The 53881-nt window shown below is 47.9% G+C and carries 49 protein-coding genes and 3 pseudogenes; 21 read left to right on the plus strand and 31 right to left on the minus strand.

Annotated elements, in window-relative coordinates; translation table 11 throughout:
* Nucleotides 1-191 precede the first annotated feature (191 nt).
* The 3 genes from NDA03_RS14320 to NDA03_RS14330 form a co-directional block, all read right to left on the minus strand.
* Nucleotides 192-1145, minus strand: coding sequence for an isoaspartyl peptidase/L-asparaginase family protein (locus NDA03_RS14320; protein ID WP_348238362.1), 954 nt, complete (start codon nt 1143-1145; stop codon nt 192-194).
* Nucleotides 1146-1547: 402 nt separating this feature from the next.
* Complete coding sequence (locus NDA03_RS14325) at nt 1548-4682, minus strand: plasmid replication protein, CyRepA1 family (protein ID WP_348238364.1); 3135 nt, start codon at nt 4680-4682, stop codon at nt 1548-1550.
* A 306-nt stretch (nt 4683-4988) separates the two neighbouring features.
* Nucleotides 4989-6554 carry an adenylate/guanylate cyclase domain-containing protein gene (locus NDA03_RS14330; protein WP_348238366.1) on the minus strand — a complete coding sequence of 522 codons (1566 nt, stop codon included), beginning with the start codon at nt 6552-6554 and terminating at the stop codon, nt 4989-4991.
* Between NDA03_RS14330 and NDA03_RS14335 the strand changes: the two genes are divergently transcribed.
* Nucleotides 6553-6753, plus strand: a complete 201-nt coding sequence (locus NDA03_RS14335; RefSeq protein WP_348238368.1) for a hypothetical protein — start codon at nt 6553-6555, stop codon at nt 6751-6753. The genes NDA03_RS14330 and NDA03_RS14335 overlap by 2 nt on opposite strands.
* Before the next feature lie 497 nt (nt 6754-7250).
* Here NDA03_RS14335 and NDA03_RS14340 read toward each other — a convergent pair whose 3' ends face one another.
* Nucleotides 7251-7727: a universal stress protein gene (locus NDA03_RS14340; protein WP_190430150.1), complete on the minus strand. Its 477-nt coding sequence runs from the start codon at nt 7725-7727 to the stop codon at nt 7251-7253.
* Between the two features lie 642 nt (nt 7728-8369).
* Here NDA03_RS14340 and NDA03_RS14345 point away from each other — a divergent pair.
* Nucleotides 8370-8594, plus strand: a complete 225-nt coding sequence (locus tag NDA03_RS14345; RefSeq protein ID WP_190414545.1) for a hypothetical protein — start codon at nt 8370-8372, stop codon at nt 8592-8594.
* Between the two features lie 97 nt (nt 8595-8691).
* Here the strand turns inward: NDA03_RS14345 and NDA03_RS14350 are convergent, their stop codons facing one another.
* Nucleotides 8692-9138 carry a hypothetical protein gene (locus NDA03_RS14350; RefSeq protein WP_190434744.1) on the minus strand — a complete coding sequence of 149 codons (447 nt, stop codon included), beginning with the start codon at nt 9136-9138 and terminating at the stop codon, nt 8692-8694.
* The gene (locus NDA03_RS14355) at nt 9135-9308 is read right to left on the minus strand and encodes a hypothetical protein (protein ID WP_190414547.1); all 174 of its coding nucleotides are present in this window, start codon (nt 9306-9308) and stop codon (nt 9135-9137) included. Before NDA03_RS14355 ends, NDA03_RS14350 begins: the two co-directional genes overlap by 4 nt.
* Before the next feature lie 227 nt (nt 9309-9535).
* On the opposite strand from NDA03_RS14355, the gene NDA03_RS14360 reads away from it, so the two are divergent.
* The gene (locus NDA03_RS14360) at nt 9536-10030 is read left to right on the plus strand and encodes a peptidoglycan-binding protein (RefSeq protein WP_348238370.1); all 495 of its coding nucleotides are present in this window, start codon (nt 9536-9538) and stop codon (nt 10028-10030) included.
* 272 nt (nt 10031-10302) lie between these two features.
* On the plus strand, nt 10303-10674 hold the full coding sequence (locus NDA03_RS14365) for a hypothetical protein (RefSeq protein ID WP_190672066.1): 372 nt from the start codon (nt 10303-10305) through the stop codon (nt 10672-10674).
* On the opposite strand, the gene NDA03_RS14370 is transcribed toward NDA03_RS14365, so the two are convergent.
* The 5 genes from NDA03_RS14370 to NDA03_RS14390 form a co-directional block, all read right to left on the minus strand.
* Nucleotides 10635-10982, minus strand: coding sequence for an antibiotic biosynthesis monooxygenase (locus NDA03_RS14370; RefSeq protein WP_190430564.1), 348 nt, complete (start codon nt 10980-10982; stop codon nt 10635-10637). The two genes, NDA03_RS14365 and NDA03_RS14370, sit on opposite strands and share 40 nt — an antisense overlap.
* Before the next feature lie 141 nt (nt 10983-11123).
* Nucleotides 11124-11864 carry a DUF2993 domain-containing protein gene (locus NDA03_RS14375; protein ID WP_190430565.1) on the minus strand — a complete coding sequence of 247 codons (741 nt, stop codon included), beginning with the start codon at nt 11862-11864 and terminating at the stop codon, nt 11124-11126.
* Nucleotides 11865-11917: 53 nt separating this feature from the next.
* Nucleotides 11918-12040, minus strand: a complete 123-nt coding sequence (locus NDA03_RS14380) for a hypothetical protein (protein ID WP_277878744.1) — start codon at nt 12038-12040, stop codon at nt 11918-11920.
* 382 nt (nt 12041-12422) lie between these two features.
* Nucleotides 12423-12587 (minus strand): hypothetical protein, encoded by a 165-nt coding sequence (locus tag NDA03_RS14385; RefSeq protein WP_348238372.1) that lies wholly within the window; start codon nt 12585-12587, stop codon nt 12423-12425.
* Nucleotides 12574-12840 (minus strand): hypothetical protein, encoded by a 267-nt coding sequence (locus tag NDA03_RS14390; RefSeq protein ID WP_190414553.1) that lies wholly within the window; start codon nt 12838-12840, stop codon nt 12574-12576. The genes NDA03_RS14385 and NDA03_RS14390 overlap by 14 nt, the downstream gene beginning before the upstream one ends.
* Before the next feature lie 276 nt (nt 12841-13116).
* On the opposite strand from NDA03_RS14390, the gene NDA03_RS14395 reads away from it, so the two are divergent.
* From NDA03_RS14395 to NDA03_RS14405, 3 genes and pseudogenes are all read left to right on the plus strand, one after another.
* The gene (locus NDA03_RS14395) at nt 13117-13758 is read left to right on the plus strand and encodes a hypothetical protein (RefSeq protein WP_190414554.1); all 642 of its coding nucleotides are present in this window, start codon (nt 13117-13119) and stop codon (nt 13756-13758) included.
* 138 nt (nt 13759-13896) lie between these two features.
* Nucleotides 13897-14748 carry a pentapeptide repeat-containing protein gene (locus tag NDA03_RS14400; protein ID WP_190414555.1) on the plus strand — a complete coding sequence of 284 codons (852 nt, stop codon included), beginning with the start codon at nt 13897-13899 and terminating at the stop codon, nt 14746-14748.
* Nucleotides 14749-14847: 99 nt separating this feature from the next.
* A pseudogene (locus NDA03_RS14405) lies at nt 14848-15530 on the plus strand (SDR family oxidoreductase).
* A gap of 295 nt (nt 15531-15825) precedes the next feature.
* Here the strand turns inward: NDA03_RS14405 and NDA03_RS14410 are convergent.
* The gene (locus tag NDA03_RS14410) at nt 15826-16932 is read right to left on the minus strand and encodes an alkene reductase (protein ID WP_190414556.1); all 1107 of its coding nucleotides are present in this window, start codon (nt 16930-16932) and stop codon (nt 15826-15828) included.
* Between the two features lie 125 nt (nt 16933-17057).
* Nucleotides 17058-17429, minus strand: coding sequence for a thioredoxin (gene trxA / locus NDA03_RS14415; protein ID WP_190414557.1), 372 nt, complete (start codon nt 17427-17429; stop codon nt 17058-17060).
* Between the two features lie 397 nt (nt 17430-17826).
* Here trxA and NDA03_RS14420 point away from each other — a divergent pair, with 397 nt between their 5' ends.
* Nucleotides 17827-18189: a metalloregulator ArsR/SmtB family transcription factor gene (locus NDA03_RS14420; RefSeq protein WP_190434771.1), complete on the plus strand. Its 363-nt coding sequence runs from the start codon at nt 17827-17829 to the stop codon at nt 18187-18189.
* Between the two features lie 49 nt (nt 18190-18238).
* Here the strand turns inward: NDA03_RS14420 and NDA03_RS14425 are convergent, their stop codons facing one another.
* Nucleotides 18239-18784 (minus strand): pentapeptide repeat-containing protein, encoded by a 546-nt coding sequence (locus tag NDA03_RS14425; protein ID WP_190414559.1) that lies wholly within the window; start codon nt 18782-18784, stop codon nt 18239-18241.
* A gap of 50 nt (nt 18785-18834) precedes the next feature.
* Here NDA03_RS14425 and NDA03_RS14430 point away from each other — a divergent pair, with 50 nt between their 5' ends.
* Entirely contained in the window at nt 18835-19131 is a 297-nt protein-coding gene (locus NDA03_RS14430) for a hypothetical protein (RefSeq protein ID WP_190689107.1), read from the plus strand.
* A gap of 253 nt (nt 19132-19384) precedes the next feature.
* On the opposite strand, the gene NDA03_RS14435 is transcribed toward NDA03_RS14430, so the two are convergent.
* The 5 genes and pseudogenes from NDA03_RS14435 to rppA all read right to left on the minus strand — a co-directional run bounded on the left by NDA03_RS14435 (nt 19385) and on the right by rppA (nt 24898).
* Entirely contained in the window at nt 19385-20062 is a 678-nt protein-coding gene (locus tag NDA03_RS14435) for a class I SAM-dependent methyltransferase (protein WP_348238374.1), read from the minus strand.
* Nucleotides 20063-20096: 34 nt separating this feature from the next.
* Nucleotides 20097-21461 carry an amino acid permease gene (locus NDA03_RS14440; protein ID WP_348238376.1) on the minus strand — a complete coding sequence of 455 codons (1365 nt, stop codon included), beginning with the start codon at nt 21459-21461 and terminating at the stop codon, nt 20097-20099.
* 70 nt (nt 21462-21531) lie between these two features.
* Nucleotides 21532-21990 (minus strand): annotated as a pseudogene (locus NDA03_RS14445) (hypothetical protein); the annotation flags it as partial.
* Nucleotides 21991-22815: 825 nt separating this feature from the next.
* Nucleotides 22816-24075: an ATP-binding protein gene (locus tag NDA03_RS14450; RefSeq protein WP_348238378.1), complete on the minus strand. Its 1260-nt coding sequence runs from the start codon at nt 24073-24075 to the stop codon at nt 22816-22818.
* Between the two features lie 139 nt (nt 24076-24214).
* A complete protein-coding gene (rppA, locus tag NDA03_RS14455) occupies nt 24215-24898 on the minus strand; it encodes a two-component system response regulator RppA (RefSeq protein ID WP_190414564.1) in 684 nt (227 codons plus the stop codon).
* A gap of 243 nt (nt 24899-25141) precedes the next feature.
* Between rppA and NDA03_RS14460 the strand changes: the two genes are divergently transcribed.
* Nucleotides 25142-25540, plus strand: coding sequence for a hypothetical protein (locus NDA03_RS14460; RefSeq protein ID WP_348238380.1), 399 nt, complete (start codon nt 25142-25144; stop codon nt 25538-25540).
* 78 nt (nt 25541-25618) lie between these two features.
* Here the strand turns inward: NDA03_RS14460 and NDA03_RS14465 are convergent.
* The 3 genes and pseudogenes from NDA03_RS14465 to NDA03_RS14475 all read right to left on the minus strand — a co-directional run bounded on the left by NDA03_RS14465 (nt 25619) and on the right by NDA03_RS14475 (nt 28800).
* Nucleotides 25619-25970, minus strand: a pseudogene (locus NDA03_RS14465) (phage holin family protein).
* A gap of 626 nt (nt 25971-26596) precedes the next feature.
* Nucleotides 26597-28243: an ATP-binding protein gene (locus tag NDA03_RS14470; RefSeq protein ID WP_190434791.1), complete on the minus strand. Its 1647-nt coding sequence runs from the start codon at nt 28241-28243 to the stop codon at nt 26597-26599.
* Complete coding sequence (locus NDA03_RS14475) at nt 28240-28800, minus strand: methanogen output domain 1-containing protein (RefSeq protein WP_190430577.1); 561 nt, start codon at nt 28798-28800, stop codon at nt 28240-28242. The genes NDA03_RS14470 and NDA03_RS14475 overlap by 4 nt, the downstream gene beginning before the upstream one ends.
* Nucleotides 28801-29153: 353 nt before the next feature.
* On the opposite strand from NDA03_RS14475, the gene NDA03_RS14480 reads away from it, so the two are divergent.
* Nucleotides 29154-29699, plus strand: a complete 546-nt coding sequence (locus NDA03_RS14480; protein ID WP_190434794.1) for an adenylate kinase — start codon at nt 29154-29156, stop codon at nt 29697-29699.
* Between the two features lie 111 nt (nt 29700-29810).
* Nucleotides 29811-30011, plus strand: a complete 201-nt coding sequence (locus NDA03_RS14485; RefSeq protein WP_190434797.1) for a hypothetical protein — start codon at nt 29811-29813, stop codon at nt 30009-30011.
* Nucleotides 30012-30176: 165 nt separating this feature from the next.
* On the opposite strand, the gene NDA03_RS14490 is transcribed toward NDA03_RS14485, so the two are convergent.
* From NDA03_RS14490 to NDA03_RS14505, 4 genes are all read right to left on the minus strand, one after another.
* A complete protein-coding gene (locus tag NDA03_RS14490; protein WP_190434800.1) occupies nt 30177-30716 on the minus strand; it encodes a hypothetical protein in 540 nt (179 codons plus the stop codon).
* 247 nt (nt 30717-30963) lie between these two features.
* The gene (locus tag NDA03_RS14495; protein ID WP_190434909.1) at nt 30964-31674 is read right to left on the minus strand and encodes a pentapeptide repeat-containing protein; all 711 of its coding nucleotides are present in this window, start codon (nt 31672-31674) and stop codon (nt 30964-30966) included.
* A 184-nt stretch (nt 31675-31858) separates the two neighbouring features.
* Nucleotides 31859-32047, minus strand: coding sequence for a hypothetical protein (locus NDA03_RS14500; RefSeq protein ID WP_190416070.1), 189 nt, complete (start codon nt 32045-32047; stop codon nt 31859-31861).
* A 254-nt stretch (nt 32048-32301) separates the two neighbouring features.
* Nucleotides 32302-32952: a CAP domain-containing protein gene (locus tag NDA03_RS14505; protein ID WP_242031267.1), complete on the minus strand. Its 651-nt coding sequence runs from the start codon at nt 32950-32952 to the stop codon at nt 32302-32304.
* 252 nt (nt 32953-33204) lie between these two features.
* Here NDA03_RS14505 and NDA03_RS14510 point away from each other — a divergent pair, with 252 nt between their 5' ends.
* From NDA03_RS14510 to NDA03_RS14520, 3 genes are all read left to right on the plus strand, one after another.
* Nucleotides 33205-35958 carry a cation-transporting P-type ATPase gene (locus NDA03_RS14510; RefSeq protein ID WP_190434803.1) on the plus strand — a complete coding sequence of 918 codons (2754 nt, stop codon included), beginning with the start codon at nt 33205-33207 and terminating at the stop codon, nt 35956-35958.
* 176 nt (nt 35959-36134) lie between these two features.
* Entirely contained in the window at nt 36135-36365 is a 231-nt protein-coding gene (locus NDA03_RS14515) for a hypothetical protein (protein ID WP_190416072.1), read from the plus strand.
* A gap of 168 nt (nt 36366-36533) precedes the next feature.
* Complete coding sequence (locus NDA03_RS14520; RefSeq protein ID WP_190416073.1) at nt 36534-36836, plus strand: RNA-binding protein; 303 nt, start codon at nt 36534-36536, stop codon at nt 36834-36836.
* A gap of 103 nt (nt 36837-36939) precedes the next feature.
* Here the strand turns inward: NDA03_RS14520 and NDA03_RS14525 are convergent, their stop codons facing one another.
* The 3 genes from NDA03_RS14525 to NDA03_RS14535 all read right to left on the minus strand — a co-directional run bounded on the left by NDA03_RS14525 (nt 36940) and on the right by NDA03_RS14535 (nt 40713).
* The gene (locus NDA03_RS14525; RefSeq protein ID WP_190416074.1) at nt 36940-37377 is read right to left on the minus strand and encodes a hypothetical protein; all 438 of its coding nucleotides are present in this window, start codon (nt 37375-37377) and stop codon (nt 36940-36942) included.
* A gap of 541 nt (nt 37378-37918) precedes the next feature.
* Nucleotides 37919-39133, minus strand: a complete 1215-nt coding sequence (locus NDA03_RS14530; RefSeq protein ID WP_190416075.1) for a DUF790 family protein — start codon at nt 39131-39133, stop codon at nt 37919-37921.
* A 38-nt stretch (nt 39134-39171) separates the two neighbouring features.
* Entirely contained in the window at nt 39172-40713 is a 1542-nt protein-coding gene (locus NDA03_RS14535) for a DEAD/DEAH box helicase family protein (RefSeq protein WP_190536708.1), read from the minus strand.
* Nucleotides 40714-40971: 258 nt separating this feature from the next.
* Here NDA03_RS14535 and NDA03_RS14540 point away from each other — a divergent pair, with 258 nt between their 5' ends.
* The 3 genes from NDA03_RS14540 to ggt all read left to right on the plus strand — a co-directional run bounded on the left by NDA03_RS14540 (nt 40972) and on the right by ggt (nt 48246).
* A complete protein-coding gene (locus NDA03_RS14540) occupies nt 40972-41163 on the plus strand; it encodes a hypothetical protein (RefSeq protein WP_190525418.1) in 192 nt (63 codons plus the stop codon).
* Nucleotides 41157-46397, plus strand: a complete 5241-nt coding sequence (locus tag NDA03_RS14545) for a PAS domain S-box protein (protein WP_348238382.1) — start codon at nt 41157-41159, stop codon at nt 46395-46397. Before NDA03_RS14540 ends, NDA03_RS14545 begins: the two co-directional genes overlap by 7 nt.
* Nucleotides 46398-46566: 169 nt before the next feature.
* Nucleotides 46567-48246, plus strand: coding sequence for a gamma-glutamyltransferase (gene ggt, locus NDA03_RS14550; RefSeq protein WP_348238384.1), 1680 nt, complete (start codon nt 46567-46569; stop codon nt 48244-48246).
* Nucleotides 48247-48413: 167 nt separating this feature from the next.
* On the opposite strand, the gene NDA03_RS14555 is transcribed toward ggt, so the two are convergent.
* Nucleotides 48414-49220 (minus strand): inositol monophosphatase family protein, encoded by an 807-nt coding sequence (locus NDA03_RS14555; RefSeq protein ID WP_190525421.1) that lies wholly within the window; start codon nt 49218-49220, stop codon nt 48414-48416.
* 73 nt (nt 49221-49293) lie between these two features.
* Complete coding sequence (locus NDA03_RS14560; protein WP_190525422.1) at nt 49294-50742, minus strand: BCD family MFS transporter; 1449 nt, start codon at nt 50740-50742, stop codon at nt 49294-49296.
* A gap of 114 nt (nt 50743-50856) precedes the next feature.
* Here NDA03_RS14560 and NDA03_RS14565 point away from each other — a divergent pair, with 114 nt between their 5' ends.
* The 3 genes from NDA03_RS14565 (at nt 50857) to NDA03_RS14575 (ending at nt 53585) form a co-directional block, all read left to right on the plus strand.
* Complete coding sequence (locus NDA03_RS14565; RefSeq protein ID WP_348238386.1) at nt 50857-51813, plus strand: aldo/keto reductase; 957 nt, start codon at nt 50857-50859, stop codon at nt 51811-51813.
* Between the two features lie 258 nt (nt 51814-52071).
* Entirely contained in the window at nt 52072-52335 is a 264-nt protein-coding gene (locus NDA03_RS14570; protein WP_190434831.1) for a hypothetical protein, read from the plus strand.
* A 203-nt stretch (nt 52336-52538) separates the two neighbouring features.
* Nucleotides 52539-53585, plus strand: a complete 1047-nt coding sequence (locus tag NDA03_RS14575; protein WP_348238388.1) for a fatty acid desaturase — start codon at nt 52539-52541, stop codon at nt 53583-53585.
* Nucleotides 53586-53881: the final 296 nt, after the last annotated feature.

A 53881-nucleotide genomic window follows, 5' to 3' on the forward strand; every position in this document is an offset into this window, starting at 1 on the left:
TTTTAGTTAGAGAATGAATTGTTATCATTCAGCAATTTGAGCTTTTCTAGCTACTTGCATCACCGCCTCAATCTGAGCTGAACTGAATACGAGATACCCGACTTCTCCAAGAAGCCGGGTATCTGAACTGCTACCATCTCACAAAGGTTGGGGTGGGGTTCCATCCCGTCTTAAATGGGTAGCCAACTCGATTATGCGGCTGGTGAGTGAGGCGTCTGCATCTGTTCTGTATGTGGCTCAAAGGATGCTACTTTTGAGTTGTTTTCTTCTTCTTTCTTGATAAACGCCACTGGTTTGTCCATTTCTGCGGTCATATAAGCTACCGCCATGTCAGACGAGTTGTACGACCACCCAATACGTCCCTGACGGTCTATCAGGATGCAGCCAGCCTCTCCTTCAACCTTAGAGACAAGAGTGTCAATCGCCTTCTGTGCTGCTTCCTCTGGATGGGTGTCTCCAGCCAAAAAATCAATCGCTGTCTTGGCAAGAACCACTGGGATAATTGACTCGCCATCACCCGTCGTTGAGCAACCGCCCAAGTGGTTATCAGCGTATAAGCCGCAACCAACCAGGGCTGTGTCGCCAACGCGACCCTGTGGCTGACCTGTAGTGCCCCCAGTGGAGGTTCCGGCAACTATGGTGCCGCTAGCATCTAGAGCTACACAACCGACAGTGTTAGGACGGTCGATAACTTCCTGCTCCTCTTCCCACTCCTGCTGCTGCTCCTTACTGATCAGGTCTTCTTTTGCACACATCTCCATCCCGTGTTCAACAGCGAAGCGTTCGCCGCTCCGCGCCACTAGGAGCCGGGCTTTTTCATCCATAATCTTGTGTGCCACCGAGATTGGATGACGCACTCCTTGAACTGCTGCTACCGCTCCCCAACCTAATTTAGCGCCCTCCATCATCGCCGCGTCTAGCTCTACCTCTCCTTCACTGTTGAGAGTTGCACCAAATCCGGCATTAAACGTCTGGTCAGCTTCGAGAACACGGATTGCCACCTCAACGGCTTCTCCGGCACTGCCTCCACTGCGAAGTACTGCCCAACCTGCTTCTACCGCTGCCAAGCAGCCAGCATGGTTAGCTTCAATCTTCTCTTCTTTGATGGTTTTTGCTCCACCATGAACAATTATGCTTATTGTCATACGTGCCTATTTCTAAATTCTGCTTAGATGTATGTAAATGCGATCGCGCAAACGGCTTTGTGAAACAATCGCACTCATCCCTGCCTGTAGCCTAAGTAAGCCTAAGCACCTAGCAGCGTAAAGAAAGACTGCTTAGGGAGCTTGCTCAGCTAAAGCCGGGTTTGGCTATTGACCCGATTGCGATCGCTGTGTCTAGTGGTTGGAATTCCCTACAGGTAATATTCCCCGTCGTTTGTTCCCTGTTTTACATTTAAGGGCAGCCTTTAACTTACAGCTTCATCCCTATAGAATGTCTTACTTGCACTTAAGGCTGAATTCTGTATGAACTAAATTTGTAACTTTAAATACAAAAACTCTTAAAATTGCTGGTTGTTGCATCGGTGTTGCTCCCCGTTCATCCGTTTATCGCTGGGAATGAAATAGCGTTGGTTTGCATGGGGTAGTACATCTTTCAGATTTCAGGGTGAAAACTCTCTGGTTGGAAACACTCTCCTCTATCAAGCCTTCCCTGTAACGCCACGCTTCAAAGATTTCGTTCCTGCCATCATCAAGAGTTTTTGAGTCAATTCTATAAACTTTTATTTGATTTTTATATCCATTTTCTTTTCTTTTAAATGACCTTAGCTTTAAGCCGAGTAAATTCAAAACCTTGCTAAGCACTTTTATGCAACTTAGGCGCTCTTTTTCGGTTTCCATCGGAATGCTGATTCCGATAGCACGTTTAATGTGTTTGCTACACCGGAGTGCAGTCGCTTTGAGTTCAACTAAGTCTAAATCAGTTTCTTTGAATTCACGCTCCGGATGGATAAATTGCAGCACTCCTAATGCTCTAAGTGCCTCTATTTTCAAAGTATAAGTATTCAAATCTGGCAGGAAAACTTTACCATCGCCTCTTTCCAACTGCTGATGCCATTCTTGTTGATCTTGTAGTTGAAAATACTCGCTTTCGTGAGTCAAATAGTAGTGAACCAACAACTGTGAATAATATCCCCGATCGTCCCGTAACTTTAATTGAGGAGTCACTTCTACCCCATAGCGCTGTTTCAAGATGTATTTCTGCACTTGATTTCGCTCCTCATCTGTCAAAGAACGCTTGGTTAACAGACGCTCATATTCTCTGGGTTCAATGTCTGGAGAATTCGCAACTGCACTCGCTGCTTGTAATTCAATTTGATTCCGAATTTTGACAATTTGATGCTTGATAGATTTAGTCTTTTTGCGGCGCACTTCAAATTCTTGTTGAATTTTAACAATTTCTCGAACCAGCTTCTTAGAAGTTTCCCAATCGCGAGGAGCTGCTGCTAAAAGCGCCATCCGTAGCTCTCTGAGACGCTCGTGAGGGGGAGCATCGCTCATGACATTTACCTGATGTCCTTCAGCGATTAATCCTTCTAACATCGATTGACGGTACAGAGTAATCGAAGCATTTACTCTGGCTGCAAATTTTGCCCAACTTCTGAGGTGAATTAAGTCATAAACTAAAGGCAAATCAACATCAACTGGATGAAGCGGACTCATCAAAGCTAGGTTTTCTTTCTGATTTTCCTGGTACCAGTGAGACAGTACCCGATAATTCTTACTACCACTGCCAATCATGCCAATGCCTCGTTTGGCACACCAAACAATTCGCGGCACGCTCTGACGAACTCTGGCTAATGCTTGTCGTGCTTCCGAGTCTGGGATTACGCCTTGAAAAATTCCATAAACCCGGTCGAAATGTTCCACGTCAATGCTGACTCCCGTACCAAGGCTAGGAGTTACAAAAACTGCGTCATAGTCTAAGGCTTTTTGGTTGATGCTTTCAACAAAATTGACCGCCTCATGACCAGGAGTGCTGGTTGTTTGAGAACTGACGACTAAGGTCTTGGGGTATTGTCGAAGGAACTGTTCTAGACGTTGTTTGATGTAGCGATCGATGGTTTCTGAACTGTAACGACCAGAACGACTATCGGTTGTAACATAACACTTTCGTCCGGCTATCAGATCGAGTTCCAACTGTTGAATTAGCAGAGTAGGGTTTGGGGTGTTGTGGAAGGTGACATCCCAGCCATCAGGCTTCCACTCATTCAATACAACCCACGGCTCAATTTTAATGCCTGCGAGTCCTTTCAGGTAGTCTAGGGAAAGGTCTGATAAGTCAGCATCTTGGGCGATAACCAAACCGCCAGTTTGTAGAACGGTGGAGATTAGCTGCTGGAAGACTCTTAATATCTTGATTCGCTTGTCTTTACAAGTGTCGCTGTTGAGGAGATGCCATAAGGATTGCTCAACTTCATCCAGAATCACGATCGCGCCTTGCCAATGTTCTGGGTTCAGCTTCCAAATGGAATCAATACAGAGTCCTAAAGATGGGGCAATGGGTAATAAGTTATCCGGGTTTTTATCCCGTTTTTCGAGTGTGCGGTGATTAATCCAGTTCACTCCAATTTTTTCGCACAAGAACTGCCCTAGTTGGATTCTATGGGTGAGTAGCAGGACGCGATCGCCTCTATTTTTCGCTTCTTGGATCAGCGATACCAGCGCGGTAGTTTTGCCGGTTCCTTTAGCAGACTTGATTCCAACTAATCCAGAGGTGGGAAAAGGCAATTTTTCCAGGTAGCGACGGTTGAGGGTGAGTGCTGGGGAGTAGGTTAACTCGGTGTGGGGTTTGCTTTTGGCAAGGTCAGTTTCTAAGGTGAGGCTGGCTTCATAGACGGCCTGGAAGGCGGCAGCACCTTGGGCGACCATAAAATCATCAACGCCTTTTTCTAAGCCGGGAAGCCGGATAATTTTGACCGGGCAATTTTGTGCTTCTAACAGTTCGCCTAGTTGAGTTTGCGCTTGATTGACTGCCTTAATGGTTTTGGGTTGAGTTTCGTAGTCAAAGCAAATGAAAAAGGGGCGCTTGAGCCGAGTGAAGGCGAGAAGGTCTGGAATTAATTGTCGGCTAAGAACATTGCCTTGAAAGTCTTTGGTGACGCGGTAGCCGCTAGTAATGCCCGGTAAAGCGATCGCAGCATATCCTTGGGTTAACAAAGCCGCTGCTTTTTTGGCTCCCTCGCAAAGGATCGTCGGGATTTTCATCTCTAGCACCCACTGCCAAAATCCCAGCGCTTCTCCGTTTTGAGCGATCGCAATCTTCTCTGGCATGGGGATACCGTAGCGGGATGCCGTCTGCTGCCAGATATGAAGCGGCACTCTCAGACAAAAAATCCGTGTCGGCGTGCAGGGCGGATGCTCGTACTTGATGAGTTTACCCTTTTTATCTGGTCTGGGATGGTTCGGCTTATAACACCCCCACTCCATCAACCTCCAATCGTTAAGGGGATCGAGTCCCGAACACCACCAGCCTCCTTTCGCCCCATGAGCATAGCGATGCAGCCACCAACTGCTCACCATCCCAGTATTCGTCCGGGGAATGCGATTGGAGATCAACAAATACTCATAAAAGGCATCTCCTTCCAATGAGATGAAGTTGAGTAAAGCCAGATCGCGGTCAATACCGCTGTCTAAGGCTAATTCCTGAAAGTGTTTGGGGTTTAGGCTGGGTGGATGCATTTGGAGGAGTATAAAACTCTTGAGACATCAACGGATCTAAAACCGTACCACGAACCAGCCGATTAAACAGCTAAAGCGTGGAGGCATAATTCACAGACACAGCTCCTGAAACCCTTGTAAAATCGTAGTTTTTTCCGGTACCGTTCCCCAACAGAGCGCACCAGGGCGAGAAATTTCGGAACCTCACCCCCAGCCCCTTGACCTTGACGGAGAGGGGATCTTGAATTCCTCCTCGTTTACGGGGAGGGGCAGGGGTGGGGTTCAACCGTACTGCACCCAAATGAGAATTGCCGCCATGAATACCGACTATTCCTTTAGGCAATACACAATAATCGGGTGGGGTTGCCCCTTTACCTGCTGGGGAGGCAATTCTTGAGTCGAAATCGTCGAGGGTAATTGCTTATGAGTCGCCGCACTCAGCAGCAACGGTGTTCCAAGTTCTTTGGTCAAAGATTCGATTCGCGAGGCGACGTTCACCGGATCTCCGATCGCAGTGTACTCCAATCGCTGGGGTGAGCCGATACTGCCTAACACCACAGATCCCGTATGAATGCCAATTCCCATTGCTAAAGGAGCTTGTCCCTGTTTTGCTAAGTCGCTATTAATAAATTGCAGGCTGAGGAGCATTTTTTGAGCCGCTGCAACAGCCTTGGCAGCATGATTGTGTGGGTCATCTCCGACGCCAAACAGCGCCATAAATCCATCCCCTAAGAATTTGTTTACCATCCCCCCATGTTCCTGCTCAACAATTTTTACCATTTCAGTCAGGAACAAGTTCAGCATGGTCACGACTTGCTGAGGAGAAGAAACCGCGCATCGGGCTGTAAAGTTGCGGATGTCAGCAAACACAATTGTTAATTCCTGCTCGACCCCGCCTAAGCTGGGATCGCGCTGGAGAATCTGTTGAGCGGCTGTTTGACCGACATGACGACCAAAGGTTTCTTGCAAGCGTTGTTTGTCTCGCAACTCCTCAATCATGTCGTTAAAATCATCAATTAAGGGGCCAAATTCGTCAGCTCGCAGCAATTTGATGTGAATGTTAAGGTTCCCGGCTGCCACAGCGCGAGCCGCTTGCTGTAGAATTTCTACGGGTTCAACGACTAATTGACCGACCATCCAAGCACTGCTAAACCCGAAGACCATACCCAACACCCCGACGGATATGGTAAACCAGGGGTCGGGCGTTGCGGATGAACGATAAGTCAAGCTTAAAAGTAATAGCGAAGCGATCGGGCATACCCCAGCCGAGACTGCCCACACGAGTCCTCGTTGCCGCAGCGAGAGGGGGAAAGCCCCCGGTGTTTCCGCCGGGTGAGCTTCTTGAAACAGCAACGGGTATAACAGTCGCTGGGTAAACAGCTCAACGATAAAAAAACCTTGAGGGATAGCAATCAGCGCTGCAACGATCACCGAAATCGACAGGTGCAAGAATACGCGCCGGTCGAGCGTTCCCGGAGCATAATGCAGGGCAAGTATAAATACGGGAATGCACAACAGCCAACCGATTCCCGCCAGAAGCATTCCCCACCACGGCAGATTAATCGCGAGTTGTCTGGCTTTAATCAGATGCTCGGCTCTTAAGGTTTGCTGGTGCAGGATCTGCTGTAAAGGTCGTTGTAGCGACAGCACGAGCTGCACCCAGAGGGACAGAGCGACTGGGTAGACGACAACGTTGTAAACCAACAGAGTATTGACAAAGACTCTATTCTGCGCGGGAGTCAGCAGCGATTGAATCTGGGTCAGGTTGTACCAGATATTAAATGCACTGCCAATCAACTCGGCAGCCAGTGGCGCACAGGCAATCATCCCTAGACGATAAAGAATGAGCCAGTTTAATTGACTCCTATCAACCAATCCATAACGGGATGCCATGTCCGCCTCCTTGATTTGGCATGGTTTTACAGCGATCGCTTCCCGGCTTCTGGTTTTACCGATTCCGACAGCAGTGTGCCTTACTCATCATTGTGCAAAAAAGATAAGTAGTTCAGTGATTTCTTACCACTATGCTTTAGAAATTGAGCTGTTTCCGGGGCATTTTCAGATGAACTCACAAACTCAGCCAATTTTTTAGTCTGGGAGGAATTATTTACCCAATGCCTCGCCTCTACGAGATGCCAAGATGAATCCAAATGCTTTGCCATTGGGACACGGCAATGCCGTGTCCCTACGCTCATTGGGATGAACCGTAATTTCACAAAAAAGCCTTCTTTATAGAAGGCAGAATCTCACTGATGAGTAAGCAGTTCTTGAGTGGTAGATAGATTTATATATAGCGATTGTTTAAGGCGGGATTCCAGTCGCTTTTTTGAGCGAACCTTATTTGAGGTAGCTTAAATGCGTGACATTCACTTGCGCGATCGCTTAGTAAAAAAAATGCCCTCTCATCTCTTCCGCTGAAAGGGCATCGTCTAACTGATGGGTGTGAGAAGGGTTTTCACCATGCTTCTTAAAAACAAGCATAAGTCGGCAATGTGACAGGGGTATGACAAGTAAATAGCAATGCTGCGATCGCTGTTGCTCGTCTTGCCCTCGTTCCTCTAAAACAACCAAACCGTGTTATTTACAAACTCAACGATGGACAACCAGAACCGAGCAGGGGGCATGATGGAGGACGTAATTGCTGACGCTACCGAGAACTAACTCACCAATTGCAGAACGACCCCGACGCCCCATTACGATGAGATCGGCACCCCAAGTTTGGGCTAAGTCACAGATGTTTTCACCCCGACTGCCAAGGCTTTGGGTGAATTCGGTACTAATTCCTGCCTTCGTTGCTTCATCTGCACGCGATCGCAGTAGCGCCAAGTATTGACTTTCAAATGCATCCCACTGCTGTCGATAGTCGCTTGGGACATCATCGCGTCGCCAAGGATAGTAATCCAGTCCGGGCATCCCAGGAATCCCCGGACTGCCCTCTTCATTCGCAGATAGGACGTGCAATAGCATCAGACTGGCATGGAACGCTTTCGCTAAGGATACGGCTTCATCAAAGACTTGCTTGCCGATTTCAGAGCTATCCATTGCCACGAGAATTTTGTAAAACATACACACCAGTCCCAACCTGTTTTTGTTGCCAGAATGCCGCACTTCTTGACCAGCGAAGCCTGGATGTTTAGCTCTCCTTGCGGTTCGGGCTATGACTACCAGTTACTCCATTATCAGAGGTGCAGATGATACTCTTCGACCAAATTAGTCGAGACTGGGCAGGAATGCCAAAGAGCAACTGGTCTAGCGCTTTGCTTGTTTGGTAGCCGAGGACTAGCTTTCCCAACCCGGGTATCGTTGCCAATCCCAGTCGCGATCGCTATCCATAAAAAAATGCCCTCTCATTCCTTCTGCTGAGAGGACATCGTTCTTTAACTGATGGATATGTCAGAAGCAATTACCCTATGCCTACATAAAGTTTACTCATGCAAATGTGACATCAGGGTGACAACTACATAGCAATGCTGCGATCGCCAATTACCTACCGTGAAGATTGTTTAATTTGATACCGTTTTTCCCCGGAAAAGCTTGTGAAATCAGCGTCCCGCAACGATCCTCTACCTTTCCTTTAGTTGATCCCAGCCCCACTGGTAGGGTTAAACACACTTTACTAGAATTAGCAACACTAGCAGTAGTGGAGTGAAGGGGCTACACTCAAACTAGCATTGCTCGTGGCAGCACTCTTCGCGCCGAGGTCTGAAAATGGTGAACACTAGCGCGGTCGCTCTCAAACCCTGCATCTCACCCAAACTGGTTGAGCAGTTTCCGGTTGGGTGTCGAGTCAGGCGCTTGGACTTTTGTACGGAAGGGGTAGTGGTGAAATACGAGGCGGGCGATCGCATAGGCTACACAACGGATGATGGGTGGTATGACTTTCCTCATCATTCCCAGCTCCAACGGATTGATGCGGATGAGGTGGATTGGTAAATAGCACAGACTTGTCAGGGGTAGGCGAACGCCTCGCTTTGAAGACACGCGATCGCGTCTACCCAAAAGAGTCGCTCATAGCGTTTTTGCCGCCACTTTAATGGCTGAGAAATTGCTGGATGTAGCTAGCCAAACTTTGTTGTAATTGCCAGTCAGTGCTAGGAATCGGAGTTAAATAAAATCGCTGTCCTGATAAAAGCGTCAGAGTAAGCCGGTAAAAGCGAATTCCTCCTAAGTTAGATTCTTCTACTTGAACGTCCGTAATCTTGTCAATTGAATAACCCGTTACTTGAGTTCCCAGCCAACCTTTTTGTTTGAGAATTACTCGATTGAGATGTTTATCAAACCGGCAAGTCTTCACCGGACTTCCAAACATCATCAAGTTAGCGCAAAAAATGCAGAACAATCCAAAAAAATCAATCGGCCAATTGGAAGAGATAAAAACGAGAAGCCCTAAAACAGCGGTAAAACTACTCAGTATCCAAATGCCAACTGGGCGTTCTCGCAGGGTGAGTAATGTAAAAGTTTGCTGAATTACCTTCATCGGTTTAGCTGTGGATGCGATCGCACCTCAAGAGCAGATTTGCTCTTGCTACTGTCATAGGTCACGCCTGACAAGAATAACCAAAACTGCTGCCACGAATCATAAAAAGCAAAAATCCCACTTCCCAACTCGACGCAAGTCGATGTCTTGACGCGCCATAAACCCATCATAAGACTGCCAACTTAAGTTGGGACAAACCTTCTCGACCAAGCTGTCTCTGGTTCCTGGGAGCGAATCAAGAAGCCACTCAGTAGTTTTTATCGCCTCCTGCTAATGGGTGATCAACAAGCGGGATATTGAAATATCCAGTTGCATGAACTGAGCGTGCGAGGTGGAAGGGAGAACGCTTTGGTTAGTTTGGAATAGTCAAACACAGGAATTCCAAGAGACTTAAGCCATGCTTGCTAAAGAATCAAATCAAATATCAGTCAAACCAGCTCAACTCAATAAGCCCGTACTGCAAATAGGGAACTCTGGAGCCGCAGTAAAAGAATTACAACAACTATTAACTAAAAGGTTTGCTTATAACGGAGCTATCAACGGAAACTTTAATGAAGAAGTCGAATTTGCCGTTCTTGTTTTTCAAAATTGGATGTTTCTCAAAGAAGATGGCGTCGTGGGTCAAATGACCTGGCAAGCTCTCTACAGCGGCGCTCCCGTAAATATGCCAGTGCTGAAACGAGGCGCTAAAGGTGAGATAGTCATCACGCTTCAGAGTGTACTGTCTTTATCTGGTGATTTTGATGAAGAAGTGAATGGAATCTTCGGACCCCACACTGAAGCTGCTGTGAGATCCTTTCAACTGCGTAGTGGTCTATTAGCAGACGGAATTGTGGGCGAAAAAACCTGGTACGGGTTGAGTAAGGTGCGTCAACAAATCGGGGGGTGTTGAGCCGGTTGCGTGGATACGCTTTTCAATACTTGCACATTTCAAGCGATCGCTAGCCGTAGATTTTGACCTGGCGACGCCAGCTGAATTCTACCAAACCGCTCTCCTGCTTGCGAATGTGATGCACCTCACACTCACCATCCGAGGTGCATCACGAGGGGTTCCAAAGTTCTGTCACCTAAATCTTTTTAAACAATCACTTTTGCTTGCGGGTTGAATCACGATTCGCCATAGTATTTTCACCGATATTTAGGGCATTAAGTTCCCGTGCCCTAATGATGATCCCACCGAGTCAACCCCAACCCTCAGTAACATCCAACGTCCTTGATACTGACGTTAAAGAAGTTCCCAGCCAATATAAAGGCTGGTCAATTAGCACAAAAGTGATTGATGGAAAGCTATGGTTGCGTTGGCAACATCCCCAAGAATCCTTCCCCCGGTTTGGGTGTCCTGTAAACGAAGCTGGCCTTGCTTCAACCATTGGTCATGTGCGATTCCTCATCGATCTCGCCATCAAGTTGGAGTCAGGAGTGCCCGCGAGAAAGCCTTTGACATCAAATGACTCAAATGTCTCCGACCGGATAGAGCGATCGCTTTTTCGGGTTGATTATATGGATGGGGATTCACCACTTGCATTTGTAGGCTGAATTTCACTGACGATTTCATAGAAAGCAGTGGTCGGCGCTTCCTCAAACAAAGGATTCATCTGATTTAAGATGGCTTGGTATGCCTCGCTTTGATTGGCTTGCATATCTTCGATACTCTCCCAAAGAATAATAGCGATTCCTCGGTCAGTCCCCGGTTCTTGCAGTAAGTACGACCCCTTAAAGCCGTGCGTGTACGTTGAGACGGCTTTTTCATAGAGTTGCTCAGCCTCATCAAATTTGCCAGGTTTGAATTCTCCAATCGCAACATAGGCAAATTTGTGCTTTAAAAAATCTTGAAACTCTGTCATGGTTTCCTCCTAGAAGCTGGGGTTATCGCGGTTTTGTCGGGGCTAAGCCTACGGTACGCTAATGGGTTGAAGGGAGAACCGCTTGATGGATGCGATCTGCTGAAAGCAGCAGCGCTTCGCTATCGCGCCCTTCATCCTCAATCATTGATCGGGAATTTGCTTGATGTAGGCTTCGGTATAAAGGGTTAAACTACCCTCTTGTACATCCATCTCCTTAATGCGGATCGCCATCCCTTGGAGGTCAAAATAGGGCAAGTTTGCCAGTTCTCCTAACTTCTCCATCAAGGCGATGGTGAGTTCCAGTGAAATGCCTTGTCCGGGATTACAGCTAAACCCCTCCAACAAGATTGGCGTTGAAGAAGTGCGCGGACGCACTACGGCGGCGAAACCGACTTGTCGAGCCTTATCCACGTCATGCAGTAGCATTTTTCCACTGAATTCCATCTTGCCCTCACCCGGCAGATGCATTTCCAGTTCTTGCGGTTCCAAGGTCACGAGTTGACCATCTGCATTCAACTCCATGCTTTGAAACTTGCTGCGGATGTAGTCTGAGTTTAAAGCGCGGTTGATATCTTGTTCGGTGAGGACAACACGGGCAGTCGCGTCTAGCGGATGGTTCAGCTTAATCTGCCCGAAAATCGCGTCAAATAGATTGATCGCAATATTATCGGCGTGCAATTCCATTTCCTGCACGCGAATATCTTTCTGAATCGCCAGACCCCGACCTTCAACCGAAACTGAATTAGCCTTTCCTTGAGCCATCTTCAGCAAATCGGTTCGGACATCTACATTGATGTTCTCTACGCTATCCATCTGGCTAGATAACCCCATTTCGACAGCCTGGGAGAGGGCCTGCTCCTCTAGGCGTGGCTCGTCTGTCATAGTGCTTAATCTCAAGAAGTGTGCTGATACTGGTTACTCTAGACGCTCATCACTCAGCAGCGTATCTGCATCTCGGAATAAACAAAATGTAATAAATCATCTAGTCCAATATTTTTTGGCTCTGACAAACCTAACCCCCAACCCGTTCCCATGCAGGGAACGGGAGCCAGAGCCATTTTCACAGTTCCTCTGGGGATTGGAGAGGGTTTGGGAAGAGGTAAAACGCTCCATCCATTCCCGATCTCAAAGTATTGCCTACCTGCTTATCAGTCTAAATGTGTCGTTTCTGGAGACAAGATAAGCCATGAATCTGGGCTGTAGTTCGTTGTTGAAGGATTTTGACAGATATGAAAAAGCGCCTGGGAGTCTTGCCGTGTTTCGACCCCAGACGCTTTTTCTTCTAAACTTGCTCCTCACACAACTAAAGAATATCGCTTGTTCAATCGAGCCAATACTCTAATACGTGACACTTGATCAACTGACACGCGCTTGATAAAAATCTTTACATTATGGGTGATGAGCGCCCAGACGGGGGAAAATCGCTTGGCGGCTACAATATTAAGCTGGTCTCTGGGCGATCGCTCTTTTGTAACGTGACACACCCAACACATTCCAGGTTGCCGAAGCGTCGGTCATCTTTACAATCCCCGATCGGGATTCATCAGAACAACCCACGCCATTTTTCAGTGTCAGACCCGATTTAGGAATTTTAGGTGTATTCAATTTGAAGGAAAACCGCGAGAACTCCGAGAATTGCCACCCCAACAATGGTTTCCCGTTGCTCATCCCAAAGACGGCGCAAGCCATAAAAAACATAGGTAAACGCTGCACGGCGTTCTCGTCCGAGTTCAGCCATGAGCAATTGAACTTTAGCATCTACCTCTTCAATCGAGACTTCGCCCTTTTCATAGGCAGCTTCTAACTGATCTAATTTGCGCCAATATTCTTTGGTTGCTTCAAACAGGTTAGGCATCATAACTTAAAGGTGTATTCTTTTATTGTTAACTTATGTGAATTAAGCTAACGCGCCTGTCTGGGTGGTTGTGTCTATAAAGGGGTAGAACCCGATTGTCTATAAATAGGTAGAACCCTGGTTGCGTGAGTCTTCAAATCCCTAAATGGGAGAGTCCTTCGGCGGGAAGCGATCGCTTCTCTTATTGGCTGACCAGATGCAGCTTCTGGCGATCTGAGATCGCGGTAAACTCAGATGTTGCACCCGATTCCTTTTTTCTAACTTCCGGAGTTAATTACCTTGGGCATAGAACTACGCAGTTACGTATTTCTAGACAGCTTGCAGCCTCAGCACGCAGCTTACATGGGGACGGTAGCACTAGGGTTCTTGCCATTGCCAGGAGATACGTCGCTGTGGATTGAAATCTCACCGGGCATTGAAATTAACCGGATTACTGATGTTGCCCTCAAAGCTGCCTCTGTACGTCCAGGGGTGCAGGTGGTCGAACGACTATACGGGCTACTAGAAGTGCATTCCAGCCGCCAAGGGGAGACGCGGGCGGCGGGTAAAGCCATTTTGGAGGCGCTGGGAGTGCATCGAAATGAATGTCTCAAGCCGCACGTCGTTTCTAGCCAGATTATCCGCAACATTGATGCTCACCAAACGCAGCTGATCAATCGCACGCGACGAGGACAGCTACTTCTGGCAGGGCAAACGCTTTATGTATTAGAAGTTCAACCTGCCGCTTATGCAGCACTGGCGGCGAATGCGGCGGAGAAAGCGGCGGCAATTAACATCTTGGAAGTGCAAGCTGTGGGAAGCTTCGGACGCCTCTATTTGGGCGGAGCAGAACAGGATATTCTGGCGGGTTCTGCGGCGGCGTTGGTGGCGCTAGAAGGCGTGCCTGGTCGTGAAAATCCTGCTAGTTGGCGTCAAGAATAGCGAAAGGATGGGGATGACGAGGGAGAGAAGGGGAATGCGATCGCTCTTTACAAATGGGCGATCGCTTGCTTTCAAAGAAAGCCACTTCAGATTAAAGTCAATGCGTTAGCACTGGTGGGTTAAGCAAAGGAAATCCAAATGGCAAATCTAGAGCATCTTGCACTACTTCAGAACGGTGCAGTGAAATGGATTGAGTGGAGAAGAAAAAACCGACAAATAGAACCTGATTTGAGCGAAGCCAACCTCAGAGGGGTCAACCTCAGAGGCGCAATCCTCACAGGCGCTAACCTGAGAAGGGCGGATCTGGGCAATAGTTTACTCATCGCCGCTAACCTCAGCCATGCTACCCTCAGCGATGCAAATCTCCACTCCGCTTCCCTAATGGAGGCAAACCTGAGTGAAGCGAACCTCAGCATTGCGAACCTCAGCAAAGCCAACCTCAGCGATGCCGATCTGGGCGATGCGAACCTGATCGGGGCTGACCTCAGAGGCGCTAACCTAAGAAGAGCGAATCTAACTAACGCGAACCTGATCGGCACCGATCTCAGAAGCGCTAATCTTCACAAAGCCGATCTCGGTGCAGCAAAGCTGGCTAGAACGAACCTCAGCGAAGCTAACTTGATGGCAGCGAACCTAATAGCCGTCGATCTCAGTAATGCTAATCTTTACGACGCTGAACTACTAGGAGCTTACCTTTACAAAGCTGACCTACACAAAGCAAACTTAATCGAGGCTCACTTCAATGGTGCTTATCTCTTTAGGTCTAACTTGAGCGAAGCGAACCTGACTCAGGCTGATTTCAGATGGACTAACCTCAGCAAATCGAACCTCTCCGGCGCTAATTTGAACAAAGCGAACTTGAGGGGTGCTAATCTCACCGGCGCTAACCTCACTGCGGCGAATCTTACCGGCGCTAACCTCACCGGCGTTAACCTGACGCGGACGATACTCCAAAAAGCAATCATGCCTGATGGCACAATTCACCCTTAGCTGGCAATTAAATTTTGGGTTGTAGAAATGCGATTCATGGCTTCTTCCCGCCAGACCCTTCAAAAATCCCAAATCTAAAATCCTAAATTAGTCTAACTCATGAAAAAACTGATTGTAATTACAGGGGTAAGTCGGGATCTCGGTCTTGCTATGACTGAAAAATTTATTGAGCAAGGTCATACAGTTTGTGGGTGCGCCCGTCCACAGAAGCAACACAGAAACTTGAGCGAAAATTTGGAACGCCCCATCATTTTTCCAGCGTAGATGTTGCGGATGAATATCAAGTAAAAACCTGGGCTGAGCAACTTTTAAATAACTACTCATCCCCTGATTTATTAATTAATAATGCCGCATTAATCAATCAACCCGCCCCGCTTTGGAAAGTTGATAGCGCGGAATTTTCTCGACTCATTGATGTCAATATTAAAGGAGTCGCGAATGTAATCCGCTCCTTTGTTCCAGCCATGATTCAAAAGAACAATGGCATCATTGTCAACTTGAGTTCAGGGTGGGGTCGCTCCACGTCGCCTGAAGTTGCACCCTACTGTGCTTCTAAGTGGGCAATTGAAGGATTAACTCAATCGTTGGCTCAAGAATTACCTTCGGGAATGGCAGCGATTCCCCTCAACCCAGGCATTATTCATACCGATATGTTAGAGACTTGTTTTGGAGAAGAAGCGGCTGCTTACACAGCAGTAAAAGATTGGGTTAAAAAAGCGGTTCCGTTTTTATTGCAAAGAACACCAAAAGACAATGGTGTGTCGCTGACAGTTCCTTCATAACCTTTCTATGCGGTTAATCTATGAACGAGAATTAAAGACAGAAATAAACTTTACTTCTCTTTGTACTATAGGGGTTCTCACTTGAGTGCAATATACACTCGGAACCTCACCCCAAACCCCTCTCTGTGAACGGAGAGGGGCTTTGAATATGGCTCCCCTTCCTTTATAGGGAAGGGGCTGTTCTTGTCAGGTCTGGGAGCGCTTTGATGAGCAAAACAAGTCACTTGTGTGTAGACCGTAGCTCTTTAAAGGAAAGGGGGTGGGGAGGAGGTTCTCTGTGAGGAAATAAATCAACTCAAGCTGTCTGTAATTCAAGGCTTGGATAGTCAATATATCCCTTCTCATCGCCACCATAAAAGGTGGAGCGATCTGGCTTATTTAGGGAAGTATTGAGTGCAAAACGTTCTGGTAAATCTGGATTAGCAATATACAGTCTTCCATAAGCCACCAAATCTGCATTGCCAGAAGCCAAAACAGCATTCCCTAAGTCGCGGTCATATCCTCCTGCGGCGATTAAAGTCCCTTTGAAGATAGGACGGAAGTATTCGGTAAACAAGCCTCCTGTAGAGTTATCGAGGCTAGTATTGCCATCGGTTCTTGGCTCAACGATGTGGAGATAAGCGAGGTTGAAACGGTTGAGTGAATCGGCTACATAACTGAACAAAGCAGATGGATTGGAGTCAGACATACTGTTGAAAGTACCGCTTGGGGAGAGGCGAATTCCTACCCGTTGTCCACCCCAAACACTGACGACTGCTTCAGTCACTTCCATCAAAAGTCGGGCGCGGTTCTCAATTGAACCGCCATATTGGTCGGTTCGTTTGTTCGTCCCATCCTCAAGAAACTGGTCAAGGAGATAACCGTTGGCACTATGAATTTCAACCCCGTCAAATCCAGCAGCTAAGGCATTTTCTGCCCCTTTGCGGTATTGTTCGACGATTCCTGGAATCTCTTCAGTTTCTAGGGCACGAGGCGTGACGAAGGGTTTTGGCCCTTCAAGAGTGATTGCTTCACCTTCTGGTGCGATCGCGCTGGGCGCTACTGGCAGTTCTCCTCCTGGTTGCAGTAATGGGTGAGAAATCCGCCCAACGTGCCACAACTGTAAGAAAATCCGCCCCCCACGAGCATGAACTGCATCTGTCACCAGTTGCCATCCTGCCACCTGTTCTGCTGAGTGAATGCCTGGGGTATTCGCATATCCCTGTCCTTGAGGCGATACTTGAGTGGCTTCTGCGATAATTAACCCCGCCGATGCCCGTTGTGCATAATAAGTCGCATTCATCGCTCTAGGAACATTTCCCGCTCCCGCACGCATCCGGGTTAAGGGAGCCATCACGATTCGATTGGGAAGTTCTAAAGAACCCAGCTGAACAGTTGAGAAAAGATTGATATTCTCGCTCATTGACTTAATCTCCATTGGAATGACATTACAGTTTTGATTGCACAACGCAGACATCAGGAACTCTAGCTAGCTAGTGTATGAGCAGTGCGGATAAGAGTTACCCGCACCGCCAACAAACTAGATAGTTAGTTAATCGCTACTGGCTTTGTGGTTAAGTTGTTCTGTGGAAGTAAAGCTTGAAGTTTGTCAGACAGCACTTCCAAAGGAGCTACGCCAGTGGTTCGATCCACCACCACACCATCTTTGAAGAACAGAAGCGTTGGCACGGCTTGGATGTTGTATTGTGTAGCGATGTGTCCATAGGCGTCAATATTCAGCTTGCCAACCTTAGCAATTCCTTCAAAATTGGCAGCTAATTCTGCAACTAATGGGTTGAGCATCCGGCAAGGACCACACCAAGCCGCCCAGAAATCTACCACAACTGGAACTGAACTTGCGAGGACTTCGGTTTCAAAGTTGTCTTCGGTCAAGGTGACATATTTCGCGTTGTCTGACATGGTTTCCAGCCTCCTTCAGGCTGTAGATCAAGGTGAGGAGAGTATCAGCAGCTGTTGCAGAAAGCGCATTGCATCATTTCATGCGATCGCATCCACTCAACTCGCTGCTAAAAGTTACCAATCTGGTTTCAATCCCCTAAAGGGTTTAGTAGTTAAACAACCATTTGACTAAATACTAGAACAATCTTTCCCCAATAGTCAAGTGGTTGTTTAACTATTTCAATACTGAGCGCCAAGACGTAAAATAGAAGTAAGACGGTGAGTTTTCGCCAACGGCATACATCCACGTCAGACACGCCTATACCGTCGTTCAACCTTCTTTTAGCGTTGACATCAGGAGTAATGCAGAGTCTTGTTGGGGCTTTCTCGTGGCTTCTTTTAGTAACCCCTACTTCCCATGATCGATAACAACCATAGCGTTCAACTGCCCTCTGCGTCTCAAGCTGCCGTTCAAGACATAGAACTTCGGGCTAAAATCTTTGCAGCTCTCTCCGATCCAACACGTTTGAGGATTGTGGAGATGTTAGCTTCTTGCGAGGAAATGAGTGGCAGCGAAATAGCCAATTATTTAGGGATTAGTTTAGCTCTCTTCTGTCACCACTCCAAGACACTGGCGGAAGCGGGGTTAATCCAGATCCGAAAAGAAGGTCAAACCAAGTACAACTCGCTGAAACGGGAGTTACTGTTTGATTGCTTCGCCAGTTTTACACCTAAACAGCTAGAAACAACCACAGTTGAAAATAATTTTAGATCCAACTAACCACTGTATGTTGATGATTTTGCAAGGAATATAGGTTTTCCTTGCGTACTTAAGCGTAGTCGTGAACTTTTCCGTCAGGCATTCTGGCTTCAGTTAAGACAGCTTCACTGAGGTTGGTTTCAATTAAACTTGCTTGCGTTAAATTTGCCCTGAGTAAAATAGCTTTACTTAGGTTTGTTCCTAGTAAAATTGCCCCAGTAAGGATGGCACCCATTAGCTTGGCTTTAGATAAGTTGGCGTATCTCAGGTTTGTTTGGTTCAGGTTTGCCTCACCTAACACGGCTTCTTCCAAATTTGCCCCTTTCAAATTTGCTCTGGTTAGATTTGCTCCCCGAAGATTTACCTTACTTAAATTCGCTGCCCCCAAGTTAGCTTCAGTGAGGTCTGCTTGACGTAAGTTTGCCCCTGTTAAGTCTGCTTCGCTGAAATTGACTCCGCGCAAATCTGACCCTCTCAAGTTCGCCAAACATAGATTCGCTTTGCTAAAATTTGCTTCATTTAAGCAGACAAAAGCTAATTTTGCCTTATATAAATCTGCTTTTCTAAAGTTCCTTTTTCCGGCTGTATATAGCTGTACAATATTTTTGAAATTCATCGTGAATACCTCCTATTTTTTTATGACTAAGACTCGCCAAAGGCGGGATAATGCGTCAACCCACCGTCAAAAAACCGAGTTTGGCTTGTGATGTAAGTAGCTTCGTCAGATGCCAAAAATGCCACCGATGCTGCCATTTATTCCGGCGGACTTGCCCGAAACCTTGGGATATAAACTTTCTACCTCAGCCTTTGCTTCTAAGTCATGTAGATGCGCGTAACTGTGGCACCCAGCCCCGTAGCATTGACCCCAATACCTTTAGTATTTCGGCGCGATCGCATAAAATTTTCTATGCCGCCTTTCTGGCAGGAAAACCAACCTATTCTGGCTTAAGGATAATTTCGTGAACGCTGGAAATGGTGAGAATAACAGCACTCCTATTCTGTTTTAGAAAGTGTTTAATCGCTTAGGGGCGCTTATCGGTGCGCCCCTAAATAAGCGCCCCTAAGATTAATTTTTTGGAATTCGCCAACAGCATCTTAAAAGGGAGGCTAACTTCTCCCTTTTAAGATGCTGTTAGGGGAGCTGTTGCAGATTATTGGTGAAATAGTATCAGCAAGATTAGTTCGGCTGGATGGAACTTGCAACAGGATATCCCGGTTATTTCAAATTATCCGGGACAGTTTCAGGCACAACCCAGGAGTAAATAGTATGCTGGCGACCGGGGCTACTTTCTACCTGCACCACTTTCTCAGGTTTCCATTCACCCATGTCGTAGTTGTGCGACACAATGCGAGTGCCTGGTTTGAGTTCCTTGAGTAGCTTCGGTCGCAGCCGCAAGTTAACGTCAGGCAGCAAGTAAAGTGTCACCACCGTGGCATCGCTGAGATTAGTGGCGAATAAGTCTTGTTGTAAAAATCGCACGCGATCGCTTACACCCGCTTTTTGGGCATTTTCTCGACTTTCTTGAACCAGTTGCGGATTGATATCTACACCAGTTCCGCGAGTGCCGAATTGTTTTGCAGCGGTAATCACGATTCGTCCATCGCCACTGCCGAGGTCGTAGAGTACATCGTTCCCTTTTACCTGCCCCTGTTTGAGCATTTCGGCGACGACGACTTCGGGGGTTGGCACAAAGGGCACATCCGCTGGCTGTTGTTGGGTTTGAACGTCGGTTGCGGGTGCTTCGGCTTGAATATTCGGTGCGGCGGGCGCTTGGGTTTGAGCATCAGATTGAGCTTGTGCATCAAACTGGCGTTGTTGGGTGCAGCCTGCGAACAAGAAGCTACCCGCACTCAAACTTGCAACCAGCAACAGCTTAATTTGTTGTAATTGCATTGCATCTTCTCCTTTTGAGTTGTTAACGTTTTGCTCAAATTTGCCGACGACGAGATAACAGCAATAGCGGTGCGCCAGCGATCGCGACAGCCACTCCGACAAGCGCCCCAACCCCTGTATAGGCAACGCTGGAGTAGAGTAAATAAGCACAGATTGCACAAAAAAGTAGGGGCGTTAGAGGATAGAGAGGGACGCGAAAGGGTCGCAATACTTGCGGTTCTCGAACTCGTAACACTAACAGCGAGACACCCGTTAGCAGGAAGAAAAACCAGAACACCGGCGCAGTGTAGTCCACCATCGTTTTAAAGCCTTCGCGGGTCAGAGTTCCCAGAAACACGAGGGCTAACGCGATCGCACCCTGCACTAGCAAGGCATTGGCTGGCGTACTGGCGCGATGGTGCCAGCGTCCGAGGAAGCTGAACAAGGAAAAATCTTGTCCGAGGGCGTAATTGGTACGTGCGCCGGTGAAAATCGTGGCGTTGATCGCACCCAAGGTAGAAATGGCAATCAGGAAGCTGATAAACCAAGCACCGGGTTCGCCAACTGCACGACGCATCAAATCCGCTGCTACGGCTTCTGAGGCTGCCATGTTCGCCAATCCTAAACCGTGGATGTAAGCGAAGTTTATCGCTAAGTAAATCGCCGTGATGATGCCGATACTCACTAGCAGCGATCGCACCATGTTCCGGTTGATGTTGCGTAACTCTGCTGAGATATAAGCCGCTTCATTCCAGCCGCCATAGGACAACAGCACGAAAAGCATCGCCATACCAAAGTTTGTTTGGGTTGCCGCCGGTGCAGCAGGCACCTCCGGGAGACCGGGAACGGCAAAAGCTAAACCAGCGATTACAACCAACAGCAAGCCGCAAACTTTGGCAACTGTTAGCCAATTCTGCGCCCACTTTCCTTGTTGAACGCCGATGATGTTCAAGCCTGTCAATAAGGCGATCGCAATCCCTGCGTAAAGTGAGGATGAATAATTCCCAAGGCGCAGTAATTGCGAGGCATAGTCTCCGAATACGAACGCCAACAGGGCAATCGAACCTGTTTGAATCACCGTCATTCGCGCCCAAGCAAAAAAGAAGGCGATGTTTTTGCCGAAGGCACGCATCAAGTAATAGTAATTGCCCCCAGCGTGAGGATATGCCGTTGCCAATTCTGCGTAGCACAATGCGCCGACTAAGGACATCCCGCCACCCAGAATCCACAGGGAAAGTGCAACCGCTTCACTCCCAGAAGCAGCGGCGACTAGAGAGGGCGTCTCGAAAATTCCGGCACCAATCACGATACCGACAATTAGAGCGATCGCGTCTACGAAAGCCAGCGCTGGCTTGGGTGCTGCTGTTTTGCTTACCGCGAAGACTTGATTTGGGAGACTGTCGTTTACCCGTCTGCTCATTCTGGCACCTTCACCGTTGCGATCGTAATTTCTTTGAGTTGCGATGTGAAAAGATTAAAGCAAAGTCGGTTTACAATCCGGAGAAAGTGTAACCAACTCCGATTAATAATCCCACCTCTGTTTCATCAACAAAACCGACATTCACGCCAGCGGTTGCCGTGAATTGGGATGATAATGGAACATCGACCCCGCCCGTAATCAGTGCGCCAATAGTGCTATCGTCACCCGTTGAAATCGCCACTCCGCCTCCAATATAAGGGGCTACACGGTATCTGATTTGTTCCACTCCTTGAGAGGGGAAATCGTAAGTAAGTGGAACCAGAAAAACTGTATTATCGCCAAATAAAGCAGCGGGTCGCACAGAAAAATTCCGAGTGAGTCCAATTTTGCTAATGACTGCAAAGGCACCTTCACTCAAAGTTGTATCGCCACCCAACCCAATGTTGCCTGCAACCCCGATATAACTTGGGCCAGAGCGAGTAGCTCTACCAGGTATTACATCTACTTGAGCGATTTCCGGCGCTGTAGTTTTAGTCGTCGCTGCTTCTGGGAGTTGAGGTGTTGAAGGTTCAACAGTCAAACCCGACGCAGACGTTTTCACCCTTTTGTCTACAATCTGCTCTGGGTTTACCGCATCGGAGGTTGCGATCGCTGTTTTCTCAGGAATTTCCTGCTTTGTCTCGCTAGAAAGGTTAGATGGAGATTGATTCGCCCCGGCTGATGCAGTGGCAGTTGGCAATTTTATTTCTGAAAAATCTTGCTCTTGAATTGTTGATTCTGTCAGTACCTTTACAACAGAATCAGGTGAACCTGAATTCGCTACATTCACTTGTTCTTGTACAAAGAAAGTTGTAACTTGGTCAGATTGAATTGGAGTCTTATTTGATTCAAAATTATGATTAGGTACTCTGGCAAACGCATCTGTCTTAGGGGTGAAGTCGTCAGTTTCAGCTTGAGCTGATAAACCACTACAAACAACAGCCAGAGCGGCAAGGCAGAGTAGAGAAGAAGTACCTCTGAACAACATCGGATTTACACTAACTCCATGAAAAAAAGTGTTGAAAACAAACTAAAGAAAAATGATTTAGGAGTGATAACCTTCTGCTCCTGCTATCTTCAGTGTTGGCAACAAATGTGACTAGAAAGTGACAGTGGGAGCATCCCGTATTTGCAAATCCCCCACAGACTGGAAGTCTGGGGCTACACAAACAAAGCCTGCCTCCGCAGGCTGAATTGATTCCGCGCAGGCGGACTTGGTTGAATAGAAGCGAAGCAACTTATGTCCCCTCTTCTTCTTGAAGGGGGGTAAGGGGGGTTGGCGTAGCCGCGATTTCCAATCGCCAGGTTATTTTTGCTACTGGAGTGGCAGCTCAATTTGAAAAGTTGATCCTTGACCGACTACACTGGTGACGTCGATCCCACCTCCATGAGCTTTGACGATTTGCTCAGCGATCGCTAATCCCAAACCAAAACCCCCTGTAGTGCGAGAGCGATCGCGATTCACCCGATAAAACCGTTCAAAAATATGGGGCAAATCAGTCGCCGCAATCCCCATCCCAGTGTCTGAAACTTGAATAACAGCCAGATGCGATCGCGTAAACAATCGCAGTTGAACTTCACCGCCCTCCAGGGTATATTTGCAAGCATTACTCAGCAGGTTCATCACCGCCAGACGGAGCAACTCTGGATCGGCCTTCACCTCCAAGCTCTCAGTCGGCAGATTACTAACAAAATTTAGATTTTTGGTGGCTGCTTGCGTTGCATAATTCTCTGCTAGCTCCTGTAGCAAAAGAGTTAGATTAATCTTTCTCAAAGATTCAGGAGATAATGACCCATCATTCCGAGCCAAAAACAGCAGATTACTCACCAGCGAATTCATTGACTTAGCAACATTCACAATCTTGTCTAGCCGAAGCCGTTGCTGTGAATGATCGTCAGACAGCAACCCGACTTGTGCATTGCTAAGAATCGCCGCCAATGGTGTCCGCAATTCATGGGAAGCATCTGCGGTGAAGCGATGCAGTTGCTCGTAAGCATGACGAATCGGTTGCATCGCTAGCCCCCCCAAAAACCACCCAGTCAGGCTAATTACCCCCAAGGTGACTGGCACCAAGAGCGTCAGAACCAGCCGCAATTCAGACAAAGCCTCTTGAGTGGATGTCAGGGAAGTCGCAACCTGGAGATAACCAATTAATACACTCTTCTCGTAGACAGGCAGCGTTACCTGACGCAGCCAACGTGCAGAGCCATTGGCAGTTTTGATGGTTTGAAATCCATCTGTCACCGTCAGCTTCTCTGGAGGAAGCGTACCAAAAAATTGCACCAATTGCCCTTTGGCATCGTACCAACGCCCATACGCCAGCCCACTATCCAACGGCTGTGGGTTATTTCCCAAAAGTGGCACATTGTCCAGCTCTACCTGCCATTGACCATTGCGACGCTCATAATTTACGCTCGCTGCCATTACCTTGGTTTGTTGGTAGAGTAATCGATCCAATGCTAAGAGCGCGTCTGCAACTTCTACATAGTAGACGACTCCTGCAAAAATCACCAAAATACTTCCCATTGATAGGGTGAACCAGCGAGCCAGATTGCGACGGCTACGACCAAACATGGAAAAAAGCAAAGTTAAAAAGCGCCCCAAATTCGGGTGTATCTTTGCTTCCCCGAATCTTGGAGCAAGACAGGCAAAAAGCAAAAGAAAGATTTATTCTGTCATTTTGATTCATTTCTATTTTGAATTTCTTCTCTTTTTACTTTTGACTTCCCGAAGGATTGAGGCGATATCCCATGCCATAGACTGTTTCAATCCAATCTGCCGCACCGACTAACTGCAAACGCTGCCGCAGCCTCCGGACAAGGGTAGTTACGGCATTGCTCTCTGGTTCTGCACCCCACTCCCACAAGGCTTGTTCAATTTGATCGCGGGTTAAGACCTGATGAGGGTGGCGCAGGAAGTATTCTAATAGCTGAAACTCGCGGGCGGACAATTGGATAGTTGTCTGTCCCCGTTCAACAGTCAAGCTATTCAAGTGCAGTTGTAAATCTTCTATGCGGAGGATATCTCCCTGCCATAGAGGCGATCGCCTTCCCAATGCCCGCACCCGTGCCAAAAGTTCGATAATATCAGTCGGTTTAACCAGATAATCATCAGCACCGGCATCCAAACTCGTAACTTTATCCACAGTCGTGTCTTTGGCAGTCAGCATCAACACCGGCGAGGTTTTCCCTGCTTGTCGATACTGGCGACAAAGGCTCAACCCGCTGACTGTCGGCAACATCCAGTCTAAAATTAACAAGTCATAGTCTTTTTGAGAGATCAGCCATTGGGCAGTTTCCCCATCCTCAATGCCATCGACAATATGTCCGGCTTGCAACAAAGCTGCGTTTAGTGGCTCTAATTGTTCGGGGTCGTCTTCTACCAGTAAAATTCTCATAAGACGCTTTAGTGAAACCTCTTTTCCGGAGAATCGTCGATCGTGCTGCTCATAGTAGAGAAGCCTAAAGCGATCGCACGTCTTCCACCAGTCAGTTTTTTATCGAGTACCGAAGAAAATCAAGAGTCAAAAGTGAATCTTCTCTTTTTTTATCTTTTAAATTTTGACTTTTGATGTCGAATTTGATTGTTTTTTTCCCTTAAACTCAATTAGCTGTGAAGCTAAAATTCCTCACCTCTCCCTATGTTCTCTCCCCGTTGGTTACAAAGATTACATTTTTTAGGGCTAGAATTTTGGCTACCTCTACCCCTGCTAGGAATTATTTTTTGGGTTGGGGGTGGACTGGTAACAGACCAAGCATTAAGTCGCTCCTACGATACGGTTGATAAGCTTCAAGCTGATACACAGTTGGAAGTGCAACTTTCAGTCACCTTGCTAGTCATCAAAGCAGAAATTGACAAAGAGCAGGGATTTACCAAAGTACAGGTCAAAACGACAGATTCGACACTCAAAAAGTTAGAATTTGAGTTTCCAGTAACAGAATTCAGTCAGGTGGAAGCTGCGATCGCGCAAGAATTAGGACTGTCTGTTGAAAATGTTAGGACGCTAGTGCGTTACCAATTGAAAAACCGCTCCTTATAGACAGTTACTCTCACTCAATCCGAACTGTCTGAACCCTCTACTTCCGGTTCTATTTCCCCGCTCAGAACAAACCTGCGCTTACAATCTGAGCGATGCTAGCAGATGGAAAAGTACAGAATTAACAATACTCAGTGCTAATGAGCCAAGCAAAGCACTCCAAAAACCCCACCGTAACCGAAATCCTGTCACTAACCAAGCGGCTAAACCGAAAATAACTGCATTTAAGACAAACAGGAATAAACCAAATGACAAAAGAATGAATGCTCTGTTAAAACCCTAAGATGGGTTTTAACAGAGCATTCAAAATTCCAAAAACTGCTGCGGAAATTGCGGCTTTTCCAAAAGTGTCAATTTCTACGCCAATCGGCAGCCGGGAAATAATTAAAAAACTGATAGTAGTGACTAACCAGGTGATGAGGATTCCAACCATAACCAAAACTCCTTATCATCAATCGTTTTGTTACAGGGTCGGGCAAGTTTCCATCTTCAGGGTCATCAATAAATGTGACCAGAAAGTGACAGTAACCTTGGAATTCAGAATTAGCTGAATAACCAGCCTTGGAAACCAGCAAATCTCGCCGGGAAAAACCGAATTAATTGGGTTCTCCATTCCGGGAGTCCCGAACCCAATCCAAACCGTCGCGAAGAAAAACTCCTTTTTATCTTCCCCCGCTTGCGCTTGAAGTGAGAGAGTTTTAAGTAAATTTTTGTAATTGAGACGATTTGAATTTTTTGCCGGAGAAGATTCGTTTGGCGGTGGGAATTCAGGGGAGCGGTGGGTGAGCAGTGAGCTTGCGATCGCATCCTCAACTCCGGTAAACCTGGAAATCTCGCTTGTGGAGCCGCTTTTTTCTACAGAACATCCGGAGTTTTTCCGCCGTTTACATTGCTGTTGTAATCGCTATTTAAAGATTTCTGCGAGCGCACATCTCAACCCAAGTGGTTGAAAGCATGACACAAATTACCGCTCCAGCTTGCGATCGCGGTCATCTCCTGCGAATTTACCTGTCAAACTGATTGATGCTGAGTCATTGCGAGGAACGGTTCGGTAATATTCTAGATACCGCTGATTCGTCCAGTTAAATTGGCAATTACTGCAATTAATTCAGCAGGTTGAACGGGTTTGGCAATATGGGATTGAAAGCCTGCTAAAAGCGCAGCCGTGCGGTCTTGAGTTCTAGCATAGGCGGTCAGGGCGATCGCGGAAATTCTGCCTTTATTGTTTGACTCCAAAGCTCTGACGCGACGCAACAAAGCATAACCGTCTTCATCTGGCATCCCAATATCACTGATTAATATATCCATCGGTGGTGAAGATTGGGTCAGTGCTGAGATTGCTTCGTCTGCTGAAGCGGCGGCGATGACTTCTGCCCCACAAACTTCCAGCGTGTAGGCGAGCAAATCCCGCATATCCGGGTCATCATCCACGATCAGTATCTTCAATCCCTCTAGTTGAGAGGAGCAGTCAAATGGGACACTGTCTCCCACGGTTGGATGCACCCGTTCTGGTTCAATCGCTGTTGGCCCAACGGCAAGCAGGGGTAGTTTGACGGTAAATGTTGCACCTTGTCCTTCTCCAGGGCTTTGAGCATGCACCGTTCCGCCATGCAGTTCTACCAATTGGCGAACGATCGCTAAACCCAGCCCCAATCCGCCAAAGGAACGAGTGATGGAACCATCTGCCTGACGAAAGCGCTCAAAGACGTAGGGGAGGAATTCTGCACTGATGCCTTGACCCGTATCTGCCACCACAATCTCAATATGAGAATTAATCCGTTGCAGACCAATCTGAACCCGCCCCTGTTTCGGTGTGAACTTGATCGCATTGCTGAGCAAATTCCAGACAATCTGTTGTAATCGCTCGGAGTCTCCTAAAACAGGGCCTGCTGCTGGATCGAGCACCGACTGCAAGCGAATGTTCTTGGCATCAGCGGCAGGACGCACCGTATCGATTGCTGCCTGAATCGCGGGCAATAGGTCAACTGTTTGCACATTGAGGCGAATCTTGCCTGTAATGATGCGGGAAATATCCAGGAGATCGTCAACCAACTGTGCCTGGGATCTGGCATTGCGCTCTATCGTTTCCAGCGCCCGATGCATCTTGGCTGCGTCTACCTTGCTAGTTCTCAGGATATTAGACCAGCCAAGGATGGCATTGAGAGGGGTTCGCAGTTCGTGGGATACGGTAGATAGAAATTCATCCTTCAATCGATTCAGCTTCTCAGCTTCTACTCGTGCTTTCTGTTCCTGCACCAGAAGTTTAGCTCGCTCTTCTTCCGCTCGTTGACGCTGCCGAATCTCTTTGGCTAATTCATCGATCTTCTTGTTCAGCAGGGTGAATCGGCTACTGGCAGATTCCTTGTTTTTCAAGCGTAAGAGAATAAGTGCCGGGGATTCAGGCGATCGCGGTCGGATGACCGCTCCTTCACAGCGACACAAGCAAGTCTCTCCATTGTTAGCATTGAAGGTTAATGAGCCAATCACCATTTCTCGACTGCTGGAACAAGCACGCAGATACTGTTTAACCTTATCAGCAGGATCGACGACCATCTCAAAGAGCATTTTCTCTTGCAGGAGCTGACGGGGTAGCCCCAGCATCTTGGAAAATGGCGGATTGGCAGCCAGAAGCTGACCATTTCCGGCAATTAGGAGCATGGGTTCGGGTAAAGGTCTAGCGAATTCGAGAAACTGTTCGGGCGTCACCCCTCGTTATCTCCCTCACTCTCTCCTTTGAAGTATTCTCTGCCGTGACTTTCTTCTGCCTCTGGGGTGGGTTTCAAATAAACAACCACACGGCATCCAGGCGCACCCATTGCGATCGTCTCTTGCAGTTCTACTTTGGCGTACCCCAGATTGTCCGCTGCAATGGAGCCAAAAACATTGGAGGTCATCATACACATAGCGGGGCGATCGATGACTTTTTCGGCAAACGGGCACGCCCGGTTCCCTAAGACAATCTTTTCATCCGTTTGTTCAATAATATAAAAGTCACCTTGGATTCGCTTCTTCAAATCTACCAAAACATCAGCAACTTGCTCTCGCGTTAGATGGGATACCTCTAGAGCCGCTTTATAGTCCCGGTCGATTTGCCTCCCCATGTTTTGACCCACGACACTAATAAACCCGGAGGCTTCCTCTAAGCCCACGACATCCTGTAATGTACCTGCCAACTCTCGAATTAAGGTACGTAAAAATATATCCCGCTCTAAAGGAATTTCGAGTCCCTTCATGGATGTTTCAGACTTAAGAGAACTATTCATAGCAATATCTCGTGAATGGGGATCGGCAGCCCTTACTCAAGGCTATAATGCCACCCGGCGAAGTGGCACTTTAATACATCTAAAGATAGATGTCTATACTGATACTACATGGTCAGACGAGCGCTCTGTGGCGAGAGGGCGATCGCTCGTCAGCTAGTAATGGACTACTACCAATCTTCATCCTCATAACGGCTTGCGCTTCACAGGCGGCAAGTAAAATATAATTCAGCATAAGTATATACCGACCGTCCGGTGCAAGCGTTTTTTTAGGTATTCAAAGGACTGGAATTGCTCGGTTTCATCACTCAATCTAGTCTACGAGGTGACAGAAAAGGACTAAAAGGAGAATGGCGATGAAAAAAGTAGCAGTATTTGGCAATGCTGGAGGCGGTAAATCAACTCTAAGCAAGAGACTATCCGAAATCACGGGTTTGCCACTTCACGTCTTGGACAAGATTCAATATCAAGCGGGGGGCACGCCAGTTCCCCATGAAGTCTATAAGCACGCCCATCAGCAAATTTTAGTTACTGACCGATGGATTATTGACGGTTTTGGTTGCAAGGAAACCGTCTGGCTGCGACTTGATGAAGCGGATACTTTGGTTTTTGTGGATCTACCAATCTATGTGCATTTTTGGTGGGTAACTAAACGAATGATCGCAGGTTTTTTTAAACCCCCAGAAGGCTGGCCCGAAAAAAGTCCAATATTAAAGAGTTCGCTGAATAGCTACCGCGTGCTTTGGTTATGTTACAAATATTTGACCCCCAAATATCGTGGGTATATCGAGCAGGCGCAAAATACTAAAAGGGTTTATCACATCAGATATACCGAACAAATTTCGCAATTTTATGAATTGATTGAAAATGAAACCATCTTGGAAGATGGTACACCAGCTTAAGCCTTATTAGACTGAAAGCTTCTGCCTAATACTCTCGCATCAGATTGATAGATTGCTGCATTCCTGGTATCAGACCAAATCAGATGAATCGGTAGAAATATTCCGAGTCGGATGCTAGTTCAGGGAGATAGACAGAAACTTCCTCGCAACCTAGCTTCGCTCCGCTTGGTTGGCTTCTTGCACATCTCAATCCAAGTGGTTGAAAGCACCAAACAAATTACCGTTCCATCTTGCGATCGCAGTCATCACCTGCGAATTAACTTTTCAAACCAGTTGATGCTGAAGCTCTGCGAGGAACGGTTTGGGAATTGAGAGGCTATCACCTTTACTCCACAGAGCGCTCATTCCTTGGTTAGCAATGAGCTACTACCAATATTCGTCATCATAACGGCTAAGATGAACGGCGGTAAACAACTTCTACATTCCCCGCCAAGCTTTTTCGTTCTGCCCACTCTATCGTATTGTTAGCCCTCTTCGCTAATAACCAAACAGGAATAGCCCTCGAACATTTGTGTAGTTTTCTTCAAGATCGAAGAACGGCCTAAGCCTTCGATTAACAGTCTCAAACTCGCGTCGAACTGTTGCAGATTCCTTCTGACGAAGTTCTTGTGGTACGAGTAAGAATAGATAATGAGCATGTTCGCAGATATGGCATTTCCAAAAGTCGAGAATATCCATATTATTCATGGTTGTCTTGCCCCGTTCAACTTCTAGCAAAATGCCTGTGTTAAGTGTTTCACCTAAGGATAAGTAGTAGTCAGGCCGTAAACCTGCGGTTAAATAATTATTGAATAATCCTCGTGCCTCACTACGAAAGCCAAGCTTTTTAGTAGCGAACTCATTAAAGGTACTTTGTACCTTAGCACTACTTGCACCTGGTTGGTTGGCATTTTCTATTGCTTGTTGTACCTCATTCAAATTAAGATACATCAACAACTTTTCTGCAATTTCTACCACGTGCTGCTGTTCTTTGGCCGCCACGGTTTTTTGTACATGTTGCTTGAGTACGACTGACATGAACTACTCCAATGATGGACGCTGAACAAAACATATATAGAAGTTAGGTTTTTAACACACAAGGCAGGTAAGGTTAAAGGGCACTAGCAGAAATGGCTAACTATAGCCCCTGCAAACCAGGCTACAAAACGAAGAATATGGAACGACTTAAACCAAAGCTATGCCATAAAGTTCTATGAACACTTGTGAAATAACCAGTCTAGCCATTAACTTCACTGCTCTCTCCGCGTGAGGGGTTAGTAACCCCTCACTGTACCGATCCATCGGGCATGATTGCTCCCTGCAACTCTGCATCCGTCAGCACAGCGCCTGTCAAATCAGCATCTCTCAAATTTGCCTTGTGTAAAATTGCTCCTGTGAGATCGGCATAACTCAAGTCAGCTCCTCGCAAGTTGGCTGCGCTCAAATCGGTTGATTTCATTCCTTGTTGTGGCGTTCGATTTAAATGAGCGCGGCAAAGCTTTGCACCATTTAGATTTGCCCTATATAAAACAGCTCCACTTAAATTGGCGTAGCATAGGTCTGCATCGCTTAAAATCGCATGACTCAGATCCGTCGCTTGGTCGGACGTAGGACGCAAATTGGCGTCAAACAAATTGGCACGAAATAATCTGGCGCGGACTAAATTCGCACCTCCTAAGGTTGCTTTACTCAAGTTCGCTCGCTCCAGATTGGCGTAACTCAGCTCGGCACCACTCAAGTCTGCCTCTCGTAGAATGGCTCGCTCCAAATCAGCTTCGCTCAAATCAGTTCCGCACAAGAGCGCTTCGCTGAGGTCTGCCTCCCGGAAGCTGGCTCGGCTAAAGTCCGTTTTACCCAATCGCGCTTGCCGTAAATCTGCCTGATTGAAGTTCACACCATGAAAGTGAGCATTCTGCAAATCAACCTCTCGCAGGTTGACCCTTTGAAAGCTTCGTTTGCCTTCGGCATACCGATTCAGGATCTCTTCAATAGTCATCTCTGTTGCCTTTAAGTGTTGCAACTGTAGGGGGTTCTCTTGAAAAGAGGTTCGCTCAGCCATCACCGTTCAAGCTAGGTATTATTCCCCAGTCTCATTATAGAAACGCAGTTTGAGGAACTTGTCAGGAAATGCGATCGCTAAAAGAGATCCCGCCACAGGCAGGTACGCACCCGATTCGATCTCAACACGTTCCGGTTAACTCCGCCATCACCTCAGCGACAGACATAATTCGGTCTGCGCGTCCGGCGTATGCTCCGAAAAAGATTAAGCCGTTCTCTATATCTCTATCCGCTGCCTTGGCGAGTGCCTGAATGATGCAATAGGTTTTTCGGCTAACCCGACACAGGCAGCTTTCTAAACACTTAGCCATGCATTGTCGTTCTAAATCTGGGAATGCAGCGGCAGCGATGCCTCTTCTAATTGATGGATGGCAGCCAATGCTGATGGTGTAAGAAATGTCATCGGATAGTCACCAAAACGTCACATTCGCTGACTAGGCTGATAGTAAGAACTGCAAAGTTCTACTCCTCACACCATAAAATACAGCCCTCTCGTTCAACAGCAAGAGGGCTTTTTCTTTAATGACAGCAGTTCCAGATCGTCGTCAAGCAATTGTCATCACAATTACTTGAATAAATCTTTGGGTGAAAATTGCGATCGCAAGAATAACTGCGTAATGTAACAAGTGTTTCCTTGCCGCCAAACTCCGATACCCGTCTCGGCGTATTCGGCTTGCAAAATATTTGCACGATGTCCGGGACTATTCATCCATCCCTCAACAGCTAACGGTACGGGTTGGGGAGCATTCACACTTTTAAACAAATTCTCCCCAACCATCCAGTAGGAGATTCCCCCCGCACGAACCCGTTTAGTCAAAGTGCTGCCATCTGGACTATCGTGGCTGAAGAAGTTCTCACGAGCCATCTTCTGACTGTAATTGCGAGCAACCCGTGCTAATTTTTCGTTGTTTTGAAGTGGATTTAAGCCATTCTTTTGGCGGACTTCATTGATCCGCTGACGGACAGAAGCTTCCATCTGGGCACTGGTGGGGGATTGAGCGGCGCTGTTAGGCAATTTCGGCGCTTCGGGTACATCCTGTCCAGGCAATTGCCGCAATAACTCTGCGGCAGGTTCGCACCCTACCAATCCTAGAGCCATCGGTATCCAGAATATCCAAGCTATCCTTGGTCGTCGCTGACGCCTGATGGTTGCCTTTAAATTTTGCGCGGGTATGCTTCTGCTGGTTGCTGTTTTAGTTTGTTGAATTTGAATCAATCGAAAAATCCTTTTGTGATTCATCGCTGCTGGCATCAGCCATCATGTTGAGCTAGTATTCTCAGCTTAGCGAGAACCGAGATGGCTGTGCTGGACGACAATCGGCACATTCGACTTTGTTTGCGATCGCTGTCACTTTCTAGTCACATTTGTTACTAACACTAAAGAAAACAGAATCTATGCAAGAAACTCATACTTTTTGGTTTTTTGTCTGCAACAGATAGACTTCTTGCCTCTAGAGGAGCCAACAAAATGACAGCAACAGCGAAAGAGAAATCAGTGGGAAATCAGTGGCATCATCTACCTGTGGGAGAAGTTGCTCAGAATTTAGACAGCAACATAGAAACAGGTTTGACATCTGCTGAAGTAACAAAGCGACAGGAACGTTTTGGAGCGAACGAACTCAAGGGTAAAGCCGGAAAAAGTCCCTTAGTGCGATTTCTCCAGCAATTTAATCAACCGCTCCTGTATATTTTGTTAATTGCTGGTGCAGTCAAGGCATTTCTAGGGGAATGGGTGAATGCGTGGGTAATTTGGGGCGTGACGCTAATTAACGCCATTATCGGATTTGTCCAAGAATCAAAAGCCGAAAGCGCGATCGCTGCCTTAGCTTCTTCTGTCCAAACAGATGCAAATGTACTGCGCGAGGGTCAAAAAGTACAAGTTCCTTCGACTGAGTTAGTACCGGGCGATCTCGTACTCCTCACTTCTGGAGACAAAGTACCTGCCGATTTGCGACTGGTGAAGGTGCGTAACTTGCAAGTGAACGAATCTGCACTCACCGGCGAGTCGGTTGCAGTACAAAAAGAGGCGGAAACAGAAGCCCCGCTTTTGCACCTAGACGCACCCTTGGCGGAGCGAACCAATATGGCTTATGCTGGCAGCTTCGTGACATTTGGTACTGCCAGGGGCGTTGTCGTCGCAATTGGGGAAGCGACTGAAACCGGGCGAATCTCCCAGTTAATGGATCGGGGAAGCAGCCTGACAACCCCCTTAACTCGCAAATTTGACAAATTCAGTCGAAAGTTGCTGTACGTCATTCTAGGAGTCGCCGCGCTGACGTTTGCAGTGGGATGGGGGTACGGCAATTCCTGGGTAAAAATGTTTGAAGCTGCCGTAGCCTTAGCAGTGAGTGCGATTCCCGAAGGATTACCCGCCGTTGTGACGGTGACGTTGGCGATTGGCGTTTCCCGCATGGCTCGTCGTCATGCTATTGTCCGCAAGTTGCCAGCCGTTGAAACTCTGGGTGGTGCCACAGTCATTTGTTCTGACAAAACCGGCACCTTGACTGAAAACCAGATGACGGTACAAGCCATTTATGCCGGAGGTCAGCACTATACAGCCAGCGGTAGCGGCTACAATCCGGCAGGGGAAATCCTGTTAGAAGAAAAGCCGATTAACCTGAACAATTTCCCCGTTCTTCTAGAGTGTTTAAAAGCCGGATTGTTATGCAATGACTCCCATCTAGAAGTCAAGGACGAGCAATGGGTTGTGATTGGCGATCCGACAGAGGGAGCTTTAATTGCTGTTGCCAATAAAGTGGGATTAAAGCAGTCAAACTTAGAGCGAGAAATGCCTAGGTTGGATGTTATTCCGTTTGAGTCTGAATTTCAGTACATGGCAGCGTTGCATGAAGGTAAAAGCGATGGGGACGGGCGGGGAAACCCCGGTACGACGATTTACGTGAAGGGTTCGGTAGAGGCAATTCTCCAGCGCTGTCAGCAGATGCTAGATGCTGATGGGAGTTTGATCCCTGTGGATGGACAAACGGTGCATCGGGAAGTCGATGCAATGGCAGAACAGGGGCTACGGGTGTTGGCGTTGGCGAAGAAGCCCGTGTCAGCCGAGCAACAATCAGTAGATCATGGTGATATTGCAAAGAATCTGATTTTCATCGGATTGCAGGGGATGATCGATCCGCCGCGAAAAGAAGCGATCGCTGCCGTGCAAGCCTGTCAGGAAGCGGGGATTCAAGTCAAAATGATTACGGGCGATCATGCTGTCACCGCCGCAGCGATCGCTTCTCGCATGGAATTGAAAAGGCATGGGGAAGTTCTGGCCTTTACCGGGCAAGAACTTGCTCAAATGAATGAACAAGAACTGGCAACAGCGGTAGAAGATGGAGTCGTGTTTGCCCGTGTTGCACCGGAACAGAAACTCCGTCTTGTCGAAGCTTTACAACTTAAAGGCGAAGTTGTCGCGATGACGGGGGATGGGGTGAACGATGCGCCTGCACTCAAGCAAGCAGATATTGGGATTGCAATGGGAGGTGCGGGTACTGAGGTGGCAAAAGAAGCCGCCGATATGATTTTGACCGATGATAACTTTGCCTCGATAGAAGCGGCTGTTGAGGAAGGTCGTACCGTTTACCGAAATCTCCTGAAAGCGATCGCCTTCATTCTCCCCGTTAATGGTGGCGAATCGATGACGATTTTGATTAGCGTGTTACTCGCTAGAGAATTGCCCATCTTATCTTTACAAGTTCTCTGGCTCAATATGGTTAATTCTATTGCCATGACCGTCCCCTTAGCCTTTGAGCCTAAATCTCAGCAGGTGATGCAACAGCCTCCACGCAACCCGAATGAACCCTTGCTTTCTGGCAGTCTGTTAAAGCGGATCTTAGTAATTTCTGCTTTTAACTGGATTGTAATTTTTGGCGTATTTGAATGGATGAAACAAACAACCGGGAATATTGATTTAGCCCGCACAATGGCAATCCAGGCTTTAGTGGTCGGGAGAATCTTTTATCTTTTAAGCATTAGCCACTTTGGAAATGCTGTCATCGCCAAAATTCGTGGCATCGGACGCATTCGCAATTCCCCAGCCCTGGCAATTGGGATTGCCTGCACTTTGCTTTTGCAAGTAATCTTCAGTCAGTGGAGCCTAATGAATGGCTTATTCTCCACAACACCACTGAACTTAAATCAATGGCTCATTTGCCTGTTGGTGGGGTTGCCAATGATTGCAGTAGCCGCCTTCGTCAATCGCTTTGATCCACAACACTAATCCCATTTTAGATTTTGAGTTGTAGAAGGCTTGCGGTTATCGCATCTGTTGTCAGTAGCTATCCGATTCTGGCTGCAAGGCTGAAGACATGGCTTGTTGTTTAAGCGCGTAGACCCGTCCAAATTCTGTGCTTCTGGTTGCTGATTCCAAACAACCCAAACTTACTTACAGTTTCTATGCAGCTTAACGTCTTCTTGAAGATACATTTTGTCAGCACTCAGCGCTTTGGATTTCACTGGAAAATAGGGCTGTCAGGATGGAGTCTCCTCGCCCATGCGGGTACTGACTCTTTTGATGCGATCGCGCACCGTTATCCTCGGTTAAGTGGAGAGAAGGGGAGAGAACTGCCGATCCAAGTATGCGAGCGCCTTTTGCCCCTACATCATCCTCAATATTGCGTTTTGTAATACTTTTATGGCTCTTTTCCAGATCAAATTCTAAAATGCTATCATCTCAAATGAGAGTTGATTCGGTTGCAAGGTTTTGTTTTTATTGACTGGCTTTTTCGTCTTGGTCTTAACAGACTCCTCTCCGAAATCTAAATCTCCACGTTCCTATGATTTTGGAGTCGATCTATGTCTATTTATGTAGGTAATTTGTCCTACGACGTTACCGAAGCCGATTTAACCGGCGTTTTTGCAGAATATGGTTCTGTAAAGCGGGTTCAGCTACCCACTGACCGCGAAACAGGTCGTCCGCGCGGCTTTGGTTTTGTGGAAATGTCTACCGAGGCTGAAGAAACAGCTGCCATTGAAGCCCTGGATGGTGCTGAATGGATGGGTCGTGACATGAAAGTGAATAAAGCCAAGCCCCGCGAAGACAGAAGTTCGTCCGATGGTGGCGGTCGCAGAAACAACAGTTTCTCTCGTCGCTACTAAAACATAAAGAAGAAGCCCCCATTTCTGGGGGCTTTTTTATTGGTCGCTGGAGTGCGATCGCGCTCCCTTCGCGCCCCCTTCGCACTCCAGACAGGTGGAGAGTTTAAGGTCTGGGGGGATTACCACACTGCGGGCTAGGATTATTTAAACATAGCCAAATTCCTGGCATGAGGTCGGTGTTGTTGTTGTTCATAGTACTTGTGGTTGAAGGACTAGCTGCGGGGCTAGCTTCAGGACTGGCTTCAGGACTAGCTTCAGGACTGGCTTCAGGGCTAGCTTCGGGACTGGCTTCGGGACTGGCTTCAGGACTGGCTTCGGGACTATCTTCGGGACTATCTTCGGGGCTGGCTGGCGCATCTTGAGCGAATAACTCTTGGCTACTCACAGTTAAATCAGCTTGCTCGGAGCCACTACCAGCATTGGAGTGATTATTAGGACTATTAATTAGTGCAGTAGCTGGAAAACTCAGCAAAATTCCAGCACTCACAACCAACATCATGCCAACTCGCGTTTTAATTTGAGTTTTAAGATCTTTATTCATCGGTATCTACTTGGTTTCTCCTAAAATCGGGATGCACTTGATTAAAACTCATTCCTCTGTAATCGTCTTCCTACTTCCGATAGAAGTAGAAGTAAAGTATACTCAATGCTTAAGTAGTGGGCACTCCTTAATAAGATTTGACGAGAGCTAAACCACCAAAATTAGTATTTGTTGTTTTTTTTGCTGCTAAAGTCAAGCTAAAATTATTATTTTTCAAGGAGCAGTATTGGGGCAGTCCCTACGTTAAAAAAATTCTTTTTCGAGAGTTGGTATCGCGGTTCTCGCTAAGTATGCGCTCCACATTGAACCTCAAACCCACTCGGCTTTCGGAGAGAAGCCGGAGGGGGGTTAAACTGTACTGCTCCAAACGAAAATTGCTATATAGTTTTCTATGCAAGTAGGGAATCGGAAAGTTACGTAGAAGCGAGAAAATATTTAAAAGTAGATTAACTGGATTTCGGTAGCGTTGATAACAAATTGCCAAAGTGAGCTGTCATGATGAGCAGAGCGACGAATGCACTCTTCTGAAAGCAAGTAGAGATTAATCCATTGCCGCTAGCACCGCCTTGGGTGCTAATTTATCTTTAAACCAAACAATTCTTGCCGGTACATCGTTCAGTTTAACACCGGCTTTCTCCAAATTTAGCCGCTCAGAAATCGCTAAAATTAAGTTCTCGCATTCAGCGCGACGCACCTGAGAAAACTTCTTTTGCAAGTATTCGGGACGCCAGTAGCCGACTATTTCGAGTAAGAACGTGCGACCATCAGGATGCACGAGGCGAAAGTCAGGAATCATGACACTGCCTGGAATGGGGATAAGGTCAACTTCTCTTTCTAATACCCATTCACTTTTCAGCGCGTCCCAGCGGTCGGCAAAGGACGCCTCTAACATACTGTCATAAGGCTTGCCAGGTGGATAGTGGGACACCAAACCACATTCAGAATTCAGCGTAAAGCGTCCGGTTTTCCAGTTGCCAGTGAAGGCATCGCGGTTTTGCAGCGTGGCGCTGAGACTCCATTTAGTGACGTGGAGTAAAGCTGGGAGGAGTTTAGCGATCGCTAACCCATAGCGCGTACTCGGCTTAAATAAACTGGTAGGGCCATCCACTGTTATCGTGAAGCCATGATCCGCATCGCCTTCAATATATGCCATCAATTGAAATAATTTGAGATAGCGGAATAACAGCTTATATTCGCCCGGAACGTTGCGGTGAGCATTCAGGGTAATTTGACTCGCACGATAGAAGACACCCTGCACCTGGGATAAATTGTAGCGGTGCAACAAATTTTCGGGCGTGGGAGTGTCAAACTGGGTGAGGATGCGATTCTCGGCTAAATCCGCGTAAAGTCCCATGCGAATTTGACTTGCCAGCACTTCTCGATCGAGTTCCTGGCTAAGTTTGTCAGCTAATAAGCTTAGTGTCTGCGCCGAGGCTTGGGGGCTGGGAACAGATTGAGCCGCCAGCGCAAAGACTCGTTCCCGCAATTCTTGCGGTTCCAAGGGACTGACGATTTCAAACGTACACAAACTGCTTTTGAGAATGTGGGCAAGTCCTCGCTTCAGGCGATAATCTGGACTATCTCCTTCTAACTCCAGCAACTGGCGATCGAGTTCTCCCTGCGTACAACCAAGCGCTTCCTGAAAACAGGTAATCAGATCGGATGCAATCCCCAAATTCTGAGCATCAATATTTAAGCGCTTCGGGACTATTGTTTCGCCATTTTGACGATGGATTAAAAGGTCGGTAGGTAACATTTGGATTTAGATAATTGCTAATTGCTAATTGCTAATTGCTAATCGCTAATGGGTGGTTCATCCTCCTCTCCCCATCTTGCCGGTGACTCCGCTGCTCGCTTAGCGACATTAGAATTTACCCCATAAATCGGTTTCGACGGCAAAATCTCCAATTGTTTACCTTTCTTCTCCTCTCTTTCTTCGCGTTCTCTGCGCCTTGGCGGTTCGTTTTTCTTATCTCCCCGCCGCCGTTGGGATGTACCTTCCTCGCTGGTATTTTCCGCCACTACCTCATAGAGAATAGCGCGTTTATTTTTATCCTGACTTTTCCGCAAAACCCGCCCCATGCGCTGAATAAACTCACGCTGCGAACCTGTGCCGGATAAGATAATTGCGATGCTAGCGGCGGGGACATCCACCCCTTCATTCAGGACGTGGGAAGCGATCAGAGTTTTGTATTCTCCCTCCCGAAACCGAGTTAATATCTCGTGGCGTTCCTTCACCGGCGTTTGATGGGTAATCGCTGGGATTAAGAAATCTTGGGAAATGCGATAAACGGTAGCGTTATCAGCCGTAAAAATCAGAATTCGTTCTGGGTGATGTTCGGCAATCAAATTGGCGAGAATTCGTAGTTTGCCGTCTGTCCCCAAGGCGATATCTTTCGCTTCCCGGTGGGCTAGCATCGCCCGACGTCCCGCTGGCGAACCAGCACTTCTCATCACAAACTGCTGCCAACCTTGTATGCTACCCAGAGAAATATTTGATTCTCGCAAAAAGTTGTTGCGGAGTTGAATTAACTCGTTATAGCGATCGCGCTCTAATTGCGATAACTTGACTTTAATCTGCACGATCTCATGCTCAGCAAGTGCCGAACCAGAAAGTTCCTCTGCCGTTTTGCGGTAAACTTCGGAACCAATGAGAAGATTTAGATCGGCGTGTTTGCCGTCAGAACGCTCTGGAGTGGCACTAAGTCCCAGTCGGTAGGGAGCGATCGCATATTCGGCAATCACCCGATTAAAATCAGTCGGTAAGTGGTGACACTCATCAAACACGAGCATGGCATAGCGATTGCCCAAGTTTTCGGCATGAATTGCCGCACTGTCGTAAGTGGCAACCAGAATTGCTGTTCTATCCCGCGAACCCCCTCCCAGCAACCCCACCTCTGCATCCGGAAAAGCTGCCGTCAAGTGGGCATACCACTGGTGCATCAAATCCAGTGTCGGCACCACAATTAACGTACTGCGCGGCGTCGCCTGCATCGCCAGTTGAGCCAGATACGTCTTCCCAGCCGCCGTAGGCAGCACCACTACTCCCTGACGTCCCGCTTGCTTCCAAGCCATTAGCGCCTCGGTTTGATGCGGGTAGGGTTCCATTTCCATGCTGGCGACGAGTTCCAGCGCTTGAAAACCCTTCGCCTCATCGATAAAATTTGTTTCTTCCGCTTGTAGTGCTTCTACCAGTTGACGATAGTGCATCGCCGGAATGCGGAACTTTTCCACGCGATCGTCCCAAGTCGCATATTCCACCCAAGCTTTGCCCCTAGGAGGCGGATGCAATATTAAAGTGCCACGATCAAAAGATAAAGTAGGGCTACGAGCCATTATTTTTTTACATTCTTAATCCCCCGATAATTTTAGGAGACTTAATGCACAATGCGATTGAACCCTTGCAGTAATTGGAGCTTTCCCTAATTAAGGGATGAATGCATCGGGGGTAGTAAATAGACTCTCCCAACCTCACAACCCAACCGCGCAAAATTGTTACAGTATGGTGCAATCTTGTGCAACAGCGTAATTGGAGCTGATTTTTGTGTTTAACACTGGCATCATCAGTATTTTGCAATATAGAGGCGCTAAATCTTGACATCTGGCTATGATACGGATCGAGGAGCCATTAGGGTAGATGTGCGAACCAGCGAACTGACAAGTCAGCGCAACGCGATCGCGCTGGCGCGGGAGATTCGTTTTTCATTTTTTACATCAAGAATCGGTGTTGGCATTAGTGCGAAGCGCTCCAAATGCCGAACCCGCCAGGAGAACAGAATATGTTAAAAAAAATCAACCCTCGATTACGGCGCTACGGTGTTGCTGTACTCGCCGTTGCTAGCGCTGGGGTACTGACGCTGTGGTTATTGCCGCACATTCAGCCGCACATTTCCCCACTTTTTTTTGCTGCCGTGATGTTGAGTTCCTGGTACGGCGGCTCGAAACCGGGACTGTTAGCTACTGTTTTGTCTACTTTAACGATTTCTTATTTTTTTATCCCGCCGTTCCATTCAGTTTTGTTTGGTGGAGGGGACATCCTGCGAGTGGCGGTGTTTGGGTTGGTGGCATTATTTATTAGTTGGCTCAGCGCGGAATTAAAAGCTGCCAAGCATCGATCCGAGAAGAACATATTAAAAGTACGAGCCAGCGAGGAGCGGTATCGTAGCATCGTCGAGACGGCTAACGAGGGCATCTGGTTATTGGATGCCCAAATGCGAATAGAGTACGTCAATCAACGGTTAGCCGAGATGTTCGGTTACGGTGTAGAAGAGATGCTCGGTCGTCCAATTTTTGACTTCATGGATGAAGAGGCTCGCATTCAGTTAGAGCAATCTTTGGAGCGAGGAAAACAGGGTATTAAAGAGCCGTTTGACTTCCGTTACCGCCGCAAAGACGGTTCGACGCTTTGGGCAATTGTCTCCACAAATCTTATTTTTCATGAAGGCGGTGTCAGCGACGCGAAAGGTGAAGCGATGCCGAAAGCGATCGCGATGTTAACTGATGTCACCGAGCGCAAAGCCGCTGAGGAAGAATTAAAACGATATCAACTTCTTTCTCAACACAGTCGTGACATTGTTTTATATATTCAGCTTGATGGTCAAATTATTGAAGCAAACCAAGCTGCTGTTAAGGCTTATGGTTACTCTAAATCAGAGTTGATTTCCCTAAATATTAACGATTTACGAGCGCCACAAACTCGGGATTTAATCGCTCAGCAAATTGAACAAGCAGACAAAGAAGGGATTTTGTTTGAAACCATTCACTACCGGAAAGACGGGAGTTCTTTTCCGGTAGAAGTGAGTGCTCAAAGCTTAGGAATTGGCAATAAAAAAATAGTTTTAAGTATTATTCGAGACATTACTGAGCGCAAGCAAGCTGAAGCCTTGTTGCGGAACAGCGAAGAACGCTACCGCGCTTTTATTGAGCGGAGTTCAGAAGGAATTTGGCGATTTGAACTTGAGCAACCGATTCCCACAGAAGTGACAGAAGATGAGCAGATTCAGCGTTTTTACCAACATGGATACTTAGCTGAATGCAATCGGGTCATGGCTCAAATGTATGGGTTTAGTAGTGTAGAAGAAATTATTGGGGTAAGATTAGAAGATTTTTTAATTCCCTCCGAGCCACATAATATTGAATATTTGCGGGCGTTTATTCAGTCTGGCTACCGACTCAGCGATGCAGAATCCTATGAGGTGGATAAAGAAGGAAATCCCAAATATTTCTTAAATAACCTCGTAGGAATTGTGGAAAATGGTTTTTTAGTACGAGCGTGGGGAACTCAACAGGACATTAGCGAAAGCCTGCGGCACGCTACGCTACGCAAACAAGCGGAAGAAAAATCTCGGCAACTTGCAAACGAGCTTCAAGAACAAGCCAGTACGCTGGATGCAATTCTTTCGGCATCTGTCGATCACATTTACATCTTCGATCGTGAAGGCCGCTACCAATATGTAAGCGCTGGCGGTGCCCAAGTGGTGGGATTCCAGCCAAGCGAGCTGGTAGGCAAAACTTGGCGAGATATCGGCTTGCCAGAAGAAATTATGAGCCGATTTGATGCTCACAGAGAAGAAGTCATCTCTACCGGAGAACCGATCAGAAATGAGAACGAGTTCTTAGGTGCTAGCGGCTTGCAACACTACGAATATATCGTCGCCCCCCTGCACAATCAGGATAAAAGTATCAAGGGGATCGTGGTCATTTCCCGCGACATCACCCAGCGCAAGCAAGCTGAAGAGGCTCTGCGAGAAAGTGAAGCACGGGCGAGACGCTTGATTGACTCAAATATTATCGGGGTCATCATTGCGGACTTTTCTGGCAATATCCTGGAGGCAAACGATGTCTTTTGTAACATCGTCGGTTATACACAGGAGGAAGTGCTATCCGGAAAAGCGAACTGGGCGGAAATGACGCCGCCAGAATATCGGCATTTAGATGTGCAGGCGATGGAGGAGATGCAGCAGACAGGCACCCATACGCCTTTCGAGAAAGAATACATCCGCAAAGACGGCACCAGGGTTCCCGTCCTAGTGGGGACAGGCTATCTGGGCGGAGCGAACAAAATCGGCGTGGGTTTTGCGATTGACTTAAGCGAAAGCCTGCGGCACGCTACGCTACGCAAACGCGCTGAGCAGGAATTGCGAATATCAGAAGCTCGCTTCCGAGCTTTGGTAGATCAGTCTCCATTGAGTACGCAAATTATGGCTCTCGACGGTCGGATTCTTCAGGTCAACCAGGCTTGGGAGAAACTTTGGGGAATCACGCTTGACCAACTTTCGGAATACAACCTGTTGCAGGATGAGCAATTAGTCGCTAAAGGCATCATGCCATACATTCAAAAGGCATTTGCTGGCGAGGCGACAGCCATGCCACCCATCATCTACTATGTTTCGGAGCTAGGAGATTTCCACAAGCAAGAACGCTGGACGCAGGCTTTCATCTATCCCGTCAAAGATGAAACCGGAAATATTCGCGAAGTGGTTTTGGTACACGAAGATATTACAGAGCGCGTCCGAGCCGAGGAAGCACTTCGAGAAAGCGAAGAACGATTCCGGAAATTTTTTGAAGAGGCACCCATTGGCATCTCCGTGGTTGACATAAACGGTCGCTTGGTCAAAATGAATAAAACCTACTGTGAGATGTTGGGATACCCAGAGCAAGAACTCAGTCAATTGACCTTTACAGAGATTACCCACCCCGAAGATATTGAAAAAGATTGGCGCTATACAGAGCAATTATTCACAGGTGAACTAACTCGCTATCAAGTAGAAAAACGTTATATCAAGAAAAATGGGGAAATTTTATGGATTAATCTTACAGCTACGGCAATTTACGATCGAGAAGGGAACCCCTGCTATGGATTGGGCATGGTTGAAGACATCAGCGAACGGAAGCGAGCTGAGGAAGCGCTGCAAGCAACGAACCAAACTCTTGACAGCCTGATTCAAGCTTGTCCCCTGGGGATTACAGTTCTCAGTATTGATGATGGAACGGTAAAACTGTGGAATCCAGCAGATGAGCGGATCTTCGGCTGGAGTGAACAAGAGGTAGTCGGCTGTTTTCTTCCTAGCATCCTAGAAGATAAACGAGACGAGTTTATAGCACAACTTGATGCTATCGAGCAAGGCGGAACATTAACGGCTATAGAAACACGTCGTCGAAAGAAAGACGGTTCACTGGTTGATATCAGCGTCTGGGCGTGTCCAGTGCGTGACGCTCAGGGAAATCTTAGCTGTATGTCCATTGTTGCCGATATTAGCGATCGCAAGCAGTTAGAGCAAGAACGCAACCAACTTTTGCTCAACGAACAACAACGGGCGACCCAACTTCGAGGCTTGGCGGATGCTGCTTTAGCCATCAACTCTACACTCTCGATTGATGAGCGGTTGCAAGCGATCGCTGACCAAGCGCGTACCATCATCGGTGCCCACCAGTCACACGCCAAACTAAGTTTTAATCAAGACTGGGCGCAGTCTCTCAACGCCATCTCTGTGTCAGACAAATATGCACCCAGGCGCGAATCCCCTGAAGAACTTGATGTGACGACGAGCATCTACTCGCTTGTCTGGCAGAGGAACCGCCCGATGCGGATGACGCAAGCTGAGCTGGAGGCACATCCGGCTTGGAAAGAATTTGACAAAACTGTTGATAATCTACCAATGCGAGGCTGGCTAGCTGCACCCCTGACGGGACACAACGGGAAAAATATCGGTTTGATTCAACTGTCGGATAAATACGAGGGTGAGTTCACCGAACAAGATGAAGCCATCTTCGTCCAACTGGCACAGATGGCTTCCGTCGCGGTTGAGAATGCACGCCTTTACCGGGAAGCCCAAGAAGCAAACCGCACCAAAGATGAGTTTTTAGCGACCCTTTCCCACGAACTGCGAACGCCGCTCAACGCCATGCTGGGATGGACTCAACTCCTGCGTACCCGGAAGTTTGACGCCGCCACTGCCGCCCGCGCCCTGGAAACCATCGACCGCAATACTAGGGCACTGTCTCAATTGATTGAGGATGTCCTAGATGTCTCGCGGATTATTACCGGCAAGTTGCGCCTAAATGTGCGTCCCATCGAACTTGTACCCGTGATTGAGGCGGCTATCGATACGGTGCTACCCGCAGCAGCAGCGAAAAACATTCAAATTGACTCTAGATGCGATCGCTCAGTCGGACTCATTTTGGGCGATTCCGCTCGTTTGCAGCAAGTCGTCTGGAATCTGCTTTCTAACGCCGTCAAGTTCACCCCCAAGGGAGGGCGGATCGAGGTACAACTTTCTGTAGGCAGGGGGAATGGGAACGAACCATTCCCGATTCCCAACTATGCCGAAATCAGAGTAACTGACACGGGACAAGGGATTAGTGCCGACTTTCTCCCTTATGTATTTGAACGCTTCCGTCAAGCCGATGGTACAACTACGCGATCGCATGGCGGACTCGGACTTGGACTTGCGATCGTGCGCCACCTCGTAGAATTGCAAGGGGGAACCGTCCGCGCCCAAAGCCCCGGACTTGGCTTAGGCGCAACCTTTATTGTGAATTTACCGCTCCGGAGGGAGGAAGCAGAAAACCGGAAAGATGAATTAGATTCTCACCTTCCTCCTTCCTCCGCCGACTTCGCTTCCTGTGCCGTAACGCTGGATGGCTTGCGAGTGCTAATTGTGGATGATGAACCCGACGCCCGCGAAGTGCTAACTGCCATCTTGGAGCAATACCACGCCCAAGTCACCGCTGTGACGAGTGCCCGCGAAGCACTGGAAGCCCTCCACCGCTTGCAGCCGGATATCTTGGTGAGCGATATTGGGATGCCGGAAGAAGATGGCTACGACCTGATTCGTCAAGTCAGGGCGCTGGATACACAAGGTAGAACAATTCCGGCTGTAGCGCTGACCGCCTACGCCAGAGCTGAAGACCGTACAAAGGCGCTGCAAGCAGGTTTCCAGGTACACATTTCTAAGCCAGTCAACCCCGTGGAGTTAGCGACAGCGATCGCTAACCTCACCGGACGCACCCAATCTTGAATGGTGGTAAGGAAAAGCGATTGGTTCAAGAAAAAAAACAATCATCGCTAGTGGTAAGTGATATCTTTAGTGGCAAAAGCGATCGCTCAGTTGCGCCACAATAATGCCTATTTCTCTGAGGTCTAAGCGTTTTTCCGCAGCACTGGTGACAGTTCTTGTCTCTGTCTCCATGTCTTGGTGCGACAAAGCACCCGCAGCATTTGTACAGCCCCTCCGAAGCAAACGGGGGATGGTTGTCTCGGCTCACCGACTGGCGAGTGACGCGGGGTTGACTATGTTACGCAAGGGAGGCAATGCAGTCGATGCAGCCGTGGCAACTGCTTTTGCCATTTCCGTTGTCGAGCCTTTTTCGGCTGGGATCGGCGGCGGGGGTTTTGCCCTGGTACGCTTGGAGAAAACTGGCGAAATCAAAGCGCTTGACTTTCGCGAACGCGCCCCCCTGAAGGCAACGCGGGATATGTACCTGGATGCAGCGGGGAAAGTGCGTCCCAATGCCAGTGTCAATGGATATTTGTCAGTAGCAGTGCCCGGAACGGTGGCGGGACTGTATGAACTCCATCGCCAGTATGGCAAACTTCCCTGGAAAGAAACGATCGCACCGGCGATTCGTTTTGCCAACGAAGGCTCTACGATCAACCCTACCTCGCGTTTTGCCCAAGTTGCTGGAAACCGCAAGGATGCCATTCTCAATAATCCCGCAGCCCGACAAATTTTTGCGCCGAACGGCACTTTGTTTGCACCGGGAGAGAAGCTGGTACAAAAAGATTTAGCCAAAACCTTACAAGCGATCGCCCTCAATCCTCAAGACTTCTATACTGGCGGCATTGCCCGCGCGATCGCGAGCGATATGGCAAAAAATGGGGGTTTGATTTCCCTTGAAGATTTAAAATCTTACAAAACGACTTGGCGCGCCCCCGTCTGCGGCAATTTCCGCGCTGCTCGGATTTGCTCGATGCCGCCGCCTTCGTCGGGAGGCGTTCACCTGCTGCAAATCTTAAATATTATTGGGGAAACTGACTTAAAATCCAAAGGATGGCACCACCCAGACTCCCTGCATTTGATGGTGGAAGCAATGCGGATTGCTTATGCGGATCGGGCTGTACATTTGGGCGATCCGGATTTTGTGAAAGTTCCGGTTAATGCCTTGATTAATCCGGCATACGCCGCTAAAAGACGCCAGGAAATTAGTCTGGAACGGGCGCGATCTTCCACTGAGGTAAAGGCAGGGAATCAGGAGACGCTACAGGGCTTTGCCAATCCAAAGGAATCCCAAGATACGTCTCATTTAACGGTAGTCGATGAGGAGCGCAATACCGTCAGCCTCACGTTTACGATTAACTACGGCTTTGGATCGGGTGTGGTGGTGCCGGGAATGGGGATTCTGCTAAATGACGAGATGGACGATTTTGCCGCTGCGCCGGGAGTTCCCAACGTTTTTGGATTAGTGGGCGGTGAAGCGAATGCGATCGCTCCCGGCAAAATTCCCCTCTCCAGTATGACCCCAACGATCGTCACCGAAAATGGCAAGCTGCGGATGGCTGCTGGCGCGCCTGGGGGTAGCACGATCATTACGACCGTGCTGCAAATTGTCCTCAACGTCCTGGAATACGGCAGGGATGCCGGTGCCGCCGTTTCTGCCCCCCGCATCCATCATCAATGGCTTCCTGACAAGCTCAACGTGGAACCTTACGGGTTAGACGCTGCCACGCTTGCAGAACTGAGTCGTCGAGGGCACAAAATCGAAGAGCGATCGCCTTGGGGAAATGCGAACGCGATCGTCGTGACCCCTGAAGGCTTATTAGAAGGTGCTGCCGATCCTCGCGGCGAAGGTGCCCCAAGCGGTTATTAGAGAGGACTGAGGGCTGAGGACTGAGGACTGAGGACTGAGGACTGAGGACTGAGGACTGAGAGAAAAAGAGTGAGGGCTGAGGAGTCAGGGAAGAGGGCTGAGGGAAGAGGATTGATTTCAACCGTCCTCAGCCAGATGTAAGAAGCTTTCCTTAAAGAGCGGCAGTGTCAATTGTTATTGCCCAAAAATTGCACTAAAGGTTGAAAAGTTGGGACGAGTTCGGGACGACTCACGACTAAAGTGGGGAAAGAAATACTGCCATAATTCACTCCTTTTTGCAAAGGAAACACAGGTTTTGAATTCAGCGGTATCCAAACCCCACCCGCCGCCTGCAAAATTGCCCAAACTGCTGCAATATCCCAAACTTTGGGGGTAGATTCAACCCCGCCCAAGCTGGTACCGGAAGCAACTGCCAGGAAATTGTAGGTGGTGACGCCCAGCATCCGGATTTTGCAGGGGAAAGGTTTCTGCAAGATAGAGGTACTTCTGGCACACACGCAGAAGAAGTGACTATTACTCGGAGCATCTGGACTAGTGTGAATCGGGCGATTATTTAAAAAAGCACCATTGTCACCGCCTTCACCGTGCCAAAAGCCGTGAAAAGATTGCCTGGTGGGGGGGAAATACACGTACCCGAATACCGGAGTGCCTTGATAAAGCAACCCCATTGAAATTCCCCAGATTGGAATTCCCCGCGTGAAATTGGTGGTGCCATCAACCGGATCGATGACCCAGCACCATTCGGAACCGAAAAAGGTATGTTCTGCCTCTTCACTCAAAACATCGTGGCTGGGGAATGTGCGCGCGATCGCTTCTCGAATTTCTCGATCCGCCCACTTATCTGCCTGCGTTACCAAACTCCCATCTGCTTTATGTTCTGCCTGGATCTGTCCAAAATCTTGCAGCAGTTGCTCACCGAGTCTAACAGTCGTCTCTTGTGCAAAGCTGAGAACCTTCTCCCAAAAATCTGTCATCTGCGTTCGTGGTTCGGGGTTGATGGCTAATGGCAATACAATTCACCATTAGCGATGATCTATTCGCAATTCGTTAGTCTAATTCACCTTCCAGGACAGTTGCGATCGCATTTTTGGCATCTGTGCGAAATTCTGACACATTTACCCGACTGAGGAACCAAACCGCTAGCACCATCCCCACGGCTTGCAGCGCAAATACCAATCCATAAGAGAGTACCGGGTTTGCAAATAGCTGTTTCCCCACATCCAAAACAGCACCTCCCGTCACGGTTGCCAGTGCCCGTGCCATTGCCTGCGCCAATCCCCAAGCACCGATAAACGTACCGGCTGTTTCCGCTGCTGTCAGATCCAGCATTAAGCTAATCGCGCCGGTGGTTGTGACGCCAGAGGCAAGCCCAAACAAGAATAACGCACCCTGCAATAACTTTTGATTTTGGCTAAATCCTGACAGGATAATCAACACAAAACAAGCGGCTACTAACAAACAGCCTAGCTTAGCAGTTTTTTGCTTACCTAGGCGCGGCACAATCAAAAAACCAGTGCTGCTAATTCCAATCAGGGTTCCCAGTCCCCAGTAAGCATTCAGCTTGGTTGTTTCCGAAACTGGCATTCGGAAAACCTCGCCCCCATAAGGTTCTAAGACTGCTTCCTGCATAAACAAACTAATCGTCATCACCAGCAAAAACGTAAAAAAGATTCCCGTTTGCCGGTTAGCGGTTAACACTCGCAATGCCTTACCCAAGGTAATGCTATCTTCTCGCTCTACTAAAGTGGAACGAGAGGTATAGCGGGAATATTTTTTCTCGACGCCCACCGTCGCCAGCAATGCCAGACCCACCACGGTCGCCGGTACAATCATAAACAAGCGGTCGATCGAGGCTTGCAATGCTGATAGGGGTGCGTCTGTGCCGACTTGCTTGAGCAAACTGCTGCCGAGAATTGCCCCGATAACAATTCCCACCATCAACATAGACCAGACAATCCCGACGAGTTTAGAACGATTATCTTCATCGGAAACATCCACCAACATCGCGGCAAAGGGAGTCGAACTCATACTCAGCGCCACGCCATAAAACACGAAGACAAGTGCCAGCAAACCAGTCCATCCGTAGGTTTGGGTTGTCCACGACCAACCCCCGGCAGCTTGCACCACATTGCCCAGCCGCCACATTACTTGTACGGCGAGGAAGGATGCGATCGCAAATAGTGTCGCGCCTATCCACACATAACCCGTGCGGTGATACCCCAATATCGGCTTTGCATCCGACATTTGCCCAAACCACACTCGCACTGGGGCAACAAACTGGTGCATCGCTAAGGCACCCGCAGCAATTGTGGCAGGAATTGCTAACTCCCCAATCATGACTCTGTTGAGGATGCCCAGCGCCAAAACGGACATCATCCCCAATCCCATCTGAAATAAGCCGAGTCGGAACATGGTGAATAAATTCACCTTGGGAGGAAATGACTCGCGGGGTTTCGAGTCTTCTGGTTGCAAATTTGATATATCACCTGTTGCCATCTTTTTTTAAAAGCAAATGAAAGCATCTTTTGCTGTTTTCATTTCACCATACTCATCTGCGACTGTCTGCGACGTTAAACTGAAAAATATAAAGTTTTGTAAAGAGTAGAAATTTTGAGCCTACAAACGATTACTTTAGGACGCGATGGTCCCACAGTCACCCAACTCGGTATCGGCACTTGGGCTTGGGGGGACAAGCTGTTTTGGAATTATGGCAGCGATTACGGGGAAGCCCAACTACGAGAAGCCTTTGAAGCCACGCTAAATTCCGGCATTACCTTTTTTGACACTGCTGAGATTTACGGGTTCGGAGAGTCAGAGTCACTTTTGGGAAAATTCATGCAAGAAACTGGGTGTCCTGCCCAAATTGCTACCAAATACGGCCCTGCCCCTTGGCGATTCACGGCTCAATCTGTCTCAGATGCTTTAACAGAAAGTTTAAAACGTCTGCGGGTCGAGCAAGTCGCCCTTTATCAAGTGCATTGGCCTTTTACCTTCTTAATGAGTCAAGAGACGCTGATGAATGCTCTAGCCGATGAGGTGAAGCGAGGCAGAATTGCGACAGTCGGCGTCAGCAATTATTCAGCCGAACAAATGAAAGAAGCCCACCAACTGCTGGCAGCCAGGGGTGTGCCTTTAGCGGTGAACCAAGTACGCTATTCTCTGCTAACGCGACAAATCGAAACCAACGGCATTCTAGACACAGCGCGTCAACTGGGGGTGACAATCCTGGCTTACAGCCCTCTTGCACAAGGGTTACTCACTGGTAAGTACACCGTTGAGAAGTACCAGGAACCGACGGGTGCCCGCAGATTTGACTCTCGCTTCAGCCGCAGCGGCTTAGAGAAAATCTCCCCGGTGACATCCTTGCTGAGTCAGTTAGGGGAAAAGTATCAAAAAACCCCCGCTCAGGTTGCCCTCAATTGGTTAATCGCTCAGAACGATGTGATTGCGATTCCAGGCGCAAAGACAGCCGAACAGGCGCGGCAGAATGCCGGGGCGCTCGGTTGGGAATTGAGCAGCGAGGAAGGTGCCCAATTGGAACAGGTGAGTCGTCCTTGGCGAAATTAAACCGATTTTAAATTTGGTTCGCAATCGAGGCGGTGCCTCGATTGTGTCCATTATTGAAGGAACGACGCGAGCCGTATTCGACCCGTAGGCGCAGCCTGCGTCCGCCAGAGCGACAAAGGTAGCAGTACCGACCTAACTTCTACAGAACACAGCATTTTTTTAGCCAATTAGAAAAGCGACACATAAAATTTAACTTAGTTACCACTTCAGGCTAAAATTACTGGATGGTGTGAGTACACAGAAATATCTGTTTAGCTGATGTCCACTCGTTCATCTACACTGACCCGTCCGCAAGACTCTGTTGGCAATTCCGAGCCGCTGAGCAATCTTTTGACAGCCCCAACTGGTGACAAGCATCTGAAGCCTGTGACCAAAGCTGTCTATCAAGCCGACCAGCAAGTTAAGTTCCTGCATTTGCAGGCGGAAGTTGAAATTCTCTTGCAACAGCTGCAAACAATCAAACAGCAGCGGTTAGCATCGGATCGCGAGATGGCGGCGACACCCAGCACCGCTAACCCGTAAGGTTCGTAGGAAGAGGCTTTTATCCCTAGAAATGCTGTTTGTAACTCTATCGGCAACTCTTCGGTGCTAGCTTCGTTTGCCCGAAGTTATAAATCATTCGCCGATCAAAAATACTGCCTGCCACAAATCTGTATCGGGCAGTATTTTTGTGCGCGTATAAACGCACTGCACTCAACGAAAACCACGAGAACTTTAATCTCTGCATGACATCGACCATCCCAGCAACGATCCCGAACTCGGATGCAACCACTGACAGCCTGCACCTAAGAGACATTTTGAGAAGTCTACCGCGTGAGGTTTTTACCAAGAATCGCCGCAAAGCTTGGCTCACAGCGCTGATTAACGTTTTAATGGTTGGCTTGGGCTACTGGGGTTTAGCGATCGCTCCCTGGTTTCTTTTACCTCCCCTCTGGATTTTTATCGGCACAGGGTTGACTGGTTTTTTTGTGATTGGTCATGACTGCGGACACCGCTCCTTTGCCAATCGGCGCTGGGTGAACGATCTCGTGGGGCATTTATTCATGCTGCCGCTAATTTATCCTTTCCACAGTTGGCGGATTCTGCACAATTACCATCATGCCCACACCAATAAGCTTAATGAAGACAATGCTTGGGAACCCTTTCAACCAGAGTTTTATAACAGTTTAGGAAGCTTGGGACAGTGGGGCTATCGCTTACTGCGGGGTCGATTTTGGTGGGTGGCTTCGATTGTCCACTGGGGCGTTATGCATTTTAATTGGTGGCAATTTAAAGGCAAAGACCGCCAGAAGGTGAAATTATCGGCGATAGTCGTGTTGGGATTTGCCAGCGTAGCTTTCCCCTTATTAATTGCCACAATCGGCATCTGGGGGTTTGTCAAATTTTGGCTTCTACCCTGGCTGGTGTACCACTTCTGGATGAGTACCTTTACCTTGGTTCACCACACAGCGCCGGAAATTCCCTTCACCCCCGCCGACGAGTGGAATCAAGCTCAAGCGCAACTCTTTGGAACCGTCCATTGCGATTATCCACGCTGGGTGGAATTTCTCTGCCACGACATCAACGTTCACATTCCCCACCATATTTCTACCGCAATTCCTTCCTATAACTTGCGACTAGCTCATCGCAGTATCCAACAAAACTGGGGAGACTCAATTCGTGAATGCCGCTTCTCTTGGTCTTTGATGAAGCAGATTACAGCTGAATGTCACCTGTACAATCCCGAAGACTCTTACTACCAGTCTTTTAAGGACTACCACATTGGGCGATAGGCTAGCAGCTCCAAAATAATCAGGTATACACTCTTTCAAGCACCCTTGACTTTTTAGGAATGGGGTGTTTTTTTTGGCAAAAGGGTATTTTTAGGTGACGGATCAACTGCACGCCGGCTCACGGGGTGACAACCCCGTCAAAAGCCTAGTGCAAGTGCTCCTGAAGCCAAGTTGCGGTAAAAAAAGATGGGGTCACTCTTGTTAAAAAGCCCCATCTGTTAAAAATGCTTCCTCAATTTTATCAAATTCATCTGCAACAGCAACTAAAAAACACCGAATACTTGACTCTAAAAATT

This window comes from Trichocoleus sp. Lan (genome assembly GCF_039961855.1).
In the GTDB taxonomy this organism is placed as follows: domain Bacteria; phylum Cyanobacteriota; class Cyanobacteriia; order Cyanobacteriales; family FACHB-T130; genus FACHB-T130.

Bases quoted from the DNA above. Each gene is read 5' to 3' on its own strand.
- NDA03_RS14570 (WP_190434831.1), top strand. From the start codon at position 52,072: ATGTCCACTCGTTCATCTACACTGACCCGTCCGCAAGACTCTGTTGGC.
- NDA03_RS14400 (WP_190414555.1), top strand. From the start codon at position 13,897: ATGGCAAATCTAGAGCATCTTGCACTACTTCAGAACGGTGCAGTGAAA.
- NDA03_RS14360 (WP_348238370.1), top strand. From the start codon at position 9,536: ATGCTTGCTAAAGAATCAAATCAAATATCAGTCAAACCAGCTCAACTC.
- NDA03_RS14425 (WP_190414559.1), bottom strand. From the start codon at position 18,784: ATGAATTTCAAAAATATTGTACAGCTATATACAGCCGGAAAAAGGAAC.
- NDA03_RS14345 (WP_190414545.1), top strand. From the start codon at position 8,370: ATGGTGAACACTAGCGCGGTCGCTCTCAAACCCTGCATCTCACCCAAA.
- NDA03_RS14560 (WP_190525422.1), bottom strand. From the start codon at position 50,742: ATGGCAACAGGTGATATATCAAATTTGCAACCAGAAGACTCGAAACCC.
- NDA03_RS14485 (WP_190434797.1), top strand. From the start codon at position 29,811: ATGCTAGTTCAGGGAGATAGACAGAAACTTCCTCGCAACCTAGCTTCG.
- NDA03_RS14335 (WP_348238368.1), top strand. From the start codon at position 6,553: ATGTCCGCCTCCTTGATTTGGCATGGTTTTACAGCGATCGCTTCCCGG.
- NDA03_RS14475 (WP_190430577.1), bottom strand. From the start codon at position 28,800: ATGAATAGTTCTCTTAAGTCTGAAACATCCATGAAGGGACTCGAAATT.
- NDA03_RS14575 (WP_348238388.1), top strand. From the start codon at position 52,539: ATGACATCGACCATCCCAGCAACGATCCCGAACTCGGATGCAACCACT.
- NDA03_RS14390 (WP_190414553.1), bottom strand. From the start codon at position 12,840: ATGATGCCTAACCTGTTTGAAGCAACCAAAGAATATTGGCGCAAATTA.
- NDA03_RS14365 (WP_190672066.1), top strand. From the start codon at position 10,303: ATGATGATCCCACCGAGTCAACCCCAACCCTCAGTAACATCCAACGTC.
- NDA03_RS14340 (WP_190430150.1), bottom strand. From the start codon at position 7,727: ATGTTTTACAAAATTCTCGTGGCAATGGATAGCTCTGAAATCGGCAAG.
- NDA03_RS14515 (WP_190416072.1), top strand. From the start codon at position 36,135: ATGCAGCTTAACGTCTTCTTGAAGATACATTTTGTCAGCACTCAGCGC.
- NDA03_RS14430 (WP_190689107.1), top strand. From the start codon at position 18,835: ATGCGTCAACCCACCGTCAAAAAACCGAGTTTGGCTTGTGATGTAAGT.
- NDA03_RS14330 (WP_348238366.1), bottom strand. From the start codon at position 6,554: ATGGCATCCCGTTATGGATTGGTTGATAGGAGTCAATTAAACTGGCTC.
- NDA03_RS14355 (WP_190414547.1), bottom strand. From the start codon at position 9,308: ATGATGGGTTTATGGCGCGTCAAGACATCGACTTGCGTCGAGTTGGGA.
- NDA03_RS14320 (WP_348238362.1), bottom strand. From the start codon at position 1,145: ATGACAATAAGCATAATTGTTCATGGTGGAGCAAAAACCATCAAAGAA.
- NDA03_RS14440 (WP_348238376.1), bottom strand. From the start codon at position 21,461: ATGAGCAGACGGGTAAACGACAGTCTCCCAAATCAAGTCTTCGCGGTA.
- NDA03_RS14375 (WP_190430565.1), bottom strand. From the start codon at position 11,864: ATGACAGACGAGCCACGCCTAGAGGAGCAGGCCCTCTCCCAGGCTGTC.
- NDA03_RS14525 (WP_190416074.1), bottom strand. From the start codon at position 37,377: ATGAATAAAGATCTTAAAACTCAAATTAAAACGCGAGTTGGCATGATG.
- rppA (WP_190414564.1), bottom strand. From the start codon at position 24,898: ATGAGAATTTTACTGGTAGAAGACGACCCCGAACAATTAGAGCCACTA.
- ggt (WP_348238384.1), top strand. From the start codon at position 46,567: ATGTCTTGGTGCGACAAAGCACCCGCAGCATTTGTACAGCCCCTCCGA.
- NDA03_RS14420 (WP_190434771.1), top strand. From the start codon at position 17,827: ATGATCGATAACAACCATAGCGTTCAACTGCCCTCTGCGTCTCAAGCT.
- NDA03_RS14450 (WP_348238378.1), bottom strand. From the start codon at position 24,075: ATGTTTGGTCGTAGCCGTCGCAATCTGGCTCGCTGGTTCACCCTATCA.
- NDA03_RS14490 (WP_190434800.1), bottom strand. From the start codon at position 30,716: ATGTCAGTCGTACTCAAGCAACATGTACAAAAAACCGTGGCGGCCAAA.
- NDA03_RS14460 (WP_348238380.1), top strand. From the start codon at position 25,142: ATGTTCTCTCCCCGTTGGTTACAAAGATTACATTTTTTAGGGCTAGAA.
- NDA03_RS14410 (WP_190414556.1), bottom strand. From the start codon at position 16,932: ATGAGCGAGAATATCAATCTTTTCTCAACTGTTCAGCTGGGTTCTTTA.
- NDA03_RS14500 (WP_190416070.1), bottom strand. From the start codon at position 32,047: ATGGCTAAGTGTTTAGAAAGCTGCCTGTGTCGGGTTAGCCGAAAAACC.
- NDA03_RS14520 (WP_190416073.1), top strand. From the start codon at position 36,534: ATGTCTATTTATGTAGGTAATTTGTCCTACGACGTTACCGAAGCCGAT.
- NDA03_RS14545 (WP_348238382.1), top strand. From the start codon at position 41,157: ATGTTAAAAAAAATCAACCCTCGATTACGGCGCTACGGTGTTGCTGTA.
- NDA03_RS14480 (WP_190434794.1), top strand. From the start codon at position 29,154: ATGAAAAAAGTAGCAGTATTTGGCAATGCTGGAGGCGGTAAATCAACT.
- NDA03_RS14530 (WP_190416075.1), bottom strand. From the start codon at position 39,133: ATGTTACCTACCGACCTTTTAATCCATCGTCAAAATGGCGAAACAATA.
- NDA03_RS14380 (WP_277878744.1), bottom strand. From the start codon at position 12,040: ATGGCTCTGGCTCCCGTTCCCTGCATGGGAACGGGTTGGGGGTTAGGT.
- NDA03_RS14510 (WP_190434803.1), top strand. From the start codon at position 33,205: ATGACAGCAACAGCGAAAGAGAAATCAGTGGGAAATCAGTGGCATCAT.
- NDA03_RS14370 (WP_190430564.1), bottom strand. From the start codon at position 10,982: ATGACAGAGTTTCAAGATTTTTTAAAGCACAAATTTGCCTATGTTGCG.
- NDA03_RS14495 (WP_190434909.1), bottom strand. From the start codon at position 31,674: ATGACTATTGAAGAGATCCTGAATCGGTATGCCGAAGGCAAACGAAGC.
- NDA03_RS14535 (WP_190536708.1), bottom strand. From the start codon at position 40,713: ATGGCTCGTAGCCCTACTTTATCTTTTGATCGTGGCACTTTAATATTG.
- NDA03_RS14435 (WP_348238374.1), bottom strand. From the start codon at position 20,062: ATGCAATTACAACAAATTAAGCTGTTGCTGGTTGCAAGTTTGAGTGCG.
- trxA (WP_190414557.1), bottom strand. From the start codon at position 17,429: ATGTCAGACAACGCGAAATATGTCACCTTGACCGAAGACAACTTTGAA.
- NDA03_RS14555 (WP_190525421.1), bottom strand. From the start codon at position 49,220: ATGACAGATTTTTGGGAGAAGGTTCTCAGCTTTGCACAAGAGACGACT.
- NDA03_RS14325 (WP_348238364.1), bottom strand. From the start codon at position 4,682: ATGCATCCACCCAGCCTAAACCCCAAACACTTTCAGGAATTAGCCTTA.
- NDA03_RS14350 (WP_190434744.1), bottom strand. From the start codon at position 9,138: ATGAAGGTAATTCAGCAAACTTTTACATTACTCACCCTGCGAGAACGC.